We start from the raw sequence: 57671 nt of genomic DNA, 5'->3' as shown, positions 1-57671 counted from the left end.
AAGTGGCGCGACATTCATGTCGAGCGGACGCCGCACACGCTGCTGATCGTCGACGCGTCGCTGCGGGCGGAGGCGCAACGGTACGCCCCGATCGCCGAGCAGGCCGCGGCGGACGACCTGGCCGCCTGGCGGGCCGGCGGGGTGCGCGGCGATGTGCCGCCGGGCTTCGTCATCTCCCTGGTCAAGGGGCGGTCCGAGTTGGGTTCCCTCTACCGGACCACGAAGGAGACCCCCACCGAGTCCGGGGTCGCGATCCCGGTGCCGCCGGAGGGTGTGCTCGACGGCGACGAGAACGACCCCGTGGTCGGGGCCACCCGGGTGGTGGTCGACGTCCGCGACGAGTACCACTTCACGAGGGGAACCCGGGAGCGGCAGCTGAACCTGTTCCGGCACGAGATCGGCCATGCCCTGATCGGCAAGCTCACCGCCCGGGCCCCGGGCTCCTCGCTGGTGGGCGAGCGGGAGAGGTGGGTGGTCGAGGGGTTCGCGGAATACCTGGGCCACGGCGGAAAGGCCTGGCTGACCAGCGAGCGTACGGCCAACTCCCGGACGGTGATCCGGAAGACCGGCTACCCGTCCTCCCTGCCGGGAGGCCCGGCGTGGGACCTGAAGGACCGGGTCGAATACCACTACTGGCTGGGCCACTCGGCCATCGGCTACCTCGTCGAGCGGTACGGCGAGCAGAAGATGTTCCAGCTCGTGGCTGAGCACTACCGCAGCCGGAAAATCGACACGGTGACGCGGGACGTCCTCGGCGTGTCGTACGAGGAGTTCGAGAAGGACTGGGCGGCCTACCTCAAGGCCAAGGTGCGCTGAATGCCGAGCGGGCCGCCCCTGGTGGGGCGGCCCGCTCGGCGGTCGGGCGTGCTCAGGGCACGTAGGCCAGCAGGGTCAGCTGCTGCACGTCCCGGGGCTCCGCCACCTCGCCGATCTGCCGGAAGCGGGCGTCCAGCACCACGACCCTGGTCGCCTGCCGCACCAGCACCTTGCCGTCCGCCGCGAACTGGATGCTCTTGACCTCGCCGCCGACGGGGAGCTTGACGACCTTGCTGGTGGTGGTGTCGACCACCGCGAAACTGCCGTCGTTACGGGACACGTCGGTGTTCATCCAGCCGACCGCCACGTACCGGCCGTCCATCGACACGCTGCGCACCCGCCAGCCGTCGTAGTGCGCGGCCTCGGCCTTCGGGGGCGTGTAGTGGTAGAAGTCCTTGCTCCCGCCGGTGGCGTACGGCTTGCCCTCGGAGACCGCGGCCCAGTTCCGCCCGTCGGCGGACCACCACTTGAGGGTCTCGTTGCCCGCGTCGCCGTCGGCCGGCTTGTTCTCCGCCACGTCGATCAGCACCGACCGGCGGCCGTCCTGCACCATCAGCAGGTCGTTGGTGTTCCAGACGAGCGGATTGCTGCCGATGCAGTTGGCCTTCCCGCGGAAGGACTCCGCCCGCCCGACCGTCCGCTCCCGCGATCCGTCGATCATCGACGTCACCAGGGTGCCGGCATCCGCGTTGGCACCGCCCTCCACCCAGGCGAGCCGCTCGCCGTACGGCGAGATGGTGATCGTGTTGCGGACGCAGTAGCCGGAGCCGAGGGGAATCCGGGCGGTCACCTCGTCGACGTCGCCCCGGACGGCGTGGACCACCGCCTCCTGGTCGGTCATGCCCAGGTAGTAGCGGGTGCCGGTGAGCACGGTGGCCGAGGCGGGGTTGCTGACCGGAGCCGCGGTGGCGACGGTGGCCGGTGCATCGGAGGTGGTCGGCGCGGGCGAGCCGGCCGGTGCGTTCCTGCCCTCGCCGCAGGCGCTCAGCCCCACCATCGCGAGCGCGGCGGCCGAGAGGACCACGGCCCGGCGGAGGCTACGGAGACGAGCGGTGCGGTTGGCGGGGGCGGCGGCGAAAACGCTCACGGTTCCAGTCCTCAGGTTCGGTGGCGCAACGGGTTGACGCACTCCCAGACGTCGAGTTCTCAAGGGAGGGTTGCCGTATCGACGAAGGAATTTCGGGGAATGTTCGAGACGCGGCCCAGCCACGCAGCAGGCCCTCAGCACCTGGTGCTGAGGGCCTGCTGATGGTCCGCTGATCGACGGCTCAGGGCACGTACGCCAGCAGCGTCATGTTCCGCACCGGGGTGGGCTCGGCGACCGTGCCGAGCGGCCTGAAGCCGCTGTCCAGCACGCTGATGCCGGTCGCCCGCTTGACGATCACCTTGTTGTCGACGGTGAACATGATGCTACGGATATCGCCGCTACCCGGCAGGTCGACCACTTTGCTGGTGGTCGTGTCGACCACGGCGAAGCTGTCGTCCCGGCGGGACGGGTCGGTGCCGATCCAGCCAACGGAGACGTACCGGCCGTCCATCGACACGCTCCGGGCCTCCCAGCCACCCCAGTGCGCGGCCTCGTCCTTCGGCGGCGTGTAGGTGTACTGGCGGAGCTGCGTCCCGTCCGCCACGTACGGCTGGCCCTCCGCCACCGCCGCCAGCCACCTGCCGTCGGCCGACCAGCACCGTTCGGTCTCCTGGCCCGGGTCACCGTTGACCCGCTTGTTGGCCGCTACGTCGTACAGCACGGACTGCCCGGTCTTCTTGCGTACCATCAGCAGGTCGCTGCCCTGCCAGCGCAGCGGCCTGCTGTCGAGGCAGCTGACGTCGTCCAGCAGCTTCGTCGCCCCCGGCTGTCCGAGCGTGCCGGCGAGGAGCACCCCACTGAGGTTGCCGTCCGTGCTGTCCTGCACCCAGGCCACCCGCCTGCCGTCCGGCGAGACGGTGAGGGTGTTGGCCTCGCAGCCGTAGGTGACGAACGGAAGCTGGTGGACCACCCGGTCCGAGCCGCCCCGGACGGCGTGGATCCGGTACTTGTTGGACGTCTTCTCGAGGTAGTAGCGGGTGCCGGCGAGGACGGTCGCCGGCTTCGTCGGCGAGCTGGTCGGCTCGGAGCTGGCTGACGGGTCCGGGGTCGGGGTGCCCTCGACCGGGGTCGGGGTGACGGTGGTCGACGGACCGGCCGGCTGTGGAGTGGGCGCCTGCCCGTTGGGGCGGATCGCCAGGGCGGTGCCCGTTGCGGCGGCGATCATCACCAGCGCGGCGGCCGAGGTGGCGACGGCCCGCTGGATGCCGAGCCGCCGGGAGGTACGCAGCGCCCGGTCCCGCAGGTCGACCGGGGTGACCTCCTCGGCCAGGTCGGCCAGGTCGAGCCGGAGGCGGTCGTGGTTCATCGGGCACTCCCTTCCAGGACGTACAGCTCGGCGAGCTCGGGGGCGACGGTGCGCAGCTTGGCCAGGGCCTTCGAGGTCTGACTCTTGACGGTGCCGACGGTGACGCCGAGCAGGTCGGCGGCCTCGGCTTCGGTGCGGTCCTCGAAGAACCGCAGGACCAGCACGGCCCGCTGCTTGGCGGAGAGCTTCGCGAGCGCGGCCCGGAGGGTGAGCCGGAGCGTGGTCTGGTGGGCGTGGTCGGGGGCCGAGTCGCCTCCGCGCGGCTCGGGCAGGTCGCCCGGCATCGACTCGGCCACCCGGCGCCGCCGCCACCAGGAAACTTGGAGGTGGTACATGATCTTGCGGGTGTACGCCTCGGCGTTGCCGCTGTCGTGCAGCCGGTTCCAGGAGCGGTGGGTCCGGGCCAGCGCGGACTGGACGAGGTCTTCCGCCAGGTGTTGGTCGCCGGTCAGCAGATACGCCGAGCGCAGCAGTGCGGGGGTGCGGGTTCGCACGAACGAGTCGAACTCACTCAGGAGAGGGTCCACACGAGCCGATCCTTGGGGGTGAGGTGGGGCATCAGCTTGACGCCCTCCCAGACGCCACCCCGCAGCGCGATGGTTGCCGATGCTTCGTCAATTTTCCTGCGGCCTCGCCGGCGATCGGTCGAGCTGATTGAGCGGCAACGGCGAGTGCGTGGAGGTGGCCGACAACCTGCCCGGCGTGGTCGGGGTCCGCGAGCCGGCCTCGTCAGCGCGATGCGGTGATCAGCACGCTGTGCTTGCGTACCCGGAAACTGCCCTCAGCGTCGATGCGGGCCTGGACGATGTCGCGGGCGGCGGACCGCTGCTTCGGCGGGAGCGGTTCCCCGGCCATGCTGTCGAGATAGGCCAGAATGGGCTCGGCCGTGGGGATGTCGAGGTCGCACGGGTAGCGCTCGACGGTGATGTCGGTGAAGTGGGCGGCCAGGTAGCCCGGTCCGGTCTCGGCGGTGACGTCGTTCTGCGCGGCGCCGAGCACCAGCTCGGGACGGCCGATGGCCGGGCCGATGGCGTTGAGTTCGTCGAGGTGGTCGCTGCCGTTGACGGCGACGGCCAGCCGGCCGCCGGGGCGGAGCACCCGGGCGAACTCGCGCAGCGCGGCGTCGGGGTCGTCGAGGTGATAGAGCATGTGGTTGGCGATGACGGTGTCGAAGCTCGCGTCGGGGAACGGGAGGTCGGCGGCGTCGCACTGCTGGACGTGGGCGCCGGGGATGCTCCGCAACTGCTCGCACATGGCTGCGGAGAAGTCGGTCAGGGTGAGCCGGAGCCCCCGGCCGAGGTGGTCGACGTGGGTCCACAGCCTGCCGGTGCCGGCACCGACCTCGAGTACGCCGCCGGCCAGCGGTAGCCGCTCGTCCAGCCAGTCGAACCAGCTCTGCGGGTTGGTGCCGTAGGCGTGCAACGCGATCCGGGTGGTGAGGTTGCCGGTCGTCGTCGCGTACTGGTTGATGGCATGGGTCGATGGAGTCACGGGCATGGCCGGATCGTAGGCCGGTTGCCGCCGCGGCGAGGGGACGCTGACGGCACACCCAAGTCATGCATCACCAGGTACGCGATGTCGCGGTGTCCCGGTCGGTCGGACACCGCGACATCGGCGACCCGGAGTCGACGGAATAGGATCGCCGGTCCGACCCGGCCCGCCGTACGCTGCGGCAATGCTGCTGCGCATGTCGACCCTGCTGCTCCGGACCCTGCGCGAGGACCCGGCCGACGCCGAGGTGCCGAGCCACCGTCTCCTGCTCCGCGCCGGCTACGTGCGCCGCGCCGCCCCGGGCGGCTACACCTGGCTGCCGCTGGGCAAGCTGGTGCTGGACCGGGTCACCGAGATCGTCCGCGCGGAGATGGCGGCGATCGGCGACCAGGAGGTGCACTTCCCCGCGCTGCTGCCGGCCGAGCCGTACCGGACCAGCGGGCGGTGGACGGAGTACGGCGACGACATCTTCACCCTCGCTGACCGGAAGGGCGCCGAGCACCTGCTCGCCCCGACCCACGAGGAGATGGCCACGCTGCTGGTGAAGGACCTCTTCACCTCGTACCGGGACTTCCCGGTGACGCTGTTCCAGATCCAGACGAAGTTCCGGGACGAGGCCCGGCCCCGGGCCGGTCTGCTGCGCGGGCGCGAGTTCCTGATGAAGGACGCGTACTCGTTCGACCTGGACGCGGCGGGGCTGCAGGCGGCCTACGACCGGCACCGCGACGCCTATCAGCGGATCTTCGACCGGCTCGGACTGGACTACACGGTGGTGCACGCGATGTCCGGGGCGATGGGCGGCTCGGCGTCGGAGGAGTTCCTGGCGGCGACCCCGGTCGGCGAGGACAGCTTCGTGGGCTGCACGGCCTGCGCCTACGCGGCCAACACGGAGGCGGTGGTGACCCGCGCCCCGACCGCCGCTGACCCCGACGCCCATCCGGCGATGGAGGTGCACGACACCCCGGAGACGCCGACCATCGCCTCGCTGGTCGAGCTGGCCAACGCCCGCGCCCTCGGCGGCCGGACGGACTGGACCGCCGCCGACACGTTGAAGAACGTGGTGCTGACCGTACGCCGGCCCGGCGCGGAGACCGCCGAGCTGCTGGTGATCGGCCTGCCCGGCGACCGCGAGGTGGACCTCAAGCGGGTGGCCGCGGTGCTCGCCCCCGCCACGGTGGCGGTCTTCGAGGACTGGACGGACCATCCCGAGCTGGTCCGCGGGTACCTCGGGCCGCAGATTCTCGCCAAGCACGGCGTCCGCTACCTGGTCGATCCCCGCGTGGTCCCCGGCACCGCCTGGCTGACCGGGGCGAACGAGCCGGGCCGGCACGCGGTCGACGTGGTCTGCGGGCGGGACTTCGTCCCGGACGGGACGATCGAGGCTGCCGAGGTGCGGCCCGGCGACCCCTGCCCGGCCTGCGAGACCGGTGAGCTGACCATGCGGCGGGGCATCGAGGTGGGGCACATCTTCCAGCTCGGCCGCCGCTACACCGACGCGTTCGCCGTCGACGTGCTCGGCCCCGAGGGGAAGCCGGTCCGGCCCACCATGGGCTGCTACGGCATCGGCGTCTCGCGGGCGGTCGCGGCGGTGGCCGAGCAGCACCACGACGAGCGGGGGCTGGTCTGGCCGGCGGCGGTCGCGCCGTGCGACGTACACCTGGTGGCGGCGGGGAAGGGGGCGCAGCTCGACGCGGCGCTGGAGCTCGGCGGGCGGCTGTCGGCGGCCGGCCTGCGGGTGCTGGTCGACGACCGCACGCACGTCTCGGCCGGGGTGAAGTTCACCGACGCCGAACTGGTCGGCATCCCGCGCGCCGTCGTGGTCGGCCGCCGGCTCGCCGACGGGTACGTCGAGCTGCGCGACCGGGCCTCCGGCGAGCGGGTCGAGCTGCCGGTGGGCGGTCTGGTCGAGCGCCTGCTCGACGAGGTGCCCGGGGCACGCCGCAACCGGGTGTAGCGGGCGCGCGAGGGGGTACCGGTGCCGGATCGAGTGTTTCGGAGGCTCTCATGTACCGGGTCAGCGACGCGATGACCAAGCAGGTGGTCTACCTGCCGGCGGAGACCACGCTGGACGAGGCAGCCAGGGTGATGAAGGAGTCGGACATCGGCGATGTGGTGGTCACCGAGGGGGCGACCCTCGCCGGCATGCTGACCGACCGCGACATCGTGGTCCGGGCGGTCGCCGAGCGGGCCGACCCGGCGACCACCACGATCGGGTCGATCATCACCCGCGAGGTGGTGATGATCGAGCAGCACTCCACCGCGAGCGAGGCGGCGGCCCTGATGCGGGAGCGCAACATCCGGCGGGTGCTGGTCTGCGACAACGAGCGGAAGCTGGTCGGCATCGTCTCCCTGGGTGACCTGGCCATGCAGCTCGACCCGAACTCCGCCCTCAGCGACATCAGCGAGGCCGCCCCGAACATGTGACAGGAGGGGTCCCTTCTCAACGCCCGGTAGCGGAGGGGCCCCTTCCTGACAGCTCCACCTCGGCGGGCGGCCGTACGCTGCCGATAGCCTCAAGGAATGCCCGAGATGCCGAGCAAGCTGGCCGAGATCGTCGAGGAGTTCGCCGCGGCGCCCCGCGACGTGGTGCTGGAGATGCTCCTCGAGTACGCCGACGTCATCCCGCCACTGCCCGCAGGCATGGACCGGGAGGGCATGGAGCAGGTGCCGGAGTGCCAGACGCCGTTCTTCCTGCGCGCCCAGGTGCAGCCGGACGGCACCGTGATCACCTGGTTCGACTGCCCGCCCGAGGCGCCGACCACCCGGGCGTTCGCCGGCATCCTGGCCGAGGGCCTGGCCGGGGCGACCGCCGACCAGGTGCTGGCCGTGCCGGACGACCTCTACCAGCGGATGGGGCTGGCCCAGGCGATCAGCCCGCTGCGGGTACGCGGCGGCACGGCGATCCTGGCCCGGCTCAAGCGCCAGGTCCGGGAACAGAATTCCTGATCGACGGGTTGTTGCCGGTCATGGAGATCGAGATCTACGCCGACGTCGTCTGCCCGTGGTGCTGGATCGGCAAGCGCCGGCTGGAGCAGGCCCTGGAGTCGTACGACGGTGAGGTGACCGTCCGGTACCGGCCGTTCCAGCTCGACCCGACGCCGGTGACCGAGCCGAAGCCGCTGGTCGAGGCGCTGGGCGCGAAGTTCGGCAGCCGGGAGCAGGCCGAGGGGATGGCCGCCCACGTCACCCAGGTCGCCGCCGGTGCGGGGATCGAGATGCACTTCGACCGCGCGGTGGCCGCCAACACCTTCGAGGCGCACCGCCTCGTCCGGTTCGCCACCGAGCGGGGCCGTGCCGCCGAACTGGTGGAGCGGCTCTACCGGGCGCACTTCCAGGACGGGATCGACGTCGGGTCGAAGGACGCCCTGGTCAAGCTCGCCGCCGAGGTGGGCCTGGACGAGACCGAGGCCCGGGAGTACCTGGCGTCGAACCTGGGCCGGCGTGAGGTGGCCGCCGACCTGACCGAGGCGCACCAGCTCGGCGTCTCCAGCGTGCCGACCTTCGTGCTGGCCGGGAAGTACGCCGTCACCGGCGCGCAGGAGCCGGAGACCCTGCTCGCCGCCCTGCGTGAGGTCGAGCAGCGAGAGTCGACCGAGTGACAATCATGGATCTTGTTCCACGTGAAACAAGATCCATGACAGTAACTGCCTAGGTCGGCCTGGCCAGGTCTTCCACCACCGTGGCCCCGGGCAGCGCGCCGAGCGCCGGCCCGGGCAGCGCGATCTTGCTGTGCCGTACGCCGGATCCGATGATGACGTGCGGCGTGGCAATCACCCGCGAGTCGACCAGGATCGGCCACTCCTCCGGCAGGCCGATCGGGGTGATGCCGCCGTACTCCATCCCGGTCAGCTCGACCGCGTCGGCCATCGGCGCGAAGCTCGCCTTGCGGACGTCGAGCATCCGGCGGACCACGCCGTTCACGTCGGCCCGGGTCGTGGCCAGCACGACGCAGGCCGCGTACCGGATCTCGCCACCTCGCTTGCCGGCGACCACCACGCAGTTCGCCGACTCGTCGAGCCCCACCTCGTACGCGGCGCAGAACGCGGCCGTGTCGGCCAGGTCCGCGTCGATCGGAGCGACCAGCACGTCGTCGACGTCCACCGGCGCCTCGGCTGGCCACCGCTCCACGGCGGCGGCGACCGGCGGTGCCAGCAGGTCCAGTCGGGTACGGGCCGGCTCTGTCTTCAGCGTCCCCATCACGGGTGCGATCCTCGCACCAGCCGCCGGGGTTCCGCTCACCGACGTGCCGGCCGCCCGCCTGACGGGAGACCCGCACCGGCCGCACCCGGGACGACGGTGCGACCGGTGCGGGTAGCGACGGTCAGTTGGAGTTGCCGGACAGGAAGGCGTTCTGGCGGGCGAAGTCGCGGTCCCGGGCGGCGGCGAGATGCGCCCGCTCCAGGACCTCCGGACGATGCGCCTCGACGTCCTCCATGCCGTGCCGGACGCCCAGCCGGACCACGCCGTAGAGGAAGACGAAACCGAACACGTACAGGATCACGGTGGTGACGAAGACCAGCATGCGGCCACGGTAAGGCGAACGTGAGCCGCTGAAGGTTTCATCTTCGACCGGTTCCCCCGTACGTGTCGGCGAGGTGGTCCGCCCAGGTCCGGCTGCCCGTGGGAGTGGCGGTGGTGGTGAGGCCGCCGGCGCGCAGGGCGCGGCCGAGCCGCCCCGGGATCCGCACCGGCAGCAGCGGGCGGCGGGAGCGGCGGGCCGTCCGCCAGGCCCGTACCGCCTCGTCGAAGCGGAGCAGCTGCGGCCCGCCCAACTCCTCGACCGCGTGCGACGGGCCGGCGGCCAGCATCCCGGCGAGCCGGGCCGCCACGTCGACCGGGTCGACCGGCTGGGCCAGGACGGCCGGGTCGCCGATCACCGGGCCGAGCCGGGCGGGATTGCGCAGCAGTTCCTCCAGGAGCTCCGGGAACTGGGTCGCCCGCAGGATGCTCCACGGCACCGGGCCGGCCGTCACGACTTGCTCGGCGGCGAGTTTGTGCCGGTAGTAGCGGAGCGGCACCCGGTCGATCCCCACGATCGAGACGAACACGAGATGTTTCACGCCGGCCCGGCCGGCGGCCTCCACCAGCCGCCGCGTGCCGAGCACGTCGACCTCGTGGGTACGCCGGGCCGCCGAGGACGCCAGGTGCAGCACCGCCTCGACGCCGGCGACCGCCGGGGTCAACCCCGCGCCGGTGGCGAGGTCGGCCGTCAACCACTCCACGGCGGAGTCCTGCCGAGGATGCCGGCTCACCGCCCGTACGACGAAGCCGTCGTCCCGCAGGCGCGGCAGCACCGCTCGCCCGAGTCGCCCGCTCGCCCCCGTGACCAGCACCCGCATCGACCGCTCCTCTCCCGACACCCTCGCCCCAGCCCGGGCGGGGTGGCGCCCACTGCCGCGCCGGCCCTGCCCAACGCCCGGCCGAGGACGCCCGCGTTCCGCTCAACGGACGGGACGGCCAGCCGGTTCGTGACCGGCCGATGCCGGGCCGTCCGCGCGACTCAGGCGGCGGACGGGCGGACCACCACCCGGGCGGCGAGCAGGACGCCGAGCAGCCCGCAGCCGGCCGCCACGGCCAGGGTGACCGCGTAGCTCGCCGGACCGGGAGCCGGTCCGGCCGCCAGCACCGCGCCGGTCAGCGCCAGCACGGTGGCCGCGGCGAGCGAGTCGCCCAGTTGCAGGGCGGAACTGTTCCGCCCCTGCTCGCCGGGGGCGGAGAGCTCCAGCGTGAGCACCGACAGGGACGGGTAGAGCAGGCCCATGCCGAGTCCGGCGACGGCCCAGCCGAGCACCGTCAGCGCCGCCGGCACTCCCGGCAGGACGGCCGACGCGACGGTGGCCGTACCGAGGGCCACGCAGCCCAGCCCGGCCCGGGGCAGGGTGGCGGCCGAGCGCGGCGCGGCGAGCCGGCCCTGCAGCCACGAGCCCACCGACCAGGAGAGCGCGCCGACGGTCAGCACCAGGCCGGCGGCGGTCGGCGAGAAGCCGCGTTCCCGGGACAGCATCAGCGGAATCACCACCTCCGCACCGGCGAACGCGGCCGAGGCGAGCCCGCGCAGGCCGACCACCGTCGGCAGGCCCCGCCGGGCGCGCAGGAAACCGGCCGGCAGCAGGCGCGGAGCGCAGACCAGCAGGCCGACCAGCCCCGCCGCCACCAGCACACCGCCGAGCACGCCGCGCTGCTGCCCCCCGTGATGCAGCAGTGCGGCGCTCGCCCCCGCCCCGCAGGCCCAGCCGATCCGGGCCAGCGCCCCGGCCGGCGGCCGGGCCGGGACCGCCGCGCCGAGCGCCCGCAGCCCGGGCTGGATCAACAGCACCGCCGGCACCGCGACGGCCGGCACCGCGAGGAAGACCCAGCGCCAGCCCAGGTGCTCGACGATCAGGCCGGCCAGCGCCGGACCGACCAGCGACGGTACGACCCAGGCCGCCGCGAACGCGGCGAAGACCCGCCGCCGCAGTTCCTCCGGGTACGCCTGCCCGACGATCACATAGAGCGCCACCGACAGCAGGCCCGAGCCGAAGCCCTGCACCACCCGCCCGACCACCAGCAACTCCATGGTCGGGGCGACGCCCGCGACGACCAGCCCGGCCACGAACCAGGCCACGCCGTGCCACATCGGTGCGCGCGGCCCGCGCGCGTCGCACCAGATCCCCGAGGCCACCATGGCCACCACGCCGGAGGCGAACGGGCCGCCGAAGGCGAGCGCGTACAGGGTGAGCCCGTCGAGGCTGCGGGCGACGGTGGGCATCGCGGTGCCGACCGCCAGGGCCTCGAACGCCAGCAGCGACACCAGGGCGACGCTGCCCACGGTCATCGCCCGCAGGCGCGGGGAGTAGAGGTGCGCTGGGGCGGCCGAGGCGGCGGTGGCGGTCACCGGCGGCCCGGCGTACGTGCGGTCGACATGGGATCAAGCATCCGACCTCAACCCGGATTGAGGTCAACGGTGATCCCGCTCTCGTCAGGCCGACTGCAGCGCCTCGCCGACGCCCTTGACCAGCCCGGACATGTGCTGGTCGGCCAACACGTGCCCGGCGGTGATGACCAGGGCGATCGGCCATTCGATGACCTGGAGCGCGGCGAGCACGCCCAGCCCCGCGTAGTAGGCGATCTTGTCGGGCGGGGGCACCGCCACCTCGCCCAGCACCGGGATCTCCACCCGCCGGTTGTACCTCCGCATCGCCTCGCACACCCCGCTGAGCTGCCGGGTCACCGCGCTCATTCCGCCTCCCCTGGATCCGACCGACCACATCGACGTCCGACCGGGAATTCCACCCACGATCCGGTCCATGCCCCCGCCAGCCGGGAAACTTCCCCCACCCGGGGGGCATAACGGACGCGACGCCGGGAAGTCGGGCCGCCGGGACGAGGGGTACGGGAGGCGAGATGGCGTACGGCTGGCGCGGCGGCGGGAGCAACGGGGAGCGCGGCCGGGGGCTCGGCCGTACGCCTCGATGACCTCGCTGGGCCGGTACGCCGGTCTCCTGCTGGCGCCGGACGCCGTCGCGCGGGTCGCCCGTACCGTCGTCAACGCCGTGCCGGACGCCGCCCGGACGGTCGGCTCGGCCCTGCCGCACGCGGTGCCGGCGGCGAGCCGGGCCGGCGGGGCCGCCGTACCGCGCGGCGTCGCCGAGGCGGCCGGACGGGTGGGTGAGGGCGCCGCCCGAGTGGCCCGCCTGGCCGGGCTGACCCGGCGCCGGGTCTGGACCCGGGACGGTCGCCACCACATCGAGGTGCACGGCGTCTGCCAGGACGGCGCGAACCGGCTGGCCCGGCAGGTCGAGGAGGTGCTGGAGCGGATGCCCGGGGTGGCCTGGGCCCGGGTCAACGCGCCCTCCGGCCGGGTGGTGGTGGCGGTCCAGGAGCCGAAGCCGAAACTGCGCGACCTGATCGCCACGATCGCCCGCACCGAGCGGGTGTGCCCGTACGAGCCGGACCCGGAGATTCCCCCGCCACACCCGGCCGAGGAGGGCCCGCGTACGCCCCGGACCCTGGGCGCGCTGGTCTCGGACGCGCTCGGCCTGACCATCTCGGCGGCCACCCGAATCCTGCCGTTCACCCCCGTCCCCGGCGAGGTGGCCGGCTTCCTCGCCGCGATCGACCTGCACCCGAAGCTGCACGCCCTGGCCGACCGGGGGCTGCGCGCCGACCCCCGCGCCGAGGTGCTCTTCCCGCTCGCCGAGGCGGTGGTGCAGGGCCTCACCGGCGGCTGGACCGGAATAGTGCTGGACGGCGCGCAGCGGGTGGTGCAGTGGGGCGAGGCGCGGGCTCAGCTCACCGCCTGGTCGAGGGCGGAACCGCGGCTGACCGGCGACCCGGAGCGGGCGGTCGCCCGGGTGCCTGAGGGCGAGCGCCCGCAACCACGCCCGGACGGCCCGGCCGAGCGGTACGTGCAGCGGGCACTCCTCGCCGGTGCGGCGGCCGGCGCGGCGGCGGTGCCCGTGGTCGGCCCGAAGCGGGCCGCATCGGTGGCCCTCTCCGCGCTCTCCAAGGCTCCCGGGAACGGACGCGAGGGGTACGCGGCCCAGCTCGGCCGGATGCTGGCCCGGCGCGGCGTGATCGCCATGGACCGCAGCGTGCTGCGGAGGCTGGACGGCATCGACACAGTGGTGCTGGACAGCGCGATCCTCGGCTCGGACCGGGGCGTGCTGGCCGACCTGGCGCCGCTGCCCGGGGCGGACACCGGGCAGGTGGCCGCCCGGGCGTTCGCCCTCTTCGACCCGGCCGCCCCGGACGGCGTACGGGAGGCCGACGGCTGGCGGCTCGGGCCGCTGGACCGGATCGACGCCCGCGACCCGGGGGACACCCCGGACCGGCGCCGGCTCACCGAGCACGGCGGGATGCTGCTCGGCCTCGCGGAGGGCGACACCCTCGCCGCCGTGCTCCGGGTGGATCCGGAGCCGGCACCCGGGGTGGACGTCCTGCCCACCGCCGCCCGTCAGGCGGGCCTGCGCCTCGTGGTGGCCGGCGACGACGACGGCCGGTACGGCTTCGCCGACGCCCTGGTGCCCGGCGGTGCGCACCTCACCGACTCGATACGCGCCCTGCAACGCGACGGCGCGGTGGTCCTGCTGGTGTCCGGTGACCGTGCCGCACTCAGCGCGGCCGACTGCTCGCTCGGCGTCTCGGCCCCCGAGGACCTCCCGCCCTGGGGTGCCCACCTGCTGGTCGGCGAGGACCTGCGGATTCCCGCGCTGCTGATCGACGCGGTCGGGGTGGCCCGCCGGATGACCGGGCAGAACATCCGGATCTCGATGGCCGGCAGCGGGCTCGGGGCGCTGGCCGCGCTCACCGCCGACCCGCTGCGGCTGCCCGGTCGGACCCTCTCCGCGGTGAACGGTGCCGGCGCGCTCGCCTTCGGGCACGGCGTGTGGCGGGCCCACCGGCTGCCGGACCGGACCCGCGCGCCGGCGCCCGCGCTGACCGCGTGGCACCTGATGCCGGTGGAGACCGTGCTCGACCAGTTGGGCACCGACCCGAACGGGTTGACCAGCGAGGAGGCGGACCGGCGGCGGCACGCGGTCGCGGGAGACCACGCGGGACCGGCCGGGCTGCTGCGCGCGTTCGTGCAGGAGCTGGCGAACCCCCTCACCCCGGTGCTCGCCGCCGGGGCCGTGCTCTCCGCCGCGTTCGGCTCGCTGGTCGACGCGGCCCTGGTCGGCGGGGTGGTCGGCGGTTCGGCGCTGGTCGGCGCGGTGCACCAGCGCAACACCGAGCGGTCCCTGGCCCAACTGCTGTCCCGCACCGCGGTGACCGCCCGGGTGCTGCGCGACGGAGTCGAGCGGGTGGTGCCCGCGGAGGAGCTGGTGGCGGGGGACGTGATCACGGTGGGCCCGGGGGACGCGATCCCGGCGGACTGCCGGGTGCTCGGCTCGGACGGGCTGGAGGCCGACGAGTCGTCGCTGACCGGGGAGTCGCTGCCGGTGGGCAAGACCGCCGATCCGGTGGTGGCGGCGGCCGTCGCGGAGCGGCGTTCCATGCTGTACGAGGGCACCACAGTCGCGGCCGGCCGGGGCACCGCCGTGGTGGTGGCGACCGGCGAGGAGACCGAGGCCGGGCGCAGCCTGGCCATGGCCCGGGAGGCCCCGCCGCCGAGCGGGGTGGAGGCGCGACTCGGGAAGCTGACCAAAGCCGCCGTACCGCTGGCGGCCGGCTCGGCGATCGCGGTGGCCGGGGCGGGGCTGCTCCGGGGCGTACCCCTGGCGGCGACGGCGGCGACCGCCGCGAACCTGGCCGTCGCGTCGGTGCCGGAGGGGCTGCCGTTCCTGGTCAGCGCCGCGCAGCTGGCGGCGGCCCGGCGGCTCGCCGAGCACGGCGCGCTGGTCCGCAACCCGCGGACCATCGAGGCGCTGGGTCGGGTGGACGTGCTCTGCTTCGACAAGACCGGCACCCTCACCGAGGGGAAGCTGCTGCTGGCCGGGGTCGGTGACGGCGCCGGCGAGCGGTACGCCCCACCGGACCGGCTGGACGAGCCGTTGCGGCTGACCCTGGCCACGGCGCTGCGGGCCACCCCGGCCGCGGCCGACCCGGACGAGCTGCCCCAGCACACCGACCGGGCGGTACGCCGGGGCGCGGGCACCGCCAGGGTGGCGGAGCAGACCGGCTCGGCGGGCTGGACGGCGGTGGGCGGGCTGCCGTTCGAGCCGTCCCGCGGCTACCACGCCACCATCGGGCGGACCTCGCAGGGGCTGCTGCTCAGCGTCAAAGGGGCGCCCGAATCGGTGGTGCCGCGGTGCGCGGCCCGCCGGACGGCCGGCGGTGACCAGCCGCTGGACGAGGCGGGCCGGGACGGGCTGCACGCGATGCTCGCCGAGCGGGCCAGGGCCGGGCATCGCATCCTCGCCGTCGCCGAGTGCCCGGTGGGCGCCGAGTCGGTGACCGACGAGCAGGTCGAGGGGCTGGTCTTCGTCGGCTTCCTGGCGCTCGCCGACGGGGTACGGGTGAGCGCGAAGCCCGCGGTCCGCCGGATCCGGCAGGCCGGCGTGCACACCATCATGATCACCGGAGACCACCCCGCCACCGCCGAGGCGATCGCCGCGACCATCAGCCCCGACGACGGTGGGCAGCGGGTGGTCACCGCGACCGACCTGGACCGGCTCGACGACGAGGCGCTGGCCGAGCGGCTCATGGCGACCGACGTGGTGGCCCGCTGCACTCCGGCGCACAAGGTCCGGATCATCCAGGCACTCCAACGGCGGGGCCGTACGGTGGCGATGACCGGGGACGGCGCCAACGACGCCCCGGCGATCCGGCTGGCCGACGTGGGCATCGCGCTGGGCCAGCGCGGCACCCCGGCGGCCCGCGCCGCCGCCGACCTGGTGGTCACCGACGACCGGCTGGAGACGATCATCTCCACGCTGGTGGAGGGGCGGGCGATGTGGTCGTCCGTCCGCCACGCGCTGAGCATCCTGGTCGGCGGCAACCTCGGCGAGATCGCGTTCAGCGTGCTGACCGCCGCCGCCACCGGCCGGTCCGCGCTGACCGGACGGCAACTGCTGCTGGTCAACCTGCTCACCGACCTGGCGCCCGCGCTGGCCATCGCGGTCCGCCCGCCGGCCGCCCACGGGGCCGACCACCTGCTACGGGAGGGGCCGGACACCTCGCTCGGCGCGACGATGACCCGGGAGATCGGGCTCCGGGCGAGCGCCACCACGCTCGGCGCGGCTGCCGGCTGGAGCCTCGCCCGGTGGACCGGCACCGAGCGCCGGGCCGGCACCGTGGCGCTCGCCTCGCTGGTCGGCACCCAGCTCGGCCAGACCGTGCTGGCCGGCGGCACCAGCCCCACCGTCCTGGCCTCCACCGCCGCGTCCGTCGGCGTGCTGGTCGCGGTGGTGCAGACCCCGGGGCTCAGCCAGTTCTTCGGCTGCACCCCGCTCGGCCCGGTGGGCTGGACCATCGCCGCCGGCTCCGCGCTCGGCGCCACCTTCGCCAACGGCGCGCTCAGCAGACTCGTCGACCGGCTCCCGCAGCACGGCCTCCGTACGCCGGCCGCCGGTCCACACCGGTCCGGCCGTGCCGGGTAGGGGTTCAGCCGCGCTCGGAGATGGCCTCGATGAGGTCGCCCACCGGGCGCTCCGGCAGCGAACGGGCCACGTCGGCGACGGCCACGATGCCGACGAGGTCGTGCCCGTCGATCACCGGGAGCCGGCGTACCTGGTGCTTGCCCATGGTCCGCAGGATCTCGGCCGCGTCGTCGTCGGCGCCGATGGTCACCGCCTCGCCCTGGGCCAGTTCACCCGCGGTCACGCTGCCGGGGTCGCGGCCCTCGGCGAGCACCTTCACCACGATGTCGCGGTCGGTCAGCATGCCCTTGAGGCGGTTGTCGGCGCCACAGATCGGCAGCGAGCCCACCCCCAGGTCGGCCATCCGCCGGGCGGCCGTCCGGAGATCGTCCTGCTCCCGGACACAGCTCACGTCGCTGGTCATGATGTCGCGTGCGGTCGGCATCGGGATCACACCTCACCTTCGGGGGGTTGTTGCTGGTTTTCCTACCCAGGCGGGCGGAAGGCATGCCGACACATGAGGTGAACCGCGCTACGTCAACCTGAACGTGCTCCAACGGGAGACCTGACCACGGTCCACCGCTGCTGTGGACCGGTGGCGGTCAGTGCCAGGTGGCGGCGGCCCGTCGCAACCGGTCGTTGATCGCCCGTCCCACGCCGACCTCGGGCACCGGCTCGGCGACGATCTCGGTCACCCCGGCCGCGTCGAGCCGGTGCAGCGCGTCGAAGAGCCGCGCGGCCGCTGCGGTCAGGTCACCCTCGGGCGACAGCACCTCCACGGCCGCCCACCCGTCCGCCTCCGGACGCTCCCGAAAGGCCAGGAAACCCCGCCGGCCGCCGTCCTCCGGCGCCGACTCCGCCGTCCCCAGCCGCAAGGGGGTACGCGGAGCGTAGTGGGCCGCGAGCGTGCCAGGCGCCACCGGCTGTCCGGAGCTGCCCGGCCGTACGTCGACCGGCCCGACCGCCTCGACCAGCGCCTCGACCGGCAGCGCGCCCAGCCGGAGCACCACCGGGCGTTCGCCACGGGCGTCCACGATCGTCGACTCGATCCCGCACCGGGTGGGTCCGCCGTCGAGCACCACGTCCACCGCGTCGCCCAACCCGGCCACCACGTGCTCGGCCCGGGTCGGGCTGAGCTGCCCGAACCGGTTGGCGCTGGGCGCGGCCACGGGCACCCCGGCGGCGGCGATCAGCGCGCGGGCGGACGGCTCGTCCGGCACCCGGACCGCCATGGTGTCCAGGCCCGAGGTGACGATCGACGGGATCGCCGCGGGCCGGTCCACGATCAGGGTGAGCGGGCCGGGCCAGAAGCGCTCGACCAGCGCGGCGACCGCCGGTGGCACCTCGCCGACCAGCCCGGCCAGGTCGGCGGCGTCGGCCAGGTGGCTGATCAGCGGGTCGAAGCTGGGGCGCGCCTTCGCCTCGAAGATGCGGGCCGCCGCCCGGGCGTCGAGCGCGTTCGCGCCCAGCCCGTAGACCGTCTCTGTGGGAAAGGCGACCAGCCCACCGCCACGCAGGACGGCGGCGGCCTCGGCGATGCCGCTATCGGCCGGCAGGACGCGCGGGGATCCGATGCTCACGCCCCGACGCTAGCCTGCCGCCGTACGCGGGCGGCGACGGAGGGGCTTGCCGGCGCTACGCTCTCCCGCATGGGCAGGCGGGTGGCGCTGGTGCTGGCCGGCGTCCTCGTGCTCGTCGGCTGTTTCGGCCTGACGACGGCCCTGCCCGCCGTCCAGCGGGCGATTTCCCCGCGCGCCGAGCCCGTGCCCCTCCCGCTCCGGCTCACCGGAACCCTGTTCGACGAGTTCACCGTTGACCTCGTCCAGCCCGGCCGGTACGCGGTCTGGGCCACCCGGCCGACCGCCGCACCCGACCGCGACCGTTGCCGGGTCACGGGACCGGACGGGCTCCCGGTGACCGTGGCCGAACCGGAGTACCTGGTCCAGTGGACCGAGGTCGCCACCGACGACACCCTCTGGACCTGGGCCACGGGCTTCGCCGCCGCCACCAGCGGCACCTACCGGCTCACCTGCCGCCTCGACCCCGACTCACCGGGCCAGCAGTACACGGTGACCCGGGAGCCGGACGGCCGGGTCGGCCTCCGCCTCCAGCTCGGGTGGTACCGGGGTCTGCTGATGGCTGCGCTGCCGGCCGGCCTGCTGATCCTTGTGATGACGCTGACTTGGCGACGCCGGGCCGAGTGAACCGTCTCCGGCGAAACCCGGTTGTCCGGCTCACCGGATCGGCCGAGGATGGCGCCGTGACTCGGGTGAAGATGCACGCCGACGAGGTGGAAACCGACGTCGACCTCGTCCGTCGACTGCTCGCCGGGCAGTTCCCGCAGTGGGCGGACCTGCCGATCCGGTTGGTCCCCTCGTACGGGACGGACCACGACATCTACCGGCTCGGCGCGGACCTGGTGGTCCGGCTGCCCCGGATCGGCTGGGCCACCGCGCAGGCCGCGCGGGAAGCCGAGTGGCTGCCGCGGCTGGCCCCGCACCTGCCGCTCGCCCTGCCCGTCCCGCTCGTGCGAGGACGCCCCGCCGAGGGCTACCCGTTCGACTGGTCGGTGTACGAGTGGCTGCCCGGCGAGAACGCCAACGGCAGCCTCGACGACCTGGACCAGGCCGCGGTCGACCTCGCCGCGTTCATCATGGCGCTGCGAAAGATCGACACCACCGGTGCGTACCCCCGGAAGCCGGGCAGCCGGGGCAGCGACCTGGCCGAATTCGACGAGGGCGTACGCCGGTCGGTGGCGCAGCTCGGCGACCGCGTCGACGGCGCCGCGACGCTGCGCGCCTGGCAGGAGTCGCTGGACGCGCCGGCGTGGGACGGGCCGGGGGTGTGGGTGCACGGGGACCTGCTGCCCGGCAACCTGCTGGTCGTGGAGGGGCGCCTCTCCGCCGTCATCGACTTCGGCGGACTCAACGTCGGCGACCCGGCCTGCGACCTGCAACCGGCGTGGAACGTCTTCGCCGGCCGCAGCCGCGAGCGGTTCCGTGCTGAACTGGACGCGGACGACGCCTCCTGGCTGCGCGGCCGCGGCTGGGCTCTGCTTCAAGCGGTGTTCGCGCTGCCCTACTACTGGGACACCAACCCGGGCATCGTCCGGCAGACGTCGCACGCCCTGGCCGAGATCCTCGCCGACGCCGCCCGCTGACCGGACCCGTCAGGGCGTCAGCGGGCCGTCCAGGATGCGCTGCCCGGCCTGCTGATCACCCTGCCAGGTCAGCGACGCGCCGTGGCGCGGGAGTCGGCCCCAGAGCAGCAGCAGGAGATCCGGTGCGGTGCCGGAGAGCACGGCTACCGGCGCGCCCGGGCCGTACGTCCACGACGCGCCGGTATCCGTCGCATCGAGCCGAAGCGCCGCGGCGGGCGGTTCGGCCCGGCCCCGCCCGACCTGCCTCGGCGCCATCGTGTCGAACACCTCGGCCACGCCCTCGCCCGCCAGCTCCGCGTCCAGCGGACGCGGCGTACCAAATGCGTGCTCGGCGTCCCACCGGTGCACGAGGGCCTCCAGGCAGCGGCGCCGCTGCCAGAAGCCGACCGTGTGCGGCGGCTGGAAGGTCCACGCAGGGGTGCCCGGGTCGACGTCCAGTGCGCGGAGCAGCGTCTCGGAGGACTCGTCGAACCAGCGCAGCAGCTCGGCCGGGTCCGTCGGTGCCGCCGCCGGTTCGTAGTCACCCCGCTGTTCGGTCACCGCGGCGGCCGCCTACAGGTTCGAACCGCCGAGATGGGCCGCCAGATCGCGCAGTGTCCAGCCGGAGCAGTGTTCGATCGGGACAGACAGGTCGCCGTCGAGACAGGCCCGGAACGCCGCGAGCTCATGACGGAGATGGCGAAGGAAGGACGGAGCATCCACGACCGGTCACGCTAGCCAGGCCCTCCGACAGCGCGGATTCCGTGATTGCCGGGCTGGTAGGCGACGACGAGGACTGTGCGGGGTTCGCATTCCGCTGCGACCTCGATCCGGTCTTCAGCCCGGCATATGCTTGGCATCCGGCGGTAGCGGTCACCGGATGCGGGGGCTTCGGGGGGCGAGGGGCGGTTCTGGATCAGGACCGTTGGCGCGCTGCGGGCCGGCGACCCTCGCGGTGGTGAACTGCACCAGTCGACTCGCGAAGGTGCTACGTTCGCGGCCACTCAGGCGAGACAGAACTCGTTGCCCTCGATGTCCTGCATCCCGAGGCACGACTCGTTGTCGCCATCGGCGCGCAGTAGTCGCCCGCGTACCGCGCCGAGCGCGACCAGTCGTGCGCATTCGGCCTCAAGTGCGGCTAGGCGCTCCTCACCCACGAGCCCGGTGCCGACCCGCACGTCAAGATGCACCCGATTCTTGACGACCTTGCCTTCGGGAACGCGCTGGAAGTACAGTCGCGGACCCACACCTGAGGGATCACTGCAGGCGAACGCTGAACCCTGACGCTCAGGCGGCAGCGTGCGATTGAAATCGCCCCAACTAGCAAACCCCTCCGGTGGCGGCGGTACGACGTACCCCAACACCTCGCACCAGAAGCGAGCGACGCGCTCAGGATCTGCGCAGTCGAAGGTGACTTGGATCTGCTTGACCGATGCCATCGGCCCACCATAGAGGTGGGGTCTTTCGTGGTCTCTACGGGCCGCCCGGGGCAAGGTTGTGGCGCAGGGGACCGGATCTGTCAAGCATGTGATGGGACAAGATAGGGCGTCAGAACTTGGGCTCGACCGGCGAGGGCAGCATGCCGGCCCATTTGCGTAGTACGTCGACGGCTTGGTCCCGGAGGACCCCTTCGGCGACCTCTTCACGCAGTGAGCGGCGCTCGGCCGGTTGGGCGGCCTCGCGGTAGAGCTGGAGGTCTTCGAAGCCGTAGGTGGACCATCGGTAATGTGGTCCCAATGTGGTCCCGACGATCTTGGGACGTGTTTCGCCGCACTTCAGAGACGGTATTGGTGGAGCCCAGGGGACTTGAACCCCTAACCCCTGCCTTGCAAAGGCAGTGCTCTGCCAGTTGAGCTAGGGCCCCGAGGCGGCGGAGCCGCCGGTGCTGGCAGTCGGAGGGACGGTCAGCGCAGGTCGGGCGCGGTGGTCGCCTCGTGCCACAGGGCGCGCTCGTCGTTCGCAGCCATCACCTTCTTGGCCACCACAGCGGCCACGCCGACCACGCCGGCCAGGATCAGGAGCTTCTTGAACATGGGGCGACCCCTCGCGCTCGACTATCGTCGGACGATGTGCGGTGGGGCTAGCTGGAATCGAACCAGCGACCTCAGAGTTATCAGCTCTGCGCTCTAACCGACTGAGCTATAGCCCCGCATGGCGACGAGCAAGGTTAACCCATCGCCGCCTCCGTCCCCAAATCGGGGGCCGGTGCGCCGTTTTACCCGTGCCAGAGAAGAACCTACCCGGATACGCGACGCCGGGGCGACCGCTTTACGCGGTGCCCCGGCGTCGTCCGGGTCAGTCCCGCTCGGCGAGCGTCAGCTCGATGCCGCCGACCAGGTCCGCGCAGACGTTGTAGACGAACGCGCCGAGCGTGGCGAGCGCGGTGAACAGCACGACGTTGACCAGCCCGATCAGCGCGGAGCTCAGGATGACACCCTTGGCGGTGATCTGGAAGCCACCCCCGCCGCCTGCGCCGCCGCCGGCGTTGACCAGGTCGGTCAGGCTGCTGTTGACGCTGGTGAACACGCCCATCGCGTCCAGGGCCAGGTAGAGCACCGAGGTGGCGACGACCACCACGATGAAGAGCACCACCGAGACCGCGAACGCGAACTTCATCACGGACCAGGGGTCGATCCGCTTGAGGTTCAGCCGGGCCCGGCGCGGCCCGCGCGACGCGGCCGAGCTGACCGAGGTACGCGCGGCGCGTACCGCCTCACCCACGCGCGCGGCCCCGACGGCGGCCGCGTTGCTGATCACCGGCGGCAGCCCACCACCGTTGGCGGGGCGGCCCTTGGCGCCGGGGTGGGCACCGTCCGGCGACGGCTTGGGGGCGGTGCCGAGACCGGCGCCCACCTTCGGCGGGGTGCCGGGAGTGCCGGTGGACGGTCGAGCCGTACCCGTCGTCTTGATCGCCTGGTTGGTGGCGGGCTTCGCCGCGCCGGCCGCCGGGGCGGCCAGGCCGTCAGCGGAGGTCGGGGCGTCGACCGGGGTCTTCTCGGTCTTCTCGCTGGTCCCCGAATCCTCCGCGGGCTTGTCCGGCGGCGGAGTCATGCCGGGGGCCCGGGTGAACTTCGGGGCAGGCGCGTCGGCGGGGACCGTGGCCCGGCCCACGGCCGCACGGCCGGACGCTGGGGTACCGCCCTGCGCGGCCTCCTCGTCGACCGGGTTGGCCGAGGCCCCCGTGTTCCCCGACTTCGCCTGTGTCTCCGTCATCAACTAGTCCTGTTCGTCAGGCTCGTCGGCATTGCGAGCAATCGCCACGATAGTCACGCCGTCCGGGAGGTCCATCAGCTTAACCCCCATTGTGTTCCGGTCACGCGTACGGCGTACAGGCTTCACCGGAGTCCGGATGACGCCCCCGTTGCTGGTGATGGCGAACAGTTCGTCATCCGGGCTGATCACCACCGCACCGACCAGACCACCGCGTCGCTCAGTGATCTTCGCAGTCAGCACACCCTTACCTCCCCGGCCCTGCACCGGGTATTCCTCGATCGGGGTACGTTTCGCGTATCCGCCGTTCGTCGCGACCAGCACGTCCATGTCCATGCCCTCGCGGACGACCTCCATGGCCAGCAGTTCGTCGTCCTCGCTGAACCGCATGCCGATGACACCGGAGGTGGCCCGGCCCATCGGGCGCAGCGCCTCGTCCGTGGCGTTGAAGCGGATGGCCTGGGCGTTCTTGGAGACCAGCAGCAGGTCGTCCGTCGAGCTCACGAGGGCAGCACCGACCAACTCGTCCTCATCGCGCAGGTTGATCGCGATGATGCCCCCTGACCGGGGGGAGTCGAACTCCTCGAGCCGCGTCTTCTTCACCAGGCCGTTCTTCGTGGCCAGTACCAGGTAGGGCGCCACCTGGTAGTTCGGAATTTCGATGATCTGCGCGATCTGCTCGTCCGCTTGGAACGCGAGCAGGTTGGCCACGTGTTGGCCCTTGGCCACCCTACTGGCTTCGGGAAGCTCGTAGGCCTTGGCCCGGTAGACCCGACCCTTGTTGGTGAAGAACAGGATCCAGTCGTGCGTAGAGCATACGAAGAAGTGGCTGACGATGTCGTCCTGCCGGAGGGTGGCGCCGCTGACGCCCTTCCCGCCGCGTCGCTGCGAGCGGTAGAGGTCGACCTTGGTGCGCTTGGCGTACCCGGTGCGGGTGATGGTGACGACCACGTCCTCGCGGGCGATGAGGTCCTCCATCGAGACCTCGCCGTCGAACGGCACGATCTTGGTGCGCCGATCGTCGCCCCACTTCGCGACGATCTCGCCCAGCTCCTCGGAGACGATCTTCCGCTGCCGCTCCGGCTTGGCCAGGATGTCCTTGAGGTCGGCGATCTCCAGCTCGAGCTTGGCCAGGTCGTCGAGGATCCGCTGCCGCTCAAGGGCGGCCAGCCGGCGCAGCTGCATGTCCAGGATCGCGGTCGCCTGGACCTCGTCGATCTCCAGCAGCCGGATCAGGCCCTGCCGGGCGTCCTCGACCGTGGGCGAGCGCCGGATCAGGGCGATCACCTCGTCGAGCGCGTCGAGAGCCTTGGCCAGACCGCGCAGGATGTGCGCCCGCTCCTCCGCCTTGCGCAGCCGGAACGCGGTCCGCCGGCGGATCACCTCGATCTGGTGCTCCACGTAGTAGCGGATGAACTGGGCCAGGTTGAGCGTGCGCGGCACCCCGTCGACCAGCGCCAGCATGTTGGCGCCGAAGGTCTCCTGAAGCTGGGTGTGCTTGTAGAGGTTGTTCAGCACCACCTTGGCGACCGCGTCGCGCTTGAGCACGAGCACGATCCGCATGCCGGTACGCCCGGAGGACTCGTCGCGGATGTCGGCGATGCCGCCGAGCTTGCCCTCCTTGATCAGCTCGGCGATCCGCTCGGCGAGGTTGTCCGGGTTGACCTGGTACGGCAGCTCGCTGACCACCAGCGCCGGCCGGCCCCGCTTGTCCTCCTCCACCTCGACCACGGCCCGCATCCGGATCGAGCCGCGCCCGGTCCGGTACGCGTCCTGGATGCCGGCCTGGCCGACGATCAGGCCGTGGGTCGGGAAGTCGGGACCCTTGACGATCTCCAGCAGCGCCTCGAGCGTGGTGGCCTCGTCGGCCTCCGGGTGCTCCAGGCACCACTGCACGGCCGCGCCGATCTCCCGCAGGTTGTGCGGCGGGATCTTGGTGGCCATGCCGACCGCGATGCCCTCGGAGCCGTTGATCAGCAGGTTGGGGATGCGGGACGGCAGGATGGTGGGCTCCTTGGCCCGGCCGTCGTAGTTGTCCTGCAGGTCGACGGTGTCCTCGTCGATGTCCCGCAGCATCTCCATGGCCAGCGGGTCGAGCTTGCACTCGGTGTATCGCATGGCCGCGGCCGGGTCGTTGCCGGGCGAGCCGAAGTTGCCGTTGCCGTCGACCAGCGGGTAGCGCAGCGACCAGGGCTGGGCCATCCGGACCAGCGCGTCGTAGATGGCCGAGTCACCGTGCGGGTGGAACTGACCCATCACGTCGCCGACGACCCGCGAGCACTTCACGTAGCCGCGGTCCGGCCGGTAGCCGGAGTCGAACATGGCGTAGAGGATCTTGCGGTGGACCGGCTTGAGCCCGTCCCGGACGTCCGGCAGGGCCCGCCCGACGATGACGCTCATCGCGTAGTCGAGGTACGAGCGCTGCATCTCGACCTCGAGGCCGACCGGCTCGATGCGGTCGTGCGCGACAACCGCGGCCAGTGTCTCCGGGGTCTCCGGCTCGTTGGGGGTGGACTCGGGAGTATCGGTCACTGTTAACCCTTATCAGACTCAAAGTCGTGTTCGTGCTGTGGATAACGGCTGTGGAAACCGGCCAGACTGTGGATAACCCTGTGGACTGCCGGGCCGGCCGGTGCATCTCCGGCCGACCCGGCCCGGTCCGTCAGATGTCCAGGAACCGCACGTCCTTGGCGTTGCGCTGGATGAACGAACGGCGTGCCTCGACGTCCTCACCCATCAACACGCTGAACAGCTCGTCGGCGGTTGCCGCGTCGTCGAGCGTCACCTGGCGGAGCGTACGGGTGGCCGGGTTCATCGTGGTCTCCCACAGCTCGGGGTAGTTCATCTCGCCGAGACCCTTGAACCGCTGGATGTCGTCCGGCTTGGCGTTGGGCTTCTTCTGCTGGCGCAGCGCGATCAGCCCGTCCCGCTCCCGGTCCGAGTACGCGTACTGGGCGTCGTCGCCCTTCTTGTTCCACTTGATCTTGTAGAGCGGCGGGGCGGCCAGGTAGACGTGACCCAGCTCGACCAGCGGCCGCATGAACCGGAACAGCAGCGTGAGCAGCAGCGTCTGGATGTGCTGGCCGTCCACGTCCGCGTCGGCCATCAGCACGATCTTGTGATAACGCAGCTTCTCGATGTCGAAGTCGTCGTGGATGCCGGTGCCCAGCGCGGTGATCAGCGCCTGGACCTCGTTGTTCTTCAGCACCCGGTCGATCCGGGCCTTCTCCACGTTGAGGATCTTGCCGCGGATCGGCAGGATCGCCTGGGTACGCGGGTCGCGACCCTGCTTGGCCGAGCCGCCCGCCGAGTCACCCTCGACGATGAACACCTCGGACTCGCGCGGGTCGGTGGACTGGCAGTCGGCCAGCTTGCCCGGCATCGAGCCGGACTCCAGCAGCGACTTGCGCCGGGCCAGCTTCCGCGCCTGCTGGGCGGCGATCCGGGCCCGGGCGGCCTGCGACGCCTTGGTGATGATGGTCTTCGCCTCGGCCGGGTTCCGGTCGAGCCAGTCGACCAGCCACTCGTTGCACACGCGCTGCACAAAGCTCTTCACCGGCGTGTTGCCGAGCTTGGTCTTGGTCTGGCCCTCGAACTGCGGGTTGGTCAGCTTGACCGAGATGATCGCGGCCAGGCCCTCGCGGATGTCCTCGCCGGAGAGCTTCTCGTCGCCCTTGAGCAGCTTCTTGTCCGCGCCGTAGCGGTTGATGACGCTGGTCAGCGCGGCCCGGAAGCCCTCCTCGTGGGTGCCGCCCTCGTGCGTGTTGATGTTGTTGGCGAAGGTGTAGACCGACTCGCCGTACGACTCGTTCCACTGCATGGCGATCTCGACCGACATGCCCTCCTCCTCGGCGCCGAACTCGACCACCGTCCGGTGGATCGGGTTCTTCGAGGCGTTGAGGTGCCGGACGAAGTCGGCGATGCCGCCCTCGTAGTGGAAGGTCACCTCGCGCGGCTTGCCCTCCTCGGCCTCCTCGACCCGCTCGTCGAGCAGGTGGATGGTGAGACCCCGGGTGAGGAAGGCCATCTCCTGCAGGCGCCGGTAGATGGTCTGGAAGTCGAAGTCGACGGTCTCGAAGACGTCCGGGTCGGGCCAGAAGGAGACCGCCGAGCCGGTCCCGTCGGTCGGCTCGCCCTTCTCCAGCGGGGTCGGCTTGGAGTGGTCGTACTGCTGCCGCCAGACGAAGCCGTCCTTGTGGATCTCCACCGCCATCTTGGTGGAGAGGGCGTTCACCACGCTGACGCCGACGCCGTGCAGACCACCGGAGACCGCGTACGCCTTGCCGTCGAACTTGCCGCCCGCGTGCAGCACGGTCAGCGCGACCTCGACACCCGGCTTCTTCAGCTTCGGATGGAGGTCGACCGGGAAGCCACGCCCGTTGTCGGTGACCCGGACGCCGCCGTCGGCCAGCAGCACCACGTCGATGGTGTCGCAGTATCCGGCCAGCGCCTCGTCCACCGCGTTGTCGACGACCTCCCACACGAGGTGGTGCAGACCGCGTTCACCGGTGGACCCGATGTACATACCGGGCCGCTTCCGGACCGCCTCCAGCCCCTCGAGAACGGTGATCGACTCGGCGCCGTACTTCTTGTTGTCCTCCGCTGCCACCCTCGGCCACTTTCTCGCACCGACCACGCCAGGGCGCGGGGCGCGGGTTCGGCGGACAGCACGCGACGTCGGCGCACGAACCGGTCCCCGCATCTCCAGGTCACAGATCGCGTACGCCGGGCGCCGCGGTCGCCCGCGGATCGCGATCGGCTTGACCCGATCCGGGACAATGATCAAGGGCCCGGGGGCCCCTGTCCGTCGCTCCGTGTCGGGTCTTTCGTCTCGCCATCAATCTTACTCTGCGCACACGACTAAACCGCCACTCGGCACCCCCGCGGGGGCGGCTGAGAACTCCGTAGCCGGCCGAATCGCGCTGTCCGCGACTCCCCCTACACACCTGGCCCTGATCGAGGGCGCTTCCGACCGCTCCGGCTCGGCGGGTTTGACGCCACGCCGCGACCCGGAGCAGTCGTCCGACCAGTCCGGCTCGGCGGGGTTTGGCGGGTTTGACGCCACGCCGCGAGCCGGAGCGGTCGTCGGGTGCCGCATCGGTATCGGCACGTGACCGACCGGGGGTCGCGGCGGGATCCGGCGTGCCGTACGTTTGCGGCGCCGCCGCAGCGGTCTTGATCTTTGGCGGGCGGAACCGGGACGATCGACCCGATCGGTCCGACAACGCGCTTGGTAATAAGAGGTGACGCCAGATGGGGCTGGACAACGTCGCGGTGCACTGGCCGCGAACCGGCCGCTTCTACGACCCGGTCGCGCCGGCCGAGTTCGTCGACTTCGGCGAGATCGTGGACCTGCCACGGATCTCCGCCCCCACCGCGGCGCTCGCCGAGTTGATCGCCAAGACCGGCACCGTACGCGCGACCGCGTACACCGAGCTGGTCGACCTGATCCTCGGCTTGGAAAATGTGCTCTACGCCACGGAGAACGCGGCCGAGGACGAGGACCCGGTGATCGACCCGGACGGCTGCTCGTGGATCGCCGACGGCGTGGAGAAGTTCGTCGCCCGGCACCGGCCGATCGGCGAGGCGGTGACCTTCGAGTCGGTGAGCGAGGTGCTCCGGTCGCTGTTGGGCGACGGTCGCCTGGCCGAGCAGCAGCTGCGCTGGCTGGACAGCCGGCTCGACCGGCTGCGCGACGAGAACGGCGACCCGCCGCAGTGGAACTTCACCTGCGCCGAGCTGGGGGTGCTGGCCGCCTTCTACCGGCGCTGCGCCGACCGGGGCTTCGCCGTCTACGCCGACGCCTGATCCCGCGACCTGGTCCCGCCGCTGCCCACCCGGACACCCGCCCGCCTCGTCTGATCAACATCAGGTCGGCGAGGTAGCGGGGTCAGCCCCGCCCGGAAGCCGCCACCTCGGCGAGGTGCCCCCCTAGCCGGGACGTATCGGACGGTCAGCCGTAGGTGTCGCGGGGGCCGCGGCCACGGACCCGACGCGGGCCGCGCGACCACGACGGCGCGGCCGGGCCGTGGATGTGGAGTTTGCGGACCACGTTGTGACCCACCTCACGGGCGATCTGCTGGAGCAGCGAGCCGGCGAGCAGCCGGAGCTGGGTGGCCCACGCGGTCGAGCGGGCCTCCACGGTCAGCTCGCCGTCCTCCAGCTTGACCGGGCGGCTGTGCTGCGCCACCTCCGGCCCGACCACCCGTTCCCAGGCGCCGAAGACCGTGGCCTCGGCCGCCGGCTGCTGCCAGCCGCGCGCCTTGACCAGTTTCTCCAGCACCGCGCCGAGAGGCTGCGGGTCGCGCGGATCCGGCCCGGGACCGGAGTAGCCGCGCAGCCGCCGCTCGCCGTCCCCGCGTACCGCGCTGCGCCGGCGGGTGCCGGCGGCCGCCTGCCGGCGGGCCTTCGCCGCGTCCAGCACCGCCCGGGCCAGCTCCGGCCCGGACGCCCCCGCCGGCAGCTCACCGAGAGCACCCGCCTCGGGCGGGCTCGCGCCGTCGGTCGCTGGACCGGCCCCGGCACCGCTCCGACGGCCCCCGGCCGCGCCCGCCGCGCCCCGACGACTCGCCGAAGCCGCCGCGTCCCGCCCGTCCGCCGAGGCCGCCGCACCGTCGCCGTCGGCAGGGGTACGCCCGCCGCGCCCCGGGCCCAGCCGGGCCGGCGGGAGCTGGACCTCATCCGACACGGCGCACCGTCCCCTCGCCCACCGCGTACCGGGTGCCGCGCAGGGCCGCCGGCACGTCCTCGTCGACCGCGCAGGTCACCAGGAGCTGGCTGGCGCCGCCGACCAGCTCGGCCAGCCGCTCCCGGCGGCCGGCGTCCAGTTCGGCGAAGACGTCGTCGAGCACCAGCACCGGCTCGATGCCGTCGGCCCGCAGCAGGTCGTACCCGGCGAGGCGGAGGGCCAGCGCGTACGACCAGGACTCGCCGTGGCTGGCGTACCCCTTGGCGGGCAGCGGGCCGAGGGTGAGGGCGAGGTCGTCGCGGTGCGGGCCGACCAGCGTGGTGCCGCGTTCGATCTCCGCCGACCGGTTCTCGGCCAGCGCGACGCGCAGCGCCTCGGCCAGCGCCGTACGGTCGGTGGTCGGCTCGGTCAGCTCCACGGACGGCCGGTACGCGATCCCGGCCGCGCCCCTGCCCGCCGCCACCGCGTCGTACGCCTTGACCACGTGCGGGGCGAGCGCGGCGACCAGCTCCAGCCGGGCGGCGAGCAGCTCGGCGCCGTGGTGCGCCAGGTGGGTGTCCCAGACGGCGAGGGTGGACAGGTCCCCGCCCCGCGACCCGCCGGTCTTGCGGGCCAGGTACGCGGTCCGGAGCAGGGCGTTGCGCTGCTTGACCACCCGCTCGTAGTCGGCGCGCACCCCGGCGTACCGGGGCTGGCGGGTGACCAGCAGGTCGTCGAGGTAGCGGCGGCGCTCGGCCGGGTCGCCGCGGACCAGTTCCAGGTCCTCCGGGGCGAACAGCACCAGCCGCAGGGCGCCCAGCACGTCGCGGGCGCGCCGGGCCGGGGACCGGCCCAGCCGGGCCCGGTTGGCCTTGCCGGGGACGATCTCCAGCTCGACGAGGAGTTCCCGGCCCTCGTGCACCACCGCGCAGCGGATCACCGCCGAGGAGGCGCCCATCCGGACCAGCGGAGCGTCCGTGGCGACCCGGTGCGAGTCCAGGGTCGCCACGTAGCCGAGCGCCTCGACCAGGTTGGTCTTGCCGACGCCGTTGGCGCCGATCAGCACGTTCGGGCCCGGCTCCAGGTCGACGCCGACCCGCTCGTACGAGCGGAAGTCGACCAGTTCGAGCCGACGGACGTACACAGGCTGTGGATACCGGTCAGCGCTTGCGGACGGCGTGCCCGCCGAACTGCTGACGCAGCGCGGCGACGGCCTTCATGGCGGGCGAGTCGTCCTGCCGGGACGCGAACCGGGCGAAGAGGGAGGCGGTGATGACGTTCAGCGGCACGGCCAGCCGGACCGCCTCGTCCACCGTCCAGCGCCCCTCGCCGGTGTCCTCGGTGTAGCCGCTCAGCTCGGCCAATTCCGGGTCCTCGTCCAGCGCCCGGTCGAGCAGGTCGAGCAGCCAGGAGCGGACCACGGTGCCCTCGCGCCAGGACTTGAAGACGCCCGGCACGTTGGTCACCAGTTCCGACTTGGCCAGCAGCTCGTAGCCCTCGGCGTACGCGTGCATCAGGCCGTACTCGATGCCGTTGTGCACCATCTTGGCGTAGTGGCCGGCACCGACCGGCCCGGCGTGCACAAAGCCGAACTCACCCGCCGGCTTGAGCGCTTCGAAGATCGGCATCAGCCGGTCGACGTGCTCCTGGGCGCCGCCGACCATCAGGGCGTACCCGTTCTGCCGGCCCCAGACGCCACCGGAGACGCCCACGTCGATGTAGCCGATGCCCTGCTCGTTCAGGCGCTCGGCGCGCGGGGCGTCGTCGCTGAACCGGGAGTTGCCGCCGTCGATGATGATGTCGCCCTCGCCGAGGACGCCGGCGAGTTCGTCGATCGTGGCGTCGGTGACGCCGGCCGGGACCATCACCCAGACCGCACGGGGCGACTCCAGCTTCTCGGCCAGCTCCGCGAGGCTCGCGACGTCGCTCAGCTCCGCGTCGCGGTCGTAGCCGACCACCTCGTGGCCGGCGGCGCGCAACCGCTCCCGCATGTTGCCGCCCATCCGGCCGAGTCCTACCAGGCCGAGCTGCATCTGCTCCTACCTCCGTACGTCTGGTCTTGCTGGGGTGCGATCAGCGGGACACGCGGATCGGCATGATGAGGTACCGGTACCCCGGGATGACCTCGCCATCCTCACCTGCGGGAGAGATGACCGCAGGCTTGAAGGCGTCGACGAACGAGAGCTGGGCGTACTGGGCGCCGAGGTTGGCCAGGCCGTCGATCAGGTACTGCGGGTTGAAGCCGATGGTCAGCGGGTCGCCGGTGAAGGTGGCCTCCATGGCCTCACTGGCCCGGGCCTCCTCGGTGCCGCCGGCCTCCACGACCAGGCCGTCGGAGCTGAAGCTCAGCAGCACCGGCGTGGTCCGCTCGGCGACCAGTGCGACGCGCTTGACCACCTCGATCAGGGTGCTGACCGGAATGCGGGCCTCGGCGTTGTGGCTGGCCGGGAAGAGCGAGCGGACCGGCGGGTAGTTGGCCCCGTCCAGCAGGCGGCTGGTGGTCCGGCGGGTGCCGCCGGAGAAGCCGATCATTCCCTCGCCCGCGCCGCCCTGGGAGAGCGCCATGGTCACCTGGCCGCCGAGCGGGCCGAGGGCCTTGGCGGTGTCGTGCAGCGTCCGGGCGGGCACCAGCGCGTTGACGCTCACCTCGGGGTCGTCCGGGTTCCACTCCATCTCACGCAGGGCGAGGCGGTAGCGGTCGGTGGCGAGCATCGCCAGGGTGCTGCCGGAAAGCTCGATGCGGACGCCGGTCATCATTGGCAGCGTCTCGTCCCGGCCGGCGGCGACCGCCACCTGGGCCACCGCGGCGGCGAAGGCGGCCGCGTCGATCGTGCCGGCGCTCTCCGGCATCTCCGGCAGGGCCGGGTAGTCCTCGACCGGCATGGTCGGCAGGGTGAAGCGGGCGCTGCCGCAGACCAGCTCCAGGTGGGCACCGACGGCGGCGATGTCCACCGGCTTGGCCGGCAGGGCCTTGGTGATCTCGGCGAGCAGGCGGCCGGAGACCAGCGCGGCGCCGTCGGCGTCCCCCTGCACCTCGACGGTGACCTGGCTGGAGACCTCGTAGTCGAAGCCGGAGACCTGGAGGTTGCCGTCGGTGACCCGGAGCATCACTCCGGCCAGCACCGGTACGGAGGGTCGGTTGGGCAGGCTCTTGGCGGTCCAGGCGACCGCCTCGGCGAGCGCGTCGCGCTCCACTCGGAACTTCATCAATGCCTCCGCGTCGACGTCAGCGACAACTCTCTCATGCCGACCGCTGCCACCCGTCCCGCCCGACCGGCGGGTACCCCTCGCACCTTAGGTCGCGCGGGCATCGGCTGTGCGCCCGACCCCGTGGATCCAGGTGCCGGGGCGACTGCCGACGGCAGTGCTCCGGCCCGATCCACAGGAAGTCCAACGGTGATGATTGGTTTTTGTTGTTTAGAAGAGATAACTCATCGTCTTCATCGCACCTGTGCAAACTGTGGAGAACCGGCGTCCGCGCAGGTCAGACAGGCTATCCGCCGGTGGTTTGGCTGTGGAGAACCAGGGGTACAACCCGTGTTCCGGTCCACAGCCCGCGCCGGCCCCCAGGTTGTCCACCGTTGTCCACCGGTTGTCCACCGGTAATCCACGGGGTTTCTCCCCAGCGTTGTGGACGGGGCGGACCGCGTTGATCGACGTCATCCCCAGAACCTTCAACAGGTCGCCCACAGGCCGACCGTCGCCCGTGGACAACTCGCTCGTCATCCCCAGGCGTCCACAGCGTAGTCCCCAGGACTTGTCCACAGTCTGTGGGTAACCGGGTTGGAACGTAGCGTGGTTTTCCACCGTCTGTGGAACAGGGGGTGTGGACAACCGGGCCGTGCTGTGGACGAACACGACACCGATCGTGGGCCCTCGACCGGGTTGAGGGTCAAGCTCCCGGCATCCACAGGGACGAAAAAGGCCCGACCGGATCCCCGGTCGGGCCTTGTGCCGCCGTTTGCGGCGGTGGCGGAGAACTCAGGTGGTCTGCTTGATGCGGTTGGTCAGCTCGGCGATCTGGTTGTAGAGCGAGCGCCGCTCCGCCATCTGCTGGCGGATCTTGCGGTCGGCGTGCATGACCGTGGTGTGGTCCCGGCCGCCGAACGCCTGCCCGATCCGCGGCAGCGATAGGTCGGTCAGCTCCCGGCACAGGTACATGGCCACCTGGCGGGCGTTGACCAGCACCCGGGACCGGGAGTGGCCGCGCAGGTCCTCCAGGCTCACCCCGAAGTAGTCGGCGGTGGAGACCATGATCTGGTCGGCGGTGATCTCCGGGCCGGCGCCGTCGGGGATGAAGTCGCGCAGCACCTCCTCGGCGAGCGAAAGCTCCACCGACGAGCGGGTGAGGCTGGCGAACGCGGTGACCCGGATCAGCGCGCCCTCCAGTTCCCGGATCGAGTTCGACACCCGCGAGGCGATGAACTCCAGCACGTCCGGCGGCGCGTACAGGCGCTCCTGCGCGGCCTTCTTCTGCAGGATCGCGATCCGGGTCTCCAGGTCCGGCGGCTGGATGTCGGCGAGCAGTCCCCACTCGAACCGGGTCCGCAGCCGGTCCTCCAGCGTCGCCAGCTGCTTCGGCGAGCGGTCGGAGGTGATCACGATCTGCTTGTTGGCGTTGTGCAGGGTGTTGAAGGTGTGGAAGAACTCCTCCTGGGTCCGCTCCCGGTTCTCCAGGAACTGGATGTCGTCGATCAGGAGGATGTCCACGTCCCGGTAGCGGCGCTGGAACGCACTGGTCTTGTCGTCGCGCAGCGAGTTGATGAAGTCGTTGGTGAACTCCTCGGTCGAGACGTACCGGACCGAGCGGGCGTTGCCCAGCGTCGTGGCGTAGTGCCCGATGGCGTGCAGCAGGTGGGTCTTGCCCAGCCCGGAGCTGCCGTAGATGAACAGCGGGTTGTACGCCTTTGCCGGCGACTCGGCCACCGCGACGGCCGCCGCGTGGGCGAAGCGGTTCGAGGAACCGATGACGAACGTCTCGAACATGTACTTCGGGTTGAGCCGGTTGCCGCCGGTCTCCGCCCCGCCAGGCAGTCGCCGGTCGGCCTGGCCGCCGGGGCGGTGATCCGGGCCACCCCGGCCCGGCCCGCTGTCCGTGGCGCCGTCCCGGGGCAGCCCGCGCAGCGGCGCGTCGGCCCGGTTCTCCCGGTACCGGGGTTCGTACCCGCCCGCGTCCGGGCCCGGGGGCTCGACCCGGCCCCGCTCGTCGAAGCCGCGCCGCTCGGGGGCGCGCAGCGGCTCGGCGAAGCCGTCGCTGAACAGCGTGTCCTGGCCGTCCCCGCCGCGCGGGATGAGGTGCGGCCGGCCGCCGTCGGGCGTGCGCTGCCGCGGCGCCGGCTCGCTGACCGTGGGCGCGGGGGGCTCCTCGGGGTACGCCGGGGCCTCTGGCCGGCCCGGGTAGCCGAGCTCGGGGAAGCCGGGCGCCTCGACCGGCGGGCCGGGCTCGAGACCGGCGAGCAGGTCCAGCGGGGCGTTGCGGTCCGCCGGTTCGGGACTGGCCCGGTAGACGGTGCCGGCCGGGCGGCCGCCCGCGTCCTCGGCGACCCGGACGGTGACCGCGACCTGGATGGGCCGGCCCAGCCGCCGGCTGAGGGCCTCGGTGATGGCCGGGCGTAGCCGCGACTCGATCACGTCCCGGGTGAAGGCGTCCGGTACGGAGAGCAGGGCGGTGTCCTCGACGATCGCCCGCAGCCGGGTGAGCCGGAGGTACGCCCGCTGCTGCGCGGAGATGATCTCGTCGGCGAGTTCCTCGGTCGCCGCCGTCCACACCGCGGCAAGGTCGGTCGCTCCGGTCACCGTCGTGCCACCCCCCCTCGCCTCTGCTCCCGACCACCGCTGCTGTCCATCGGCAGTCCCGGCCCGCCACCGCGTACGCGCGGGCCTTAGGTCACGCCCTCCCGGACGGCCGAACGGTCATTATCCACAAGTTATCCACAGCCTGTGTGTACCGACCGATTGTGGCCGCCCACCGGACGTGGGTCGGACCTGCCCCCTCGTTCCCGGAGGCGCTGAAGCGGGTTCACCGTGCCGAACGATTCACTACCTTGTCCGGTCTTGCCGATCAGCGACAACCCGGAGCCCGACGCTGACCGCAATCGCGCACGCTAACAGCGGGGACCCCGTGCGTTCAACCGTCGACACCGGGGCAGCCTTGTCAACATCCGTGAAAACCACCCCTTCGGTCGCGCTCCCACGGTCACCGGGTGAGGAGTGTGTGATGTTTGACGGCCATTGCCCCCCTGCGTAGGCTGGAGCGGCTGCTCTCTCGCCCTCTGCTAGGGTGATGGGTGCTTGCTGTCCGCGGTCGCATCCCCGTATCGCCGAGGTCCCGTGTCGCCGGGCAGCACCGATCGGAGGCCACCGGGCAGGTGGCCTGGACCACCACACGACCCCGGGCGATCCCCCGCGCGGGGCGTACGACAACGGAGAGCCTGACGTGAGCAAGCGCACCTACCAGCCGAACAACCGCCGGCGCGCGAAGACCCACGGCTTCCGGCTGCGCATGCGCACCCGTGCCGGCCGCGCCATCATCTCGACCCGTCGCGCCAAGGGCCGCGCCCGCCTGGCGGCCTGAGGCCGACCGGTCCGGTCCAGGGACGTGGGCTGAGGTGCTGGCCGCCGCGCAGCGACTGCGGCGCAGTAGCGACTTCGCCGCAGCGGTCCGGGGTGGCCGACGCGTCGGCCGCGGTGCCGTCGTGGTGCACCTGACCCTCCCCGAGCAGACCGGACCCGCCGCGACAATCTCGCCGGAGCCGGCGCGGCCCAGCGGTGCGGAACCCTCCGCGCCGAGCCGCGCCGGCTTCGTCGTGTCTAAGGCGGTCGGCAACGCGGTGGTCCGCAACAAGGTCCGACGCCGGCTGCGGCACCTGGTCCGCGAGCGCCTGGCGGACCTGCCCGTCGGTACCACGCTCGTGGTACGCGCGCTGCCCCAGGCCGCCGACGTGTCGTACGCCCGGCTGGGGGCCGACCTGGACGCCGCCGTCGCCGCGGCGCGCACCCCGCGGACTCGGCGGGCCCGGTGAGCGGTGGGAGCGCCGCCCCGCGGCCGACGACTAGCGGTGCCCGCATGCTGCTGGTACCCATCATCGCGTACCGTCGGTGGATAAGTCCGGCGCTGCCGGCCCGCTGCCGGTTCTACCCGTCGTGCAGTGCCTACGCCGTTGAGGCGGTGTCCCGGCACGGCGCACTGCGGGGAGCCTGGTTGACGGTCCGGCGGCTGTCGCGCTGCCACCCCTTCCACCCAGGTGGACACGACCCGGTGCCGGAGCCGGGCGACCGCCGCCGTGCCGACGTGACTGGAGCCTGAGTGTTTAGCCTCGACTGGGTCTACTACGCCATTTCGTGGATCCTGCTGACCTGGCACTCGGCCTGGGACGCCATCGTTCCGGCCGAGGCGGTGATCGGGACGAACTGGCCCTGGATCCTTGCCATCGTCTTCCTGGTGGTGACGGTCCGGGTGATCCTGTTCCCGGTCTTCGTCAAGCAGATCAAGTCGCAGCGGGCGATGCAGGCGCTCCAGCCCAAGGTCAAGGAGCTCCAGGAGAAGCACAAGGGTGACCGGGAGACGCTCCAGAAGGAGATGATGGAGCTCTACCGGAAGGAAAAGGCCAACCCGCTGATGGGCTGCCTTCCGATGTTCCTCCAGATCCCGGTCTTCCTGGGCCTCTTCCACGTGCTGCGCCGCCTCAACCCGGACAAGACGAACAAGACCCTGTACGGCTGGACGGTCGACCAGTTCAACAGCGCCTCCCACGCCAAGCTCTTCACCGCCCCGATCGCCGGCAAGTTCGGTTCGACGGCCGACGAGCTGGCCAGCCTCGGTGCGAGCGGCAACACCGTCAAGCTGGTCGCCGGCATCCTGGTGGTCATCATGATCGCCACGACGTACCTGACCAGCCGTCAGATGATCCTGAAGACTGGTTGGGCGGAGGACCCGCAGCAGCGCATGGTCCAGCGCCTGATGCTCTACGGCATCCCGGTCTCGCTGCTGGTGTCCGGTTCGATCTTCCCGATCGGTGTGATCATCTACTGGGTCACCAACAACCTCTTCACCCTCGGCCAGCAGCAGTGGGTGCTGCGGAAGTTCCCGCCGCCACCCACCGCGAAGACCGGTACCGGCGCGCGGCCCACCGCCCAGCCGGCGAAGACCGGTGGTCTGCTCGGCCGCAAGGCCCAGCCGGTGGCGAAGGCCCCGGCGACCGCGCCCAAGGTGGCCGGCCCGAAGCCCGGCGCCAAGCCGGTCAACCCGAAGAAGACCCGCCCCGCCAAGCGGCAGGGCTGATCCTGCGGGCCGCCACCGGGATGCCGGTGGCGGCCCGTCCGGCCCCCGAGCTGCCACCGTACGGTCGGCGCCGGGCCGGAACCGCCGCGCGGAGCGCGGTCACGGGCGAAACTGGCCCGTACAGACGTGCCCGAGGGCATCGGCGAACCCCGCGCCGGCCCCGGGAGACCAGCGGACCCGACGGTCCGGCCGAGCGAGTACGGAGATGAGACCGTGACCGACACCAGCATCCCCAGCGCCGAGCAGTCCCTGGACGAGGAGACCGTGCCCACCGACGAGGCCGAGGAGACCGAGGCCGAGTCGGCGGCCGCGGAGAAGAAGGCCCCGGCCGAGAGCGACCTGTTCCGGCAGAGCGAGATCGCGGCCGACTACGTCGAGGGTCTGCTCGACATCCTCGACTACGACGGCGACATCGACGAGCTGGTCTCCGGCGGCCGCCCGGTCGTCGAGGTGGTCGGTGGCCGCCTGCAGAACCTGATCGGCCAGCGCGGTGCCACCCTGGAGGCGCTCCAGGAGCTGGCCCGGCTGGCGGTGTTCCGGCAGACCGGTTCGCCCAGCCGCCTGCTGCTCGACGTCGGCGGCTACCGCGCCGCCCGGCGCAAGGAGCTCGCCGCCGTCGCCAAGAACGCGGTGGAGAAGGTCAAGGAGTACGGCGAGCCGGTGCGCCTCGAGCCGATGTCCGCGTTCGAGCGCAAGTGCGTGCACGACGTGGTGAACGCGATGAGCGGCGTGGAAAGCGAGTCCGAGGGCGTCGAGCCGAACCGGCGCATCGTCGTCCGGCCGGCGGCGGACTGACGGAGTGACCCACGACGAGACGACGGCGGGTGCCGTGGCCGGCCCGGGTGGTACGCCGCCCGGGCCGTCGCCTGTCCGGCCCGACCCGGCCGTCGACCCGATCTTCTCCGACGGTGACGCCTCCCCGGCCGACCCGTCGATCACGGGTACGCCGCCCACCGCGGACCCCGCCTTCTCGACTGGTGCACCAGCGGGCCGCTCCGATGCCGACATGTCGACGACGTTCGATTCTTCGGAGGCCGTGACTCCGGCCTTCTCGGCTGACCCAGCACCGGACGACGAAACGGTCCCGGCGGCCCCGGTGGGTTCCGTCGAGCCGGTGTTCGCCGAGCCGGAGACGGCTTCCCCTGCCGACGGCGACACCGGCGAGGCGCAGCCAGCGTCCCCGGCCACGGCGACGCTGCCGCCCGAGCTGGCGGCGGCCGCCCGTACCCTCTTCGGCGACCGGCTTGAGCTGGCGGCCGCGTACGCCGAACTGCTGGCCACGGACGGCGTGGTGCGCGGTCTGATCGGCCCCCGCGAGACGCCGCGGCTCTGGGAACGGCACCTGCTCAACTGTGCGGCGGTGGCGGAGCGGATTCCCCAGGGCGCGAGCGTGATCGACGTCGGTTCCGGCGCCGGGCTGCCCGGCCTGGTCCTGGCGATCGCCCGCCCCGACCTCACCATCACGCTCGTCGAACCGCTCGCCCGGCGGACCACCTTCCTGATCGAGGCCGTGCAGCACCTCGGTCTGACCGCCTCCGTCCGCGTCTTCCGTGGGCGGGCCGAGGAGGCGGCGGCCGGGTCCCGCGACACCGCCCCGCTCGGCGCGGACATCGTGACCGCGCGGGCGGTGGCCGCGCTGGACCGGCTCGCCGCCTGGTGCCTGCCGCTCGCGATACCCGGCGGCCGGCTGGTGGCGCTCAAGGGCGCCTCCGCCGCGGAGGAGATCGCCGAGCACGCCGAGGCGGTCGTCCGGCTCGGCGGTGGCGAGCCGGAGCTGCACCGGTGCGGGGTGGGCGTGATCGACCCGCCGGCCGCGGTGATCGAGGTGGTCCGAGAACGGGTGGTCGGCCCGGTCAGGAAGAAGGGCCCCAAGCGGTCGCGCGGCGGCCGCCGCCGCGGTGGGCACGGCCGGGATCGCTGACGCTGCTTTTTACCGTTGTGCGGGTGCGAGATGGCCGACGGATCCGAACCCGACGTGGACCCGCTGCGCCCGTCGGCCGTAGGCTGGCCGCGCGTCGATAATGTGGAACGGCGGTGCCGGGCGGCACCGAACCCGACCGTTCCCGCCGGGCCGTAGGCCGCGCCGCGAGCGCGGGGGCCTGATTGACGGGGTGCGGACCGACCATCCGGAGCGGGCAGGGATGACAGGTGCATGACGACGGCAGGTACGACGACCCACGGGTGACCGGGCCAGGAGGACAACCCCCTGCCGAGCCCGTTTCACGTGAAACCGACTACCCGGGCTGGCCGGTGAGCGGCAACGAGTCCTACGACGCGACCCCGCGTCCGCCGGAGGGCGATCCGGTGGTACGCCGGGACGCGCCTGCCGGAGGTGGTGTCCGGCCGACCTCCGGGGTGCCGGCGAACGTGCCCCCGACGCGGGATCCGCTCGACCCGATAGGTGGTCCGGCCAACGCGCCCACTGCGCGTCCCGGCCCGGCACGCGGCAACGCCGCTGTCCCCGGGCGCTACGAGCCGCAGTCGCCGGTCTCGGCGGTGCCGCAGCAGCCCACCTCGCAGTCCGCGCCCGACGTCGTCGCGCCCGACACGCCACCGGCCGCCGCCTACGGTGCCGAAGCCGCCGACAGCACGTACGTTTCACGTGAAACCCCGACGCGCGAAGAGGATGATCCACCGTTGGCTATGGAGGCTATGCGCGCCGTGCAGATCCTGAATCCCAGTGGCGAGGTGACCATGCCTCGGCCCGAACGGACCCGGGTGATGTGCGTCGCCAACCAGAAGGGCGGCGTGGGCAAGACCACGACCACGGTGAACCTGGCAGTGGCGCTCGCCCTGCACGGCAACCGGGTCCTGGTGGTCGACCTCGACCCGCAGGGCAACGCCTCCACCGGACTTAACGTCCCGCACCACACCGGCGTCCCCGATGTGTACGACTGCCTCATCGAGGGCGTGCCCCTGGAGGACGTCGCCCAGGCAGTGGAGGGCATCCCGAACCTGTGGTGCGTCCCGGCCACCATCGACCTGGCCGGCGCCGAGATCGAGCTGGTCTCGGTCGTCGCCCGGGAGTCCCGGCTGGCCCGCGCCATCGCCGCGTACCCGGGGCACTTCGACTACGTGTTCATCGACTGCCCGCCCTCGCTCGGCCTGCTGACCGTCAACGCGTTGGTCGCCGCGCAGGAGGTGCTGATCCCGATCCAGTGCGAGTACTACGCGCTGGAGGGCCTCAACCAGCTGATCAACAACATCAACCTGGTCCGCCAGCACCTCAACCCGAGGCTCGAGGTCTCCACCATCCTGCTCACCATGTACGACCGGCGCACCCGGCTGGCCGACGCGGTGGAGCAGGACGTGCGGAACCACTTCGGGGACAAGGTGCTCCAGGCCGTGATCCCCCGGAACGTACGGGTCTCCGAGGCCCCCAGCTACGGCCAGTCCGTGATGACCTACGATCCCGGTTCGCGCGGGGCCACGAGCTACTTCGAGGCCGCTCAGGAAATCGCCGAGCGAGGCGTCAAGGAGCCGGTGAGCCGGAATGCGTAGTGCGGAGAAGTCGCTGGGAGGCGTCGCATGAAGAACCGTCCTCGCGGCGGTCTGGGCCGAGGGCTGGGTGCCCTCATCCCCACCGGTCCGGTGCCGGGCAGCAGCCCGGCGGCCGTCGAGCCCGCAGGCGGTACGGCGGCCGAAATGCCGCCCCCAGCCGTGGCCGGCGCTGCCGCTGCCGTGGTCGGGACACCCCCGGCGGCTGCGGAGCCCGGACCGCAGCTGAGCCCGGTGCCGGGAGCCCGCTTCGCCGAGATCCCGGTCGACGCCATCGTGCCGAACCCCAAGCAGCCGCGGCAGGTCTTCGACGAGGACGCCCTGGAGGAGCTGAAGACCTCGATCCAGGAGGTGGGCTTCCTCCAGCCGATCGTGGTCCGTGCGCTCGACGGCGAGAAGTTCGAACTCGTCATGGGCGAGCGCCGCTGGCGGGCCGCCCAGGCGGTCGGCCGGGAGAGCATTCCCGCCATCGTCCGGGACACCAAGGACGACGCGATGCTCCGGGACGCGTTGCTGGAGAACATCCACCGAGCCAACCTGAACCCGCTGGAGGAGGCGGCCGCTTACCAGCAGCTTCTGGAGGAGTTCGGGGCCACCCACGAGGAGTTGGCTCGCCGGATCGGCCGGAGCCGTCCGCAGATCTCGAACACCATCCGGCTGATGAACCTGCCCGCTCAGGTGCAGCGCCGGGTTGCCGCCGGGGTGCTCTCGGCCGGCCACGCCCGGGCGCTCCTCAGCCTGGACGACGCCGAGGCGCAGGAGCAGCTCGCCAAGCGGATCGTCGCCGAGGGCATCTCCGTACGTGCCACCGAGGAGATGGTCGCCCTCGCGCTCGCCGACGGGCCGGCGAAGACCCCGGCTGCGAAGCGCCGGCCAAAGCCGCACGCGCCGGCGTTGACGGACCTCGCCGACCGGCTCTCCGACCGGTTCGACACTCGGGTGAAGGTCGACATCGGCCGCAACAAGGGCAAGATCACGATCGAGTTCGCCACGGTCGACGACCTGGAGCGGATCGTTGGGATCATCGGGGTGGGCCAGGAGGATCAGCCCGGCGAGTGAGCACGGGTCCTGGGCCTCGGCCGCGTCGTCTTTGTGACGGCGCGGCCGAGTCGTTTGTGGGGTGGGCGCGGCCGAGCCGTTTGTGGGGTGGGCGCGGAGCTTCGGGCCGCTGTCGCTCGACGGCTGGCGCCGCTGTCCCGGCTTCCCGGCTGACGGAACCAGGGCCAGGGTCTGCGCCAGCAGCACCCCTCGCAGTGCGGGCAGGGTGCCGAACCGGGCCGCCAGCCGGCCGACGCCGAGCGCCCCGGTTCTGCGGGCCTCACGTCTCCGGTTCGGGGTAGGGGTGCCTCCGAGTGCCATGCTGCTCCGCTGTCGTGCTCACGGCGCTCTCAACGGGCCGAAAGGGCGGATGGTGCGACGGGAGGGTGTCGTTGTCGGCGCCCGCGCCATGTCGCCCTCCCGGCCCGGCCGATTGGATCGCCGGCTTGCTGCCGGGAGATGCGGCCACTGCTGCCCGTGGGAGTCCGCCGCCCAGGGGCAGGACTTCGCCCGCCGTTTCACGTGAAACGGCCGTGCGGGGATGTGTTGCCGCGACTGAGGACGGTGTCGTTTCACGTGAAACGCAGGCTGGCTCACGCCCAGGTGTAGGGCATCAGAAAGTCGACGGCCACTGCGGAGGTGCGTGGCGGGCCGAACTCCTGGATTGGATTGCTCCAAGCCGAACACGCCACACTGGGCCGCCCGCAGGCCGTCCCAACGCCCGCAGGCCGTCCCAACGCCCGCAGGCCGTCCCAGCGCTCACCGCCTCCGCCAGCGCCCACCGGCGGTCTCCGCCATTTCGCCGCGCACGCCGCAGTCCTTCCCAACGGTCTCCCGGCAGGCGACGGTGGCAATCGGGGCCGGAGGACCGGGCACCAGTGACCCGGGGACGCCTCGCGCTCAACTCCGCCTCTGGATTCCAGGGCCGGCGCGGTCCGGCCGCGCATGTGCCGCTGTTTCACGTGAAACGAGGAGCTTGGGCGTGCCTGGGTCATCCGGCTCCGGCGTTCGTGGCCGTTGCTGAGCGGAGCTCGGAGTCCAGGAGCGCGGCGACGAGGCGAGCGGGGGAAGCATGGGTCCGCGGGGAACAGGTCCGACCGGCTGAACCGGAACATGGCGGAGCGACACGGGCGCGGCGGCACCGCGGCAGTACAGCGCCCAGCCGCCCGAACCGAGCGAACCGAGCGAGCCGGCGAGGAGTAGGGCCGGGAATGGCTAGGCGGTGTACGGCAGCCGGCGCGCAGGTCGGCCATCGGCCCGCCGTCCAAGCCGCGCGACACATGCCGATCGGGCGCACCGGTGGGTGGCTCAGCGATCTACGGGGCGAAGAGAGCCGAGCGAGTCGAGGGACCGTTTCACGTGAAACAGCGGCCCGGCGTCAGTGGACGCGGGGTGCCCAAGCACCCAGGGGCCGTCGCCCCGCCAGCCGCAATCCTGATCCGACGTCAATGGAGCGACACCAGGACCACGACGAGGGCGGCGGCGCGGACGGTTTGCGGCGCGGACGGTTTGCGACGCGGAAAGGCGCGGCCGCGCCATGAGCAAGGCGGGGCACTCCCCGGCGGTGGCCGCCACCGCAGCCACCCTCGCTTCGTCACGCCACCGACGCCCGAGGGCCGACGTTGCCTGGGACCGACGTTGCCGGGACCGACGTTGCCGGGGACCGACGCCGCCGGGGACCGACGCCGCCGGAGCCGAACGCCGCCCGGGCCCGCCGTCCACGCCGCGCCAGCCAGGTGCACGGGTGGACGCGACGGCAGTCCGGAATCCCCCGGGCGCCTGAGGCAGCCCGGCTTGGGCCGTTGCCTCGGACGCAGCCCGGTGCCGGAGCTTCGGCATTGCCTGCCGTGTGAACGAGGCTGCGCGAGGCGCCCCGGGGGTTGCTAGCGCATCTCGGCTCGGGCTGTGGATCCCTCCGCATTGGGCGCACTCGGTGTCTCGATTCGGACCACCCGTCCGACACAATCGCGGCGCGACCGGACCGGACGCGCCCGGACCGGAACGATGCCGGGCTCGTGCTCAGCCGGATCGGGAGCCTCTCGGCCGGCATCTGGCTGAGCCCCTGCGGTTTGAGCGCAGCGATGCCAGGTGCCGGCGCCGCTTCGGGCAGCCGGGCGACGAGGCGGTTCAGGGCGGCCCGCAGCCCATGTCGGAGCAGCTGGTGCGACGGGCATCCGAAGCGAGAGATCTTGGACCCCGAACGGGGGTCGCGACCGGACCGGAGTTACGGCGAGGGGCAGCACCGGGAGAGGCATGCCAAGCACCTGCCGGTTGCCGAACGCGGGCAGCGGGACACCACGACCGACCGAACATGCCCGCTGCCCATCGGCCCGTCACTCGTTAGGAAGGGAGGCCAGGCGGTAGGTGAACATCCGGTGGACAACCCGCCCCGGCACCCGCCCGGTTATCCACAGTTGTTTTCCACAGGGCACCCCCGTTTCACGTGAAACAGCGCGGCGAAACCCGTGTTGAGCTGTGGATGACGCGGTGTGCTGGTGATCTCAGCGGCCTGTGGACAACGCGGTGGACAACCGCGCGCCGATCGACGACGAACGACGAAAAGAGGTAGGGACAGCCGCCGCGGACTCGGTTAGGGTCAGCGTCGTGCAGGACACCCCTCCCTCAGTCCCGGACTTCACCCAATGGCCCTCCTTCCCCTTCGAGGGCGACCTCCGCGTCAAGCAGCTCGACGATCCGGTACCGGTCGAACCGCCCCGCCGGGGCGAGGGAAACCGGGAGTGCACCGCCTGCAACGCCCCGGACGAGGCGTACATCTGGGTCGGTGAGCGGTGGCGGGTGCGGGCGATGGACCGCCCCACCGGCCTGCCGATGGTGCTGATCCTGGAGTCCCGCTCCCACCTCGATCTCGGCGATCTGCCGAACCTGCTCGCCGCCGAGCTGGGCGTGATGACCGTCCGCCTGGAGCGGGCCATCCGCTCGCTGGACGGTGTCGCCCGGGTGCACGTCAACCGCTGGGGTGACGGCTCCGCGCACCTGCACATGTGGTTTCTGGCGCGGCCGTACGGACGGCTGCAGCTGCGGGGCACGTTCCTCTCCCTGTGGGACTCGATCCTGCCCGCGATCTCCGAGTCGCAGTGGCGGGAGAACCTGGCCCTGGTCGCCGCCTGGCTGGCCGAGTTCGGCGGCCGCCCGCTCGCCGAGCCGCCCCGCATCCAGTGGCAGGCGCCGTCGAGCTTCTCGTCGTCCGCACCGGAGAGCGTGGCGGCCGATGCGGAGGAAACCGCGTCGGTGATCGAGGCGGCGGAGGAGATCCCGGAGCCGGAGAACGGCGCCGCGCTGGAGAGCCACCTGGAGTCGGGGAACGCGCTGGAGAGGCACCCGGAGCCGGCGAACGGCCCGGCGAAGAAGGAGTCAGAAGCCGCGCCGGCGGAGTGACCGACCAGGCGATCGTTACGGACGACGGGCGGCTCGGCTGACCAGCGAGCCGAGCACCCGCCCGAAGTCCAGCCCGGCGGCCTGGATAGCCAGCGGTAGCAGCGACGTCTCGGTCATACCCGGGGACACGTTGACCTCCAGCACGTGCGGCTGCCCGTCCGCGTCGACGATCAGGTCGACCCGGGAGAGGTCGCGCAGGCCGAGTGCGTTGTGCGCGGCGAGCGCCACGTCCGCCACCCGGTCGGTCGTCTCCTGGTCCAGTCGGGCGGGCGCGTGCCAGGTGGTCCGGCCGGCGGTGTAGCGGGCGGCGTAGTCGTACACGCCGTTGCGGGGCACGATCTCGACCGGGGGCAGCGCCTCCGGCCCCTCGCCCAGGTCCACCACCGAGACCGCCACGTCCATCCCGGGCACGTAGCGCTCCACCAGCGCCGTCTGGTCGTACGCGAAGCAACCGACCATGGCGGCCGGCAGTGACGCGGCGTCCCGGACCACGGCGGCGCCCAGTCCGGAGCCGCCCTGCGCCGGCTTGATCATCAACGGTAGGCCGAGCCGGTCGGCGATCCGGTCCAGCACGGCCACCGCGCCCAGCTCGGAGAAGCGGTCGTGTGGCAGGGCTACCCAGTCGGGCGTGGGGATGCCGGCCTCGCGCAGCACGGCCTTGGCCGACGGCTTGTCCCAGGCGAGCCGCGAGGCCCGGGCATCGCAGCCGACGTAGGGCACGTCGCAGAGGTCGAGCACCCCGCGCAGCGAGCCGTCCTCGCCGGTGGCACCGTGCAGGGCGATCACCACGGCGTCCGGCGGGTCGGCGGCCAGTGCGGGCAGCAGGGCCACGTCCGCGTCCCGCAGCTCGGCCTCCACGCCGACCGCCCGCAGCGCATCGAGCACGCGCCGGCCGGACCGCAGGGAGACGTCCCGCTCGTACGAGAGTCCGCCGGCGAGCACCAGCACGTGTAGCTCGTCGGTGACGGCGGGGTCGGTCACGGAATTGTGTGCGGCAGGGCTGATGGCCATGTGGGAATCATGCCAAGTCGGGGCCGGGCGCGTCCGAGCCGCCCTGCCTGCGCCGCGGCTCCGAGCCACCGACCGCGCCGAAGACCCGGCGCATGGCGATCTCCTGCTCCATCACGCCGGCCAGCCGGCGGACGCCCTCGCGGATCCGCTCCGGCGGCGGGAAGGAGAAGTTGAGCCGCATGTTGCCGCTGCCGGTGCCGTCGGCGTAGAAGCCGGTGCCCGGCACGTACGCGACGCGGGCCGAGATCGCCCGCGGCATCATCGCCTTCGAGTCGAGTCCGTCGGGCAGGGTCGCCCACACGAACAGGCCGCCGCCCGGGCTGGTCCAGGTGGTGCCGGCCGGCATCAGGTCCTCCAGCGCGGCGAGCATGGCGTCCCGGCGCTCGCGGTAGACCTCCCGGTAGACCTTGAGCTGCTCCCGCCAGGGCATGGTGCCGAGGTACGTCGAGACGGCCGCCTGGGCGTATCCGCTGGGGCAGAGGATCTGCGCCTCGCTGGCGATGACCAGCTTGTCGCGGACCGCGTGCGGGGCGAGGATCCAGCCGACCCGGAGGCCGGGGGCGAAGGTCTTGGAGAAGGTGCTCAGGTAGAAGACCCCGTCCCGCCGCCGGGCGCGCAGCGGCGCGGGCGCGTCCCCCTCGAAGCCGAGTTGACCGTACGGGTCGTCCTCGACCACCAGCAGGCCGGCCCGCTCGCAGATGTCGAGCACCTGCTCGCGCCGCTCCTCGCTCAGCGTCACGCCGGTCGGGTTCTGGTAGGTCGGGATGGTGTAGAGGAACTTCACCCGGCGGCCGGCGCGGGCCAGGTCGGCGATGGCCGTTTCCAGCGCCTCCGGGATCAGCCCGTGCTCGTCCATGGGTACGTGGGCCACCTGGGCCTGGGCGGCCTGGAACACCCCGAGTGCGCCGACGTACGTCGGGCCCTCGGCGAGCACCACGTCGCCCGGGTCCAGGAAGAGCCGGGCCACCAGGTCGAGCGCCTGCTGGCCGCCGACGGTGACCACCACGTCCTCCGGCGAGGCGCCGCACGAGGCGTCGATCCCAGAGAGGGACATCACCTCGCAGATTCGCTCGCGCAGCTCCAGGGTGCCCTGGCCGATGCCGTACTGCAGCGTGGTGACGCCGTGCTCGGCGCCGAGCCGGCCGAGCATCTCGCCGACCGCGTCGAGCGGCAGCGCCGCGATGTACGGGGCCCCACCGGCGAGCGAGACCACCTCCGGCCGGCTGGCCACCGCGAAGAGTGCCCGGATTTCGGAGGCGGTCATCCCCCGGACCCGGCGGGCGTACCGGTCGGTGTAGTCGTCGAGCGTCGTGCCGGTCATGACATCACCTCGATCGGGTGTCGGCGGGGCTGCCGCCCGGATTGGTACCCGCGATGCCGGCAACCATTGGCGGCGCGGGACGCCGGTTGGTCGATCGTAGTCGGTACCCCTCACCACCTGCGCCGCCATGTGAAGAAAGTCCACATCCCGGACCGGTCCGGCCCGTGCCGGGTGGCCGTTCGCACGTCCTCTCCCGCACCGCGGGACAGAGGCGTACGATCGCTCGTCGGGGGCAGGAAAGCGGCGGAGTGAGGCTCTGAGCCTATTGGTGGGGTGCGATCATGTCGCGACGTCTGGTCAGTCTGACCCTCGACACCTTGGAAGACCTGCCCCGCCCGTGCCGGCAGTGCGTCTACTGGGAGCTGGATCCGGTCTCCGCCGACCGGGCGTGCGCCGCCGGCGACCCCGGGCTGGAGAAGGAGGCCTGGGTCTCCCAGACGCTGCTCGAGTGGGGCTCCTGCGGCAAGCTCGCGTACGTCGACGGCATGCCCGCCGGTTTCGTCATGTACGCCCCGCCGGCGTACGTTCCGCGCTCGATGGCCTTTCCCACCTCGCCGGTCTCGGCGGACGCCGCGCTGCTGATGACGGCCAACGTGGTGGCCGCCTTCGCCGGCGGCGGCCTGGGCCGGATGCTGGTCCAGGGCGTGGCCCGGGATCTCACCAAGCGCGGCATCAAGGCGATCGAGGCGTTCGGCGACGCGAAGTTCGGGGACGACGGCGACGACCCGACCCGGGCCTGCCTCGCGCCGGCCGACTTCTTCCTGTCGGTGGGCTTCAAGACGGTCCGGCCGCACCCCCGCTACCCGCGCCTGCGGCTGGAATTGCGCACGGCGCTGAGCTGGAAGTCGGACGTCGAGTACGCGTTGGAGAAGCTGCTCGGTTCGATGAGCCCGGAGACGTTGCTCCGCCCGGTGCGTCCCGCCCCGGCCACCCGCTCGACGAGCTGACCGGGTCAGCCCCGCGCGCGCCCCGGGCCGCCCCGGCCCCGCGCCGCCGGGGCCTGCCGTCAGTCCACCGCCGTCCCGGCGGCGACGATCGCCCGGAGCTCGCTGACGTCGATGGAGCCGGTGGGTACGTCCCGCTCGATCGGGAAGTACATCCGCTGCACCGCGGCGACGATGGCCTCGACCACCTTGTCCCGGAACCGGGGGTCGACCAGCCGGCCCCGATCCTCCGGCGAGGTCAGGTAACCCACCTCGACCCGGACCGCCGGCATCCTCGTCAGCCGCAGCAGGTCCCACGCCTTGGCGTGGGTACGGCAGTTCCGCAGCCCGGTCCGGGCCACGATCTCCCGCTGCACCAGCCCGGCCAGTCGCTCCCCGGTGGCCGAGGTGACGCCGTTGTTGGTGCCGTAGTGGTAGGTGGCGACCCCGTTGGCCGCCGGGTTGGCGTGCCCGTCGATGTGCAGCGAGATGAACACGTCCGCGCCGAGGGAGTTGGCGAGCTGGGCGCGATCGGCGTCCGGCAGGCAGGTTGCCGGCGACGGGCCGCGGGTGAGCTGCACCCGTACGCCGGCCGCGGCGAGCCGCCCCTCCAACCGGCTGGCCAGGTCGTGCACGATGTCCGCCTCGGTCCAGCGGAGTGGGCCGTCCGGCACCACCACGCCCGGGTCGGTGCCGCCGTGTCCCGGGTCGACCACCACGGTCCGCCCGACCAGTGTCGGTCCGGCCTGCCGGATGGCGTCGGACTCGCGCAGCCACTGCGGACGCCCGCCCACCACCTTCCGGCCGAGGCGGCGCAGCGCGTTCATGGTGTGCGGGCCGCACGCGCCGTCCGGCTTCAGCCCCATCTCCCGCTGGAACTGGGCGACCGCCCGCGAGGTGCGGATCCCGTAGATGGCGTCGGCCCGGCCCACGTCGTACCCCATCTCCAGGAGGCGTTCCTGGAGCGACCGGACGTCCTCGCCGATCAGCGGTTCGGGCACCGCGTGGTACAGCGTCCGGGCACCGAACCGCCAGCGGGCCGCGTCCAGCGCCCGCCAGGTCTCTGCGCCGACTCGCCCGTCCACGCTCAGGCCGCGGGACTGCTGGAATGCCCGGACGGCGCGCTCGGTCTCGGCGTCGAAGTCGTCGCCCTTGCCACCGGGTGGAAGCAGGTCGAGGCCGGTGAGGACGGTACGGATCTCGGTCACCGCAGGTCCCCGGTCACCGGGTCGGATGGGACGCACGATGACCCCCTCTGCACGGGCACTGGATGGCCGGAGACTCCGACGGAGGTGGCCCCCATGGCTGGGGACGCTTACGGAGCGTACCGTGGCCGGTCACCGTCGGCTTCCGGTTCGAGCAGGTCGGGCACCCGGGCGGGAAAGCAGGAACCCCCGTTGCCGGGTGGCGACGGGGGTTCCTCGGCTGCGGAGCCGGCTCAGAGCGCCGATTCGATGAGCCTCACCAGCTCGCCCTTGGGCTTGGCGCCGGCGATGGACTGCACCGGCTCGCCGTTCTTGAAGATGGTGAGAGTCGGCACGGACATCACCCGGTACGCCCGCGCGGTCTCGGGGTTCTCGTCGATGTTGAGCTTGACGATGGTGACCTGGTCACCCATCTCGCCGGCGATCTCCTCGAGCAGCGGCGAGACCTTGCGGCACGGTCCGCACCACTCCGCCCAGAAGTCGACCAGGACCGGCTTGTCGGACTTCAGCACGTCGCTCGCGAAGCTCGCGTCGGTGACCGCCTTGGTTGCACCCACTATGAACCCCTCCTCCGGGACTTTTCTGAGAAAATTCTTCAGCCTTGCAGGGTGGCGATGAAGCGCTCGGCGTCCAGGGCGGCGGCGCAGCCCGTACCGGCGGCCGTGATGGCCTGCCGGTAGGTGTGGTCGACCACGTCACCGGCGGCGAAGACGCCCGGCACGTTCGTCCGGGTGCTCGGGGCCTGCACCTTCACGTACCCCTCGTCGTCGAGGTCGATCTGCCCGCGGAAGAGCTCACTGCGCGGGTCGTGGCCGATCGCCACGAAGACCCCGGTGACGTCGAGCACCTTGCTCTCGCCGGTGTGCACGTTTCGCACCCGGACGCCGCTGACCTTGCCGTCGTCGCCGAGGATCTCCTCGATCACGGTGTTCCACTCGACCTTGATCTTGTCGTTGGAGAGGGCCCGCTCGGCCATGATCTTGCTGGCTCGGAACGAGTCCCGGCGGTGGATGATCGTCACCGAGTCGGCGAACCGGGTGAGGAAGCTGGCCTCCTCCATCGCCGAGTCACCGCCGCCGACCACCACGATGTGCTGGTTGCGGAAGAAGAAGCCGTCGCAGGTCGCGCAGGACGACACGCCGTGGCCGAGGTATTCCTGCTCACCCGGCACGCCCAGCGGACGCCAGGCGGAGCCGGTGGAGAGGATGACCGCCTTCGCCCGGTAGGCGGTCGCGCCCACCCAGACGGTGCTCATCGCGTCCGAGCCGATTTCGCCGGTGTCCTTGAGCTCGACCCGGGTCACGTCGTCGGTCAGGAACTCGGCACCGAACCGCTCGGCCTGCTTGCGCATGTTGTCCATCAGTTCGGGCCCGAGGATGCCGTCGGCGAAGCCGGGGAAGTTCTCCACCTCGGTGGTCGTCATCAGCGCGCCACCGGACTGCACGCCCTCGATGACGAGCGGCTTGAGGTTGGCGCGCGCGGCATAGACCGCCGCCGTGTAACCGGCCGGCCCGGAGCCGATGATGATCAGGTTGCGGACCTCGTCCACTGCCGTCTCCCGATGTGTGTGTTCGCCACCGGCGCGCACCGATGTCGATCCCGAGTGCCGACGGCTCAGCGGCGTCGGCGCCTGACTTGCAGAACGTCATCGTACGAAGCGGGGATTCCCGAGCCGGTCATCTGGTGGGTCACGTCACGTGGCAGGACACGCCCGGGCGACCGTGACCTCACCCTACTCGGGTACGGAAGCGGGTGTCCGCGCCGGACCCGGGCACCCCGCACTCGGCTCCGCTCACCCACGCCCAGCGCGCACCGCTCTGGTCGACGAAGGTGACGACGAGCGCCGGACGCCCCTGGAACGACGCGTAGTCGACCAGGTCGAGGGTGATCAATCCGGCTCCGTGCTCGGCGCTGATCGCGCCGAGGCAGGACGCCAACGCCCCCGGGCGGGCCAGCCGCTCCAGGCCGGCCCCCTCCGACTTGCGCTGGTCGTCCGGCGCGATTCCGGCGGTCTCGCGGGGACCACGGGCCGCCGACGGCGAGGTCAGCGTCATGATGCTGCCGGGCAGTTGGTCCGGGCCGTAGTCGGTGCCGCTGTGCTGGGGTGGCCCGGCGGTCCGGAAGGGTGCGGCGGCAGCCGCCTCGGGCTGCGCCCGGCCGGCGGCCGGCCCGGCGCGGTCCGCCGTCGACGTCACGCCGTGGTTGGCGGTGTCGACCAGGTGGCTGATCCCGAGCCCGACCGCGGTGACCGAGACGGCCGCCAGGGCGACCGGCCCGGCGATCCGGGCCCAGCGTCGGGAGCGCCGGCCCGGTCCGGTGTTGCGGGCCGGGCGTTCGGCGGGCCGCGTCGCCCCGTCCGCCCGCCGCGGCTGGGTCGGCACGGCGACCGGCGTCGCCCCGCGGGCCTCGGCCGGGTGGGGCGCCTCCGGCTCCCCGTCGCCGACCTCGTGCGGTCCCGGGCCGGGCGCGCCGGCCCACTCCTCGGCGTCGGCTCGGGCCGCGTCGGCCGGGGCCGGCCCGGCGCCGGCGAGCGCCGCCGTGATCCGGTCCGCCACGGTCAGCGGCAGCTCCGGCGTGGGAGCGGCGGCCCAGTCGGCCAGGTCGGCGTGGACCAGCTCGACCGCCCGCGCCAGCGAGGCGTACGCGTCGCCCCAGGCCGGGTCGGACTCGATCAGCCGGGCCACCGTGGCCTGCTCCGGGGTGCCGTCCAGCGCGCCGCCGACGTAGTCGGCGAGCAGGTCGGGGTCGACCCCGCTGAACTCCCGGGAAGTCACGTCTCCTCCTGGCTGACGTCCCGCCGGGACCACCCCGACGTCGATCCGACGCCCTCGGGCGGCCGGGGGTTCCCCCCGGTGACGCGCGGCACGTCCGGCGTCTCGTCGGAGCCGGTACGCAGGTGTCCGAGGAGCACGGCCAGCCGGGCCCGTCCGCGGGCGCAGCGGCTCTTCACCGTCCCCTCCGCGACGCCGAGGATCCGGGCCACCTCCGCCACCGGGTAGCCCTGCACGTCCACGAGGACCAGCGCGGCCCGTTGCTCGGCCGGCAGCTGTGCGAGGGCCTGCCGGACCACCAGGGCGGTGTCGTGGTCGCGAACCGGGGCCGCCGGCTCCACCCCGCCGGTGTGCCGGCCCGGCTCCCCGTCGGTGTGCACGCCGTCGGGCAGCGGGACGGTGGCATGCGTCTGGCGTCGCCGCATCCGGTCCACGCAGGCGTTCACCACGATCCGGTGCAACCAGGTGGTGACGGCCGAGTCGCCGCGGAACCGGGCCGCCGCGCGGTGCGCGGACAGCAGGGCGTCCTGGAGCGCGTCGGCGGCCTCCTCGCGGTCGCCGAGGGTACGCAGGGCCACCGCCCAGAGCCGGTCCCGGTGCCGGTGGAACAGCTCGGTGAACGCGTCCCGGTCGCCGGCGACGTGCGCGCGCAGCAGGTCGAGGTCGGACGGCCCGGCCGGCAGGCCGTCCCCGGTCGCCGGCTCCGGCGTACGCCCGCGGCGACCCGCCATCACCGCGTCCACGGGAGGCGGCGCGGAAGCCGTGGCCGGCGGTTCACGACCCCTGGACCGTGATCTCCTGGACCCCCAGCTTCCAGCCGCCCCCGCTGTCCTTCTTCGGCAGCTCGGTGATCCAGAAGAGCAGGTAGCGGTACTTCTGCTCCGGGTTGAATCCGTCGAACGTCACCGTCAGGCCGGCGTGCTCGACCGGTTGGCCGATCGCGGTGGCGTAGCTGGTGACGAGCTGCTTGTCACCCGACGAGCTGGACGGGAAGTCGGCCTTCCCGGCGAGCAGCTGGACCGAGGCACCGGGGGTCGACAGCACGGCCTGCAGCGACTTGACCGTGTGCTCCTCGCCCAGATCGATCCAGACCCCCATGCCCTTCTTGTAGCGGCTGAAGTCGGCCGAGTTGTAGGTGTCCGTCGCCCAGCCCTCGTCCTCGTTGCCGTCGATCACCTTCTCGACGCCGCTCAGCTCGTCACGCTTGCGGCTGTCCGGATCGATGATCCGGACGTCCTGGATGTTGAGCTTGCGGACCGTGCTGGCCGGGCTGCCGTCGCTTCCCGCGGGCGCGCTGCTGGTCGGACGGGCCACCGGCTCGGTCGGCTGCTTCTTGTCGTCGCCGAGCAGGCTGATCCCGACGAGCAGCCCGACCAGGGCCACCGCCAGGATTCCGGCGATGCCCAGGGCCACCTTGCGGCCACCGGCGGCGGCCAGCGGCGACGGCTCCTCGCCGGTCTCGGCGGTGAAGCGCAGCGGGCCGGTCGGCTCCAGGTAGTGCTCGTCGGCGGGGACGTCCAGCCGGCTCAGCTCGGCGGCCAGCACGTCCGACGACGGCGGGGCGATCTCCGGGTCGAGCAGGTCCATGGTGAGGTCGTCGAGGTACGCCGGCACGCCGGCGCGTACCTGCCGGGGCGCGGCGATGGTGCCGCTGGCGTCGCGGACCGCGTCGGGGATCGCGGCGCGGCCGTGCCCGGCGGTGGCGCCGTGCAGCGGGGCCTCGCCGTGCGGCCAGTGCCCGGTCAGGGCGAAGTAGAGCACCCCGCCGACCGCCCGGAGATCGTTCTCCTGGCTGTCCGCGCCGTCGGTACGCGCGTCGGCCAACACCACCCGGCCGTCGTCGCTGATCATCACCGTGCCGGGGTGGAGGTTGCCGTGCACCATGCCGGTGGCGTGCACCGCGGCGAGGGCGCTCGCCACCGCGTTGCCGATGGCGGTCGCTCGGGCCGGGTCCAGCGGACCGTCGGCGGTGACCAGCTCGCGCAGGGACTGGCCGTCCACCCACTCGCGGACCACGTACGCCCGGTCGGCCTCGTCGATGGCGTCGTAGACGCCCACCAGGTTGGGGTGGATCACCCGGCTGGCCGCGACGGCCGCCTGGAGCATCTCGGTGGCCGAGTCGCCACCCGGGTAGCGGAGGACCACCGCGACGGGACGGCGCAGCACGACGTCGACCCCGCGCCAGACCAGCCGGCCCGCACTGTCGTTGTTGATGTGCTCGACCAGCTCATACCGCTCGGCAAGGACCTCACCGGCCGTGGGAGCACCGAAGGTCATGACCGGAGGGGCAGTCTCCTCCGCCTCCTGACCCTCGCCGACCTGGGTCACCCGTCCTCCCTCGGTGATCGTGTCGATCGATGGACCCGTGCTGCTGGGCATGTGGCTTCCTGCTCTGCCTTCGAAGGAACCGGCAGACCGGCGTCGACGTCCGCGTCGGCACCTGCCGTACCCGTCGAGACCGACCTTACCCGGGATGCCCGGTTCCTCGACATGTCATCTTCCCGCCGTAGCCGGTGGGACGCCAGACCGGAGCGGTCCGGCCGGGTCATTTCTGGCGCTGGCACACCCACCAGCCAATCTAGAGGTTGGCAACAACTCGTCGGTGCAGGGGCGCGCGGTGGCCGGCTCCGCGACGCCTCGGCGGATTCCCCTGGTCGGGAGGGTCACCCTCATCCTTACGGTTGGTTGTCCACAGGCTGACCGGCCTACTGGGCCGCGAAATTCCGAGTTATCCACAGCCGTATCCCCAGGCTGGTGATCCTCGTTCACCGTCCGTCATCGAGGGGGCCGGGTCAGCGGCCGAGGCGGCGGCGGACCATCCCGACCACCTCGGTGATCTCGCCGATCCGCAGGGCCATGGCCAGCCCGAGATACGTCGCGCCGATCACGGCGCCGCCGATCACCAGCCGGACCGCGGCAGCCAGCCAGCTCAGGTGCCCCGGGTCGCCGGGGAGCAGCCTGACCACCAGCAGGCCGACCAGGGCCGCGCCCAGCGCGGCGACGAGCACCCGGCCCATGGTCCGCATGATCTCGCCCAGCCCGATCCGGCCCACCCGGGGCCGCAGCAGCATCGCCGAGATCACTGCCGCCGCCACGTACGAGATCGCGTTGCCGAGCATCATGCCGGCCGCCGCGAAGGTCTTCGAGAAGCCGAGGAAGAGGCCGATCTGGAGGAGCACCCGCAGCGCCACCACCGGAATGTTGATCATGGCCGGGCTCTTGGTGTCCGGCAGTGCGTAGAAGGCGAAGGTGAAGAGCTGGCTGATCGCGAACGGCACCAGGCCGGCCGCCGCCACCAGCAGCACGGTCGAGGTGGCTACCGCGTTCTCGCCGGTGAAGGCGCCGTATCGGAAGATCACGACCGAGATTGGGCCGGCCAGCACCGCATAGCAGACCGCGACCGGGGCGAGGACGGCGGTGACCATCCGGGTGCCCCGGGACAGGTCGGCGGTGACGGCGCGGAACCGGCCCTCGGCGGCGGCGGCGCTCATCCGGGGCATCAGCGCGGTGATGATCGAGACGGCGATGATGCCGTGCGCCATCATCAGCAGCAGGAAGACGTTGTTGTAGATCAGCAGGCCGGCGTTCTCCTTGCCGGCGGCCCGGGTGAGCAGGTTGACCACCACGAAGAGGCCGAGCTGGTTGACCCCGACGTAACAGAACATCCAGGTCCCGAGGTGGGCCAGCTCGCGCAGGCCCAGCTCGCGGAAGTCGAACCGCCACTTCCACCGGAAACCGACCTTGCGCAGCGCCGGCAGCAGGCCGGCGGCCTGCACCGCCACGCCGAGCAGGGTGCCGCCGCCGACCAGCAGGATGCGGCCAGGGGTCATCTGCCCCGGCTGCAGCGGCTTGGCGCCGTACACGCCGATGTACAGGCCGAAGACGCCGATCACCACCAGGTTGTTCAGGATCGGCGCCCACATCGGTGCGGCGAAGTGCCCCCGGGTGTTCAACACGGCGGCGATCAGCGCGCTCACGCCGGTGAAGAACAGCATCGGCAGCATCAGGTAGGACAGGTCGTTGACCAGCCCCTTGTACGTGGGGTCCTTGCCGGCGGCGTAGATCGCGGTGAGCACCGGTGCCGAGACCACCGCCAGCAGCGCGGCGGCGGCCAGCGTGAGCACCGCGAGGGTGAGCAGCCGCTGCGCGTACGCCTCGCCCCGGTCAGGGTCGATCTTGCGCCGCCGGACCAGCACCGGGATCAGCACGCTGGTGAGCACGCCGCCGAGCAGGAACTCGTACACCTGGTTCGGCAGGAACTGGGCGGTGGTGTAGACGTTGCCGACCGCGTTGCCGAGGGCGGCGCCGATCATCAGGTTGCGGACGAAGCCCGTACCTCGGCTGACCAGGCTGCCGATCGCCATCACCGCGCTGTTGGCCGCGGCGCTGGTCTCCGCCACCACCTCCTGCGGTGGCGCAGTGGCCTCCACGCCCGGCTGGTTCAGCGGCTCGGCGGAGATGAAGATGGCGCCGTCGTCCGGCGGCTGGCCGCCGCCGTGCGCGTTCGCGCTG

The 57671-nt window shown here is 72.3% G+C and carries 50 protein-coding genes, 2 tRNA genes and 1 pseudogene (2 of these 53 only partly in view); 19 read left to right on the top strand and 34 right to left on the bottom strand.

Translation table 11 applies throughout. The annotated features are described in order from the left end of the window. Positions 1-816, top strand: the 3' portion of a protein-coding gene (locus tag ACY34I_RS03200) for a hypothetical protein (protein ID WP_462752271.1). The gene continues 693 nt to the left of window position 1, outside the view; only the last 816 of its 1509 coding nucleotides appear in the window; the start codon falls outside the window, past its left edge; its stop codon occupies positions 814-816. A gap of 52 nt (positions 817-868) precedes the next feature. Here ACY34I_RS03200 and ACY34I_RS03195 read toward each other — a convergent pair whose 3' ends face one another. The 4 genes from ACY34I_RS03195 to ACY34I_RS03180 form a co-directional block, all read right to left on the bottom strand. Continuing rightward, positions 869-1903: a hypothetical protein gene (locus tag ACY34I_RS03195; RefSeq protein ID WP_462752269.1), complete on the bottom strand. Its 1035-nt coding sequence runs from the start codon at positions 1901-1903 to the stop codon at positions 869-871. A 181-nt stretch (positions 1904-2084) separates the two neighbouring features. Next, entirely contained in the window at positions 2085-3209 is a 1125-nt protein-coding gene (locus ACY34I_RS03190) for a TolB-like translocation protein (RefSeq protein ID WP_462752267.1), read from the bottom strand. Beyond that, a complete protein-coding gene (locus ACY34I_RS03185; RefSeq protein ID WP_462752265.1) occupies positions 3206-3736 on the bottom strand; it encodes a SigE family RNA polymerase sigma factor in 531 nt (176 codons plus the stop codon). Before ACY34I_RS03185 ends, ACY34I_RS03190 begins: the two co-directional genes overlap by 4 nt. 202 nt (positions 3737-3938) lie before the next feature. Continuing rightward, positions 3939-4706, bottom strand: a complete 768-nt coding sequence (locus ACY34I_RS03180) for a class I SAM-dependent methyltransferase (protein ID WP_462752263.1) — start codon at positions 4704-4706, stop codon at positions 3939-3941. 178 nt (positions 4707-4884) lie between these two features. On the opposite strand from ACY34I_RS03180, the gene ACY34I_RS03175 reads away from it, so the two are divergent. From ACY34I_RS03175 to ACY34I_RS03160, 4 genes are all read left to right on the top strand, one after another. Next, a complete protein-coding gene (locus tag ACY34I_RS03175) occupies positions 4885-6654 on the top strand; it encodes a proline--tRNA ligase (protein ID WP_462752261.1) in 1770 nt (589 codons plus the stop codon). A gap of 50 nt (positions 6655-6704) precedes the next feature. Next, positions 6705-7124, top strand: coding sequence for a CBS domain-containing protein (locus ACY34I_RS03170; protein ID WP_148793789.1), 420 nt, complete (start codon positions 6705-6707; stop codon positions 7122-7124). A gap of 96 nt (positions 7125-7220) precedes the next feature. Next, the gene (locus tag ACY34I_RS03165; protein ID WP_462752259.1) at positions 7221-7646 is read left to right on the top strand and encodes a SufE family protein; all 426 of its coding nucleotides are present in this window, start codon (positions 7221-7223) and stop codon (positions 7644-7646) included. Positions 7647-7666: 20 nt separating this feature from the next. Beyond that, positions 7667-8299, top strand: coding sequence for a DsbA family oxidoreductase (locus tag ACY34I_RS03160; RefSeq protein WP_462752257.1), 633 nt, complete (start codon positions 7667-7669; stop codon positions 8297-8299). Between the two features lie 49 nt (positions 8300-8348). Here the strand turns inward: ACY34I_RS03160 and ACY34I_RS03155 are convergent, their stop codons facing one another. From ACY34I_RS03155 to ACY34I_RS03135, 5 genes are all read right to left on the bottom strand, one after another. Beyond that, positions 8349-8897, bottom strand: coding sequence for a YbaK/EbsC family protein (locus ACY34I_RS03155; RefSeq protein WP_462752535.1), 549 nt, complete (start codon positions 8895-8897; stop codon positions 8349-8351). Positions 8898-9021: 124 nt separating this feature from the next. Next, entirely contained in the window at positions 9022-9222 is a 201-nt protein-coding gene (locus ACY34I_RS03150; RefSeq protein ID WP_148793786.1) for a hypothetical protein, read from the bottom strand. A gap of 37 nt (positions 9223-9259) precedes the next feature. Further along, entirely contained in the window at positions 9260-10039 is a 780-nt protein-coding gene (locus ACY34I_RS03145) for an SDR family oxidoreductase (protein WP_462752255.1), read from the bottom strand. Between the two features lie 161 nt (positions 10040-10200). Beyond that, positions 10201-11574 carry an MFS transporter gene (locus ACY34I_RS03140; RefSeq protein ID WP_462752253.1) on the bottom strand — a complete coding sequence of 458 codons (1374 nt, stop codon included), beginning with the start codon at positions 11572-11574 and terminating at the stop codon, positions 10201-10203. 84 nt (positions 11575-11658) lie between these two features. Further along, positions 11659-11949, bottom strand: a complete 291-nt coding sequence (locus tag ACY34I_RS03135; protein ID WP_462752533.1) for a hypothetical protein — start codon at positions 11947-11949, stop codon at positions 11659-11661. Positions 11950-12151: 202 nt separating this feature from the next. Between ACY34I_RS03135 and ACY34I_RS03130 the strand changes: the two genes are divergently transcribed. Then, positions 12152-16720 carry an HAD-IC family P-type ATPase gene (locus ACY34I_RS03130; RefSeq protein WP_462752251.1) on the top strand — a complete coding sequence of 1523 codons (4569 nt, stop codon included), beginning with the start codon at positions 12152-12154 and terminating at the stop codon, positions 16718-16720. A 4-nt stretch (positions 16721-16724) separates the two neighbouring features. Here ACY34I_RS03130 and ACY34I_RS03125 read toward each other — a convergent pair whose 3' ends face one another. Further along, positions 16725-17144 carry a CBS domain-containing protein gene (locus tag ACY34I_RS03125; protein WP_462752249.1) on the bottom strand — a complete coding sequence of 140 codons (420 nt, stop codon included), beginning with the start codon at positions 17142-17144 and terminating at the stop codon, positions 16725-16727. Positions 17145-17301: 157 nt separating this feature from the next. Beyond that, entirely contained in the window at positions 17302-18255 is a 954-nt protein-coding gene (locus tag ACY34I_RS03120; protein WP_462752531.1) for an L-threonylcarbamoyladenylate synthase, read from the bottom strand. Positions 18256-18348: 93 nt separating this feature from the next. Between ACY34I_RS03120 and ACY34I_RS03115 the strand changes: the two genes are divergently transcribed. Beyond that, positions 18349-18903, top strand: a complete 555-nt coding sequence (locus tag ACY34I_RS03115) for a hypothetical protein (protein WP_462752247.1) — start codon at positions 18349-18351, stop codon at positions 18901-18903. A gap of 56 nt (positions 18904-18959) precedes the next feature. Next, positions 18960-19859 carry an aminoglycoside phosphotransferase family protein gene (locus ACY34I_RS03110; RefSeq protein WP_462752245.1) on the top strand — a complete coding sequence of 300 codons (900 nt, stop codon included), beginning with the start codon at positions 18960-18962 and terminating at the stop codon, positions 19857-19859. Positions 19860-19868: 9 nt separating this feature from the next. Here ACY34I_RS03110 and ACY34I_RS03105 read toward each other — a convergent pair. The 9 genes and pseudogenes from ACY34I_RS03105 to gyrB form a co-directional block, all read right to left on the bottom strand. After that, a pseudogene (locus tag ACY34I_RS03105) lies at positions 19869-20561 on the bottom strand (maleylpyruvate isomerase family mycothiol-dependent enzyme). A gap of 281 nt (positions 20562-20842) precedes the next feature. After that, the gene (locus ACY34I_RS03100) at positions 20843-21277 is read right to left on the bottom strand and encodes a VOC family protein (protein WP_110564523.1); all 435 of its coding nucleotides are present in this window, start codon (positions 21275-21277) and stop codon (positions 20843-20845) included. A 109-nt stretch (positions 21278-21386) separates the two neighbouring features. Then, complete coding sequence (locus ACY34I_RS03095; RefSeq protein WP_462752242.1) at positions 21387-21575, bottom strand: hypothetical protein; 189 nt, start codon at positions 21573-21575, stop codon at positions 21387-21389. Between the two features lie 51 nt (positions 21576-21626). Beyond that, positions 21627-21702: transfer RNA gene (locus ACY34I_RS03090), tRNA-Ala, on the bottom strand. A gap of 40 nt (positions 21703-21742) precedes the next feature. Beyond that, entirely contained in the window at positions 21743-21871 is a 129-nt protein-coding gene (locus ACY34I_RS03085) for a DLW-39 family protein (protein ID WP_462752240.1), read from the bottom strand. A gap of 42 nt (positions 21872-21913) precedes the next feature. Beyond that, a tRNA-Ile gene (locus ACY34I_RS03080) sits at positions 21914-21987 on the bottom strand. A gap of 146 nt (positions 21988-22133) precedes the next feature. After that, complete coding sequence (locus ACY34I_RS03075; protein ID WP_462752238.1) at positions 22134-23051, bottom strand: DUF3566 domain-containing protein; 918 nt, start codon at positions 23049-23051, stop codon at positions 22134-22136. 3 nt (positions 23052-23054) lie between these two features. Next, positions 23055-25580: a DNA gyrase subunit A gene (gene gyrA, locus ACY34I_RS03070; protein WP_462752236.1), complete on the bottom strand. Its 2526-nt coding sequence runs from the start codon at positions 25578-25580 to the stop codon at positions 23055-23057. Between the two features lie 130 nt (positions 25581-25710). Next, the gene (gyrB, locus tag ACY34I_RS03065) at positions 25711-27657 is read right to left on the bottom strand and encodes a DNA topoisomerase (ATP-hydrolyzing) subunit B (protein WP_462752234.1); all 1947 of its coding nucleotides are present in this window, start codon (positions 27655-27657) and stop codon (positions 25711-25713) included. Positions 27658-28301: 644 nt separating this feature from the next. Between gyrB and ACY34I_RS03060 the strand changes: the two genes are divergently transcribed. After that, positions 28302-28856 (top strand): hypothetical protein, encoded by a 555-nt coding sequence (locus ACY34I_RS03060; RefSeq protein ID WP_073836957.1) that lies wholly within the window; start codon positions 28302-28304, stop codon positions 28854-28856. A 145-nt stretch (positions 28857-29001) separates the two neighbouring features. On the opposite strand, the gene ACY34I_RS03055 is transcribed toward ACY34I_RS03060, so the two are convergent. The 5 genes from ACY34I_RS03055 to dnaA all read right to left on the bottom strand — a co-directional run bounded on the left by ACY34I_RS03055 (position 29002) and on the right by dnaA (position 35511). Next, the gene (locus tag ACY34I_RS03055; protein WP_462752231.1) at positions 29002-29736 is read right to left on the bottom strand and encodes a DciA family protein; all 735 of its coding nucleotides are present in this window, start codon (positions 29734-29736) and stop codon (positions 29002-29004) included. Then, positions 29726-30859 (bottom strand): DNA replication/repair protein RecF, encoded by a 1134-nt coding sequence (gene recF / locus ACY34I_RS03050; protein WP_462752229.1) that lies wholly within the window; start codon positions 30857-30859, stop codon positions 29726-29728. Before recF ends, ACY34I_RS03055 begins: the two co-directional genes overlap by 11 nt. A gap of 16 nt (positions 30860-30875) precedes the next feature. After that, positions 30876-31748 carry a phosphogluconate dehydrogenase (NAD(+)-dependent, decarboxylating) gene (gene gnd / locus ACY34I_RS03045; protein WP_462752227.1) on the bottom strand — a complete coding sequence of 291 codons (873 nt, stop codon included), beginning with the start codon at positions 31746-31748 and terminating at the stop codon, positions 30876-30878. A gap of 40 nt (positions 31749-31788) precedes the next feature. After that, the gene (gene dnaN, locus ACY34I_RS03040; RefSeq protein WP_462752225.1) at positions 31789-32922 is read right to left on the bottom strand and encodes a DNA polymerase III subunit beta; all 1134 of its coding nucleotides are present in this window, start codon (positions 32920-32922) and stop codon (positions 31789-31791) included. 774 nt (positions 32923-33696) lie between these two features. After that, positions 33697-35511, bottom strand: a complete 1815-nt coding sequence (dnaA, locus tag ACY34I_RS03035) for a chromosomal replication initiator protein DnaA (RefSeq protein WP_462752223.1) — start codon at positions 35509-35511, stop codon at positions 33697-33699. Positions 35512-36151: 640 nt separating this feature from the next. On the opposite strand from dnaA, the gene rpmH reads away from it, so the two are divergent. The 9 genes from rpmH to ACY34I_RS02990 all read left to right on the top strand — a co-directional run bounded on the left by rpmH (position 36152) and on the right by ACY34I_RS02990 (position 45928). Beyond that, positions 36152-36289 (top strand): 50S ribosomal protein L34, encoded by a 138-nt coding sequence (rpmH, locus tag ACY34I_RS03030; protein WP_073836962.1) that lies wholly within the window; start codon positions 36152-36154, stop codon positions 36287-36289. A gap of 34 nt (positions 36290-36323) precedes the next feature. Next, positions 36324-36737: a ribonuclease P protein component gene (gene rnpA, locus ACY34I_RS03025; protein ID WP_462752221.1), complete on the top strand. Its 414-nt coding sequence runs from the start codon at positions 36324-36326 to the stop codon at positions 36735-36737. Positions 36738-36781: 44 nt separating this feature from the next. Next, the gene (gene yidD, locus ACY34I_RS03020; protein ID WP_222870422.1) at positions 36782-37021 is read left to right on the top strand and encodes a membrane protein insertion efficiency factor YidD; all 240 of its coding nucleotides are present in this window, start codon (positions 36782-36784) and stop codon (positions 37019-37021) included. Beyond that, positions 37022-37996: a membrane protein insertase YidC gene (gene yidC / locus ACY34I_RS03015; RefSeq protein WP_462752219.1), complete on the top strand. Its 975-nt coding sequence runs from the start codon at positions 37022-37024 to the stop codon at positions 37994-37996. A gap of 213 nt (positions 37997-38209) precedes the next feature. Continuing rightward, positions 38210-38791, top strand: coding sequence for a Jag family protein (locus ACY34I_RS03010; protein WP_462752217.1), 582 nt, complete (start codon positions 38210-38212; stop codon positions 38789-38791). Positions 38792-39002: 211 nt separating this feature from the next. Continuing rightward, entirely contained in the window at positions 39003-39917 is a 915-nt protein-coding gene (gene rsmG / locus ACY34I_RS03005) for a 16S rRNA (guanine(527)-N(7))-methyltransferase RsmG (protein WP_462752529.1), read from the top strand. Between the two features lie 227 nt (positions 39918-40144). Continuing rightward, entirely contained in the window at positions 40145-41497 is a 1353-nt protein-coding gene (locus ACY34I_RS03000) for a ParA family protein (RefSeq protein ID WP_462752215.1), read from the top strand. Between the two features lie 27 nt (positions 41498-41524). Then, on the top strand, positions 41525-42553 hold the full coding sequence (locus tag ACY34I_RS02995) for a ParB/RepB/Spo0J family partition protein (protein ID WP_462752213.1): 1029 nt from the start codon (positions 41525-41527) through the stop codon (positions 42551-42553). A gap of 2583 nt (positions 42554-45136) precedes the next feature. Continuing rightward, positions 45137-45928: a hypothetical protein gene (locus ACY34I_RS02990; protein WP_462752211.1), complete on the top strand. Its 792-nt coding sequence runs from the start codon at positions 45137-45139 to the stop codon at positions 45926-45928. A 15-nt stretch (positions 45929-45943) separates the two neighbouring features. On the opposite strand, the gene ACY34I_RS02985 is transcribed toward ACY34I_RS02990, so the two are convergent. Then, the gene (locus ACY34I_RS02985) at positions 45944-46939 is read right to left on the bottom strand and encodes a D-alanine--D-alanine ligase family protein (RefSeq protein WP_462752209.1); all 996 of its coding nucleotides are present in this window, start codon (positions 46937-46939) and stop codon (positions 45944-45946) included. Between the two features lie 7 nt (positions 46940-46946). Next, the gene (locus ACY34I_RS02980; protein ID WP_462752207.1) at positions 46947-48260 is read right to left on the bottom strand and encodes an aminotransferase-like domain-containing protein; all 1314 of its coding nucleotides are present in this window, start codon (positions 48258-48260) and stop codon (positions 46947-46949) included. Between the two features lie 281 nt (positions 48261-48541). Here ACY34I_RS02980 and ACY34I_RS02975 point away from each other — a divergent pair, with 281 nt between their 5' ends. Continuing rightward, a complete protein-coding gene (locus ACY34I_RS02975) occupies positions 48542-49207 on the top strand; it encodes a GNAT family N-acetyltransferase (protein WP_148793762.1) in 666 nt (221 codons plus the stop codon). Positions 49208-49266: 59 nt separating this feature from the next. Here ACY34I_RS02975 and ACY34I_RS02970 read toward each other — a convergent pair whose 3' ends face one another. The 7 genes from ACY34I_RS02970 to murJ all read right to left on the bottom strand — a co-directional run. After that, a complete protein-coding gene (locus ACY34I_RS02970) occupies positions 49267-50427 on the bottom strand; it encodes an N-acetylmuramoyl-L-alanine amidase (RefSeq protein ID WP_462752204.1) in 1161 nt (386 codons plus the stop codon). Positions 50428-50621: 194 nt separating this feature from the next. Further along, on the bottom strand, positions 50622-50945 hold the full coding sequence (trxA, locus tag ACY34I_RS02965; RefSeq protein ID WP_148793760.1) for a thioredoxin: 324 nt from the start codon (positions 50943-50945) through the stop codon (positions 50622-50624). A 38-nt stretch (positions 50946-50983) separates the two neighbouring features. Beyond that, complete coding sequence (gene trxB, locus ACY34I_RS02960) at positions 50984-51937, bottom strand: thioredoxin-disulfide reductase (protein ID WP_462752202.1); 954 nt, start codon at positions 51935-51937, stop codon at positions 50984-50986. A 178-nt stretch (positions 51938-52115) separates the two neighbouring features. Continuing rightward, positions 52116-53162, bottom strand: a complete 1047-nt coding sequence (locus ACY34I_RS02955) for a hypothetical protein (protein WP_462752200.1) — start codon at positions 53160-53162, stop codon at positions 52116-52118. Further along, on the bottom strand, positions 53159-53890 hold the full coding sequence (gene sigM, locus ACY34I_RS02950) for an RNA polymerase sigma factor SigM (protein ID WP_462752198.1): 732 nt from the start codon (positions 53888-53890) through the stop codon (positions 53159-53161). The genes ACY34I_RS02955 and sigM overlap by 4 nt, the downstream gene beginning before the upstream one ends. A gap of 43 nt (positions 53891-53933) precedes the next feature. Then, positions 53934-55538 carry a protein kinase family protein gene (locus tag ACY34I_RS02945; RefSeq protein WP_462752196.1) on the bottom strand — a complete coding sequence of 535 codons (1605 nt, stop codon included), beginning with the start codon at positions 55536-55538 and terminating at the stop codon, positions 53934-53936. Positions 55539-55951: 413 nt separating this feature from the next. Further along, positions 55952-57671, bottom strand: the 3' portion of a protein-coding gene (gene murJ, locus ACY34I_RS02940; RefSeq protein ID WP_462752194.1) for a murein biosynthesis integral membrane protein MurJ. The gene runs 20 nt beyond the window's last position; the window shows 1720 of its 1740 coding nt (coding positions 21-1740); its start codon lies off the right edge, out of view; its stop codon occupies positions 55952-55954.

It is taken from the genome of Micromonospora sp. RTBAU3-60 (assembly GCF_054963695.1).
This window is presented reverse-complemented; position numbering and strand designations above follow the sequence as displayed.

Excerpts from the sequence above, each read along its gene's own strand:
- yidD (WP_222870422.1), top strand. The coding sequence starts at position 36,782 with ATGCTGCTGGTACCCATCATCGCGTACCGTCGGTGGATAAGTCCGGCG.
- gnd (WP_462752227.1), bottom strand. The coding sequence starts at position 31,748 with ATGCAGCTCGGCCTGGTAGGACTCGGCCGGATGGGCGGCAACATGCGG.
- ACY34I_RS03155 (WP_462752535.1), bottom strand. The coding sequence starts at position 8,897 with ATGGGGACGCTGAAGACAGAGCCGGCCCGTACCCGACTGGACCTGCTG.
- ACY34I_RS02980 (WP_462752207.1), bottom strand. The coding sequence starts at position 48,260 with ATGACCGGCACGACGCTCGACGACTACACCGACCGGTACGCCCGCCGG.
- ACY34I_RS03115 (WP_462752247.1), top strand. The coding sequence starts at position 18,349 with ATGGGCAGGCGGGTGGCGCTGGTGCTGGCCGGCGTCCTCGTGCTCGTC.
- ACY34I_RS03180 (WP_462752263.1), bottom strand. The coding sequence starts at position 4,706 with ATGCCCGTGACTCCATCGACCCATGCCATCAACCAGTACGCGACGACG.
- ACY34I_RS03165 (WP_462752259.1), top strand. The coding sequence starts at position 7,221 with ATGCCCGAGATGCCGAGCAAGCTGGCCGAGATCGTCGAGGAGTTCGCC.
- ACY34I_RS03160 (WP_462752257.1), top strand. The coding sequence starts at position 7,667 with ATGGAGATCGAGATCTACGCCGACGTCGTCTGCCCGTGGTGCTGGATC.
- dnaN (WP_462752225.1), bottom strand. The coding sequence starts at position 32,922 with ATGAAGTTCCGAGTGGAGCGCGACGCGCTCGCCGAGGCGGTCGCCTGG.
- ACY34I_RS02975 (WP_148793762.1), top strand. The coding sequence starts at position 48,542 with ATGTCGCGACGTCTGGTCAGTCTGACCCTCGACACCTTGGAAGACCTG.
- ACY34I_RS03135 (WP_462752533.1), bottom strand. The coding sequence starts at position 11,949 with ATGTGGTCGGTCGGATCCAGGGGAGGCGGAATGAGCGCGGTGACCCGG.
- ACY34I_RS03085 (WP_462752240.1), bottom strand. The coding sequence starts at position 21,871 with ATGTTCAAGAAGCTCCTGATCCTGGCCGGCGTGGTCGGCGTGGCCGCT.
- ACY34I_RS03075 (WP_462752238.1), bottom strand. The coding sequence starts at position 23,051 with ATGACGGAGACACAGGCGAAGTCGGGGAACACGGGGGCCTCGGCCAAC.
- ACY34I_RS03130 (WP_462752251.1), top strand. The coding sequence starts at position 12,152 with ATGACCTCGCTGGGCCGGTACGCCGGTCTCCTGCTGGCGCCGGACGCC.
- ACY34I_RS03060 (WP_073836957.1), top strand. The coding sequence starts at position 28,302 with ATGGGGCTGGACAACGTCGCGGTGCACTGGCCGCGAACCGGCCGCTTC.
- rsmG (WP_462752529.1), top strand. The coding sequence starts at position 39,003 with ATGTCGACGACGTTCGATTCTTCGGAGGCCGTGACTCCGGCCTTCTCG.
- ACY34I_RS03150 (WP_148793786.1), bottom strand. The coding sequence starts at position 9,222 with ATGCTGGTCTTCGTCACCACCGTGATCCTGTACGTGTTCGGTTTCGTC.
- ACY34I_RS03175 (WP_462752261.1), top strand. The coding sequence starts at position 4,885 with ATGCTGCTGCGCATGTCGACCCTGCTGCTCCGGACCCTGCGCGAGGAC.
- ACY34I_RS02945 (WP_462752196.1), bottom strand. The coding sequence starts at position 55,538 with ATGCCCAGCAGCACGGGTCCATCGATCGACACGATCACCGAGGGAGGA.
- ACY34I_RS03125 (WP_462752249.1), bottom strand. The coding sequence starts at position 17,144 with ATGCCGACCGCACGCGACATCATGACCAGCGACGTGAGCTGTGTCCGG.
- ACY34I_RS03190 (WP_462752267.1), bottom strand. The coding sequence starts at position 3,209 with ATGAACCACGACCGCCTCCGGCTCGACCTGGCCGACCTGGCCGAGGAG.
- ACY34I_RS02985 (WP_462752209.1), bottom strand. The coding sequence starts at position 46,939 with ATGGCCATCAGCCCTGCCGCACACAATTCCGTGACCGACCCCGCCGTC.
- sigM (WP_462752198.1), bottom strand. The coding sequence starts at position 53,890 with ATGGCGGGTCGCCGCGGGCGTACGCCGGAGCCGGCGACCGGGGACGGC.
- ACY34I_RS03100 (WP_110564523.1), bottom strand. The coding sequence starts at position 21,277 with ATGGCATCGGTCAAGCAGATCCAAGTCACCTTCGACTGCGCAGATCCT.
- ACY34I_RS03170 (WP_148793789.1), top strand. The coding sequence starts at position 6,705 with ATGTACCGGGTCAGCGACGCGATGACCAAGCAGGTGGTCTACCTGCCG.
- ACY34I_RS02995 (WP_462752213.1), top strand. The coding sequence starts at position 41,525 with ATGAAGAACCGTCCTCGCGGCGGTCTGGGCCGAGGGCTGGGTGCCCTC.
- ACY34I_RS03145 (WP_462752255.1), bottom strand. The coding sequence starts at position 10,039 with ATGCGGGTGCTGGTCACGGGGGCGAGCGGGCGACTCGGGCGAGCGGTG.